We start from the raw sequence: 57671 nt of genomic DNA, 5'->3' as shown, positions 1-57671 counted from the left end.
TCTATCCACCAATGAGATTAACCGGCTGATTGGCGAGTTTCACAAAACCCAGTATGCGGTATTTTGTTTTACCGCATACTCCATGGGCTTGCGCATCAGCGAAGCGCTTGGGTTAAGCGTTTCTGATATTGATCGTGAGCACAACCGCGTGCATGTTCGCCTAGGCAAAGGTAAAAAAGATCGATACGTTGAACTACCTGACGCAACGTATCACGTATTGCGCGCATTTTGGGCAACCCACCGACACCCCAAATGGATTTTTCCTAGCCAACAGAAAAATAAGCCTAACTCCCCCATGGATCGCGGCAGCGTACAACGCGCAGTGCGCGAAGCGGCGAAAACGGCGGGTATTCATAAACGCATCACTGCGCACACTATGCGGCACTGTTATGCCACCCACCTAATTGAGGCTGGACTTCCCCTCACCACGGTACAACGGCTAATGGGCCACGAGGATCCTCGCACTACCGCACTCTACATTCAACTAACAAAAACCATTCAGCAAGACGCCACCAAAACCATTAACACAATGGCCAATAAAATTAATATCCCTGATAGCTTGCGAGGTAAAAAATGAACCTCGCCAACATTATCGAACAATTTCGACGGCCCTTTTTAGAAAAATACGGACATCAATTACTACCCAGCCATTTACGCGCGCTTGATGCGATAACCGCCTGTAAAAAACATTGCGGGCACTTTACCTGTGAATGCACACACTGCCAGAGCAGGCAACAACATCCGCTTAGCTGCGGCCATCGCAGTTGCCCACAATGCCAAAATAATTCAGCGACCGACTGGCTAAACCGCCAAAAACAAAAGTTAATTCCTGCTGATTATTTCATGGTGACACTCACCTTGCCCGATCAGTTACGTCACTTAGCGTTTCACAATCAACATAGGCTTTATAGCCTGCTCTTCGAGTGTGCCGTGGATACACTAAAAACACTCGGGTTAGATACGCGGCACATGGGCGGGGATATTGGCATGACTGCGGTTTTGCATACGCACACGCGAAGGCTTGAATACCATCCGCATTTGCATGTCGTTATTCCCGGTGCGGCATTAATCAATAGAGGAAAGGCCTTTAAGCGTAGTGATTCAAACTATCTTATTCATGGCGATGTTATCGCCAAAATGTTTCGAGGTAAAATTCTCTATGCGCTGCACGAAGAGTGCTTTGAGCTGCCGAATAACATACCTGAAAAATGGGTGGTTAATGTCAAACATGTTGGCAAAGGCCTACCGGCTCTGCAATATCTCTCGCGCTACCTTTACAAAGGTGTGATTAGCCAGAAAAACATTACGCATTCTGACGAGCAGACCGTGACATTCAGATATAAAGATAGCCAAACGAATCAAAATGCAACCCGCACACTGGCGGGTGAGGATTTTATCTGGAAGTTACTTACGCATATTCTACCGAGACGATTTCGGCGAGTGCGAGATTATGGTTTTTTACATCACAACGCCAAAAAGAAGCTGACGTTTATCCAATATTTACTCGGTATAAAATTGCCCATGCTAGTCGAGAAAATAAAACCCATGATTCGATGCTGGCAATGCCAGCAGCCCAGCCGAATCATCGATATTCAACCTAAACGTATACCTATAAATTTTCGCTTTATGAAAACAACCTAGAGATTCAATTGGGAGATAAGTTAATCGATACCGGCGCCGCTGGGGTACCCACTCGCATGGAAATTAATAATGGCTATAATTAGACCGTATTTGAAGCTTAAAGAGCATCAATAAAGGCGCAACGCCACACCCTAAAACATCAAAGGCCTAAGTCACGCTATATTAAACGACACACTTAGACCTTTAAATTCTTTGACAAGATGTAACCTGAATTATCTTTCTACTAAATAAGACCCCTTCGATGCCGGGCTTGTCCAACAACTGGATAAGATTGCGGCTTCGCGCAATCTATCCTTGTTCGTTAGGGTAAAAAACGCACAGCTGCCAAAAATATGAATACCGATAATATGATATAAATACCCTGTACCACCCGAAACCCGACGGGGTTTTCTTCCCGCATAACTTCACTGAACTTAGCTGTAATTACTCCCCGAAATTCAGATCTACAAACATAAATTGGTAAGTAAAAACCTAGACAGAGAAACCATATTCGCCAAGCCGGCTCTACATGTCCGTCATAAAAAGCTGCAGACACCAATATCCCCAAAGGGATGGATGCTAATAATCCAATAAGTGCGTATCTATATATTTTTTCGATTACACTTGAGTCCAAAATTTCGGATACCCTAACATTTGTATATCCGTCAGACACTTTTCTCGGCCGACATTTTCACGAGAAAAAAGGTCAAAACCCCGCCTCCCGTATCTTACAGCGATACTACCCCATCTAAACCCAGAAATATACCGTCATACCAAGACCGAATATTATAATATCCGATCAACAATAAAACGCTACGACCCTTTGATTCTTATTGCTTTTAAAAACTGGTCAAGGCTCTTCTCCGCTTTAGTGAGGTGATCTAGTGGCTTCCATAGAACATGGATTGCTCGTCAGGCATCGATGATTGCCTTATTTTTAGCTTGAAGTACTCGGTATCCTTGATGCCTCTTGCTCGCTTGCGAATCATGCCAATGCTGACATTGCCGGCTTCAATTCTGGCGCTAGTCAGCCCGTGTTTTCCGTAGTTACAAATGCCTACGCTATGCTTCCTTAGTGACTTTGCAAATTTCTTGAGATAGAGCATATTCGTCTGTTCCGCGATGTCGCACCACTGCTCCAATGCATTCATCATGGCGTCATAATTCCCTGCATTCCACAAAGCTTGGAGCTGCTCTTTGAGTATATAAAGTGTATTGATATTGGAATTATTTTCGAGCAATGTCTGGAGTTTATTGGCTTGTTTATCATTTAACTTGTCGGCATTTTTTAACAACAGGTAGTGGGTACCTTTAAGCTGCTCTTTGCCTGCGCGATCCGCCTTTCTGAACTCGATCCTACGCTGATTGCTCATGGCTTTACTGTAGTTTTGCATCACATGAAACCGATCGAAAACAATGTCAGCATTAGGCAAGCATTCGCGTACCGATTTTTGATAGGCTGGCCCCATATCCATGGCTACCGCCTCTATGTTTTCAGCGGTTTGTGCTGGTAAGCGCTTTAGAAACGCTGTCAACACCTCGGCTTTACGGCCTGTCTCAACGCCAATTAAATGACCGGATTCCATGTCATAAATCACCGTCATATAATCATGGCCTTTGGCTCTAGCGACTTCATCGACCCCAAGATATTTTAAGTCAATTAATTTTTCAGGATTAAGTGCAGGCAACGTTTTCTCTAGGTGAAATTTATCCATATTTTTCACCGTTTCCCATCGTAGCTTTAGGTGCCGACTGACCGTGCTGATACTCATATGGCGACACAATCCGCTCACCAACTGGCAAAATCTTTGAGTATAGCGATTGCCTGTATCGACAAATTCGCAAGCCTCCATTAGACGCCTACCGCAAGTCGTCACAACTTGAGCGAGCTCAACTTCCAAATAGCACTCGAAGCCACACAAAGGGACATCACGGATCGTTCTGCGCAAGTATCGGTTGATGTTGGCCGCCTCATTACTTGACGGGTCAATCGCTCTATAACGACGGTCTCGCTTGCAGTGTATAGTCAATCTTTGCAGGGCCAAGTCATGCTGAACTTGTTTGACACGCTGACCAGGAAGGCTCAAAATTTTGCTGGAGATGTTAAGGCTCATATATTCGTTTAAGTGTAGTGGCGTGAGAACCTTACATTTCAACGGATATGGCGGGTCTTAGCATCTCTTTTTACCTCACTAAAGCGGAGAAGACCCCTGGTCAACCAACATATCTTAATATTCAGTCAGACAGGATATTAAGATATTTTGCCGCTTATCGGTCAAATATTGATCAGCACGAAGACCGCTGCAATACTGGCTATATAGACAGATAAAGAGTTAAAGCTATGATAACTGACATCCGCCCTCCTCTCCCCAGCCAACCCACCCGCTTTATGGATCAACTGCGCGCTTTTATCCGCAGCAAACAGATGGCTTACACCACAGAAAAGAGTTATTGCCGCTGGATGGCAGATTACATACGTTTTCACAGAATGCAGCACCCCAAGGATCTTAACGATCAGGCCATTGACGAGTACTTAAGCCACCTTGTATTAAAACGAAACTTAGCGATTAACACTCAGAAATCGGCCCTTAACGCCATTGTCTTTGTGTACACTCAATTTTTAAAGATAACCGTTGGGAAGTTAGATTTTGTGCCTAGTAACCGACCACGCACAATACCCACCGTGTTTTCTCACCAAGAGGCGGTTGCAGTCATCAATGCCTTAACGGGACAGTACCAGCTGATGGCTAGAATTTTGTATGGCAGCGGGCTAAGGATATCGGAAGGTTGTCGTTTGCGGATTCAGGATGTGGACTTTGGCAATAATTGCATCGTAGTCCGTGACGGTAAAGGCCTAAAATGGCGCCGCACTTTGTTGCCAGAATCCATAAAGCCGGCACTGAAGGAGCAGATAGAATCGGCTCTGCTTATTCACCGGCAGGATTTAACCAATGGTTTGGGCGCGGTCTACTTACCCCACTCATTAGATAAAAAATATCCCAACGCCGCTAAATCGCCCGCATGGCAATACATTTTTCCGGCACAAAAACGCTCACTAGACCCGCGTAGCAACATCGTGCGCCGCCATCACATTAGCGACCAACAAGTACAACGACAGGTCAGGGTGGCTATTGACCAGGCCGGCATCTACAAAAAAGCCGGTTCTCAATTAAAACTGCTCCTGCGTTTTTATCATGACCTACATCCCTGTAGGCCTCATACATTAGTCACAGTTTCGCCACGACGTGCAGGGATGCACTAATGTCGCGGATGCAGGATGCATAAGAGCGACTCAATCTTTTAAGAGCCGGCACCGACATCCGCAGCATCCAAGAAATGATGGGGCACTTAAAATTGCTCCGTGCATTTTTAGTATGACCTACGTCCTTGTAGGCCTCACGATTTATCCACGACCCAAATTTACACCCACGTTATAGGCTTACACGAACGAGGCGTTACCAGTCCAGTTGATATCTAAGCAATGACCTAGCGGCTAAACCCACAGAGGTTTATGCCGGAACCGCCTCACCATACAGCCCCCTCACTTTTCCAAAACCATAAAAAACCCCAGCAAGCTGGGGTTTTTAAAATCAAACTAACGCTATTGAAATGAAACTAGTCCTCGCCTTCCTCGTCTGCCACCAAATAAGCGTAAGCCACCGTAAAGGCTGCTTCCTGAAACGCTTTTAATTCGGTATCTTCAAAGCGCACGGGCATGGGGTAAGCGCTAAGTGCGGTTTTAATTTCGGACGGGGAGAAGGTATCAACTATTAAGGGTTCGCCGTTTAAACCTGGCGAGCCATCCAGTAACTGAATGGCGGCCTCTAATTTAAAACCTACAGTACTACCAGCAAATTTGCCTTTTAGGTGGCGCTCGCGAATAACAACGCGGGCAACCTTGTAATCCTCCATTAACTTGGCAAAAGTCGATTGGAATGCCTTTAATGGCTCGGCGCCATTATTGCTGGCCAAAGGCACCCGTGTTGCGCGGCAATCGGGCAGGCTAAATACGCCATCCGAATAGGTTAGCAGGCACACAACGGCCTCGTTCGACTTAATTTCTACGCCGCATACAATCATGGTAAAACTCACTTAATCACACTATTGAATGCGGCGTATTGTAGCCTATTCACTCGCAATGCGAGACCACCTTGTGCATCCCTAAAAACCACACTTATTGGATGGTAAACTCAACCGCTTCACCAGCTTCGGCATGGGGGGCAACCCAAGCCCTAAACAAGCCTGGTTCGAATACACGCTGAGCATCGGCGTTAAAGAACATTAAATCTTCTGCTTTTAGCGTAAAGCTAACTACCTGTTTTTTACCTGGCTGCAGTGTTACGCGCTTAAAGTGCTTTAGCTCTTTAACTGGGCGTGTTACCGAACCAATCACATCTTGGATATACAACTGCACCACCTCGGTAACTGGGCGCTTACCGGTATTGGCAATTTCTGCGCTAAAGGTGTAGGTGTCTTTGCGGGCATAGCGCGCTTTTTGGCTGCTGGCTTTTCCGTACTCTACTGTGGAATACGACAAACCAAAACCAAACGGGAATTGCGGTGCAAAGCCAATATCCATATGGGTTGCCGCGTGGCCTAAAGAATGCTGGTTAGCTTCGATGGGGTAATCTTCCATAAAAATAAAGGGGCGCGAAGTTGGCGGCCGGCCAGTATTCTTTTGGTTGTAGTACATAGGCAACTGGCCCGTTACTTTAGGCCAAGTCACCGGTAGGCGGCCTACCGGCTCTATGTGGCCAAACAGTAAATCGCTAATGGCTGGGCCGGCTAAACTGCCTGCGTGCCAGGTCATGACTAATGCATCTATGCTGGGCAGAATATTGTGTAGCTCAATGGGGCGCCCGGCCATTAATACAACCACCAAAGGTTTGCCTGTGGCTTTAAGCGCACTAATCAGTTGCTCTTGCGCACCAGGTAAGCGAATGCCAGCACGGCTATGCGCCTCGCCCGATAATGCGGCCTCTTCACCACCTACAAACACAATCACATCAGATTTTTTAGCCGCTTTAACGGCGGCTTTAAAATCGTCAGTATCGTACGAACGCGAATGCTCCAGTGCGCGGACATAGCGTATTTTACCGGCCTCGGCTTTAACGGCTTCTAAAACAGTCACCGAGTTTTTCTTTTCGCCATCCAATACCCAAGTACCCATTTGGTCGTGAGCGGCATCAGCTAGTGGCCCAATTAGCGCTATTTTTTGGCCCGCCTTAAGCGGCAAAATAGCGTTGTCGTTTTTCAGTAATACTAAGGATTCTGCTGCCGCATCTTGCGCAACTTTGCGGAACTCGGCGCTGTTTTTTACCGCTTGGCGCGAAGCCTGGGTATAGGGCTGTTCGAATAAACCCAGCTCTTGCTTTAAATGCAGAATGCGGCGTACTTTGGTGTTAATTTCGGCTTCGGTGATTTTGCCTTCTGCCACTAGCGCGGCAAGATTATTTTGGAAGCTCGTACTGACCATTTCCATATCTAAACTGGCTTTAGAAGCCATTAAGGCGGCCTCTTTTAAATCGGCAGCCACACCGTGTACTACCGCCTCAATCACAGAGTCCCAATCGCTGACTAGCACACCATCAAAGCCCATTTCTTTGCGCAGTATGGTATCCATGGTGTAGCGGTTTACCGATGCGGGAATGCCGTTCAAATCGTTAAACGCCGACATAATAGAAGCTGCGCCGGCCTTAACTACCGCCTCAAAAGGGGGTAAATACTGGTTGTGCAGCAATGGTGTGGGAATGTAGGTGGTATTGTAATCACGGCCGGCTTCGGCGGCGCCATAACCAATAAAGTGCTTCGCCGTGGCGGCAATACTGGTAGGGTCTGATAAGTCATCACCTTGGTAGCCCTCGACAGAGGCCACGCCCATTACCGATGTTAAGTACGGGTCTTCACCAAAAGATTCAGCAATTCGGCCCCAACGGGCATCGCGTGAAATATCGATCATGGGGGCAAACGTCCAGCGAATACCATCGGCCGATGCCTCTATGGCTGCTATGCGGGCGCCCTGCTTTACACCCTCGGGGTTCCAGCTTGCCGCTTGGCCCAATGGAATAGGGAAAATCGTTTTATAACCGTGAATAACATCGCGCGCCAATAACAGTGGCACGCCGTTGGGGCTTTCTTCTATCGCGATGCGCTGCAATTCGTTGGCAACCACTAGCGAGTTAGCATTCAAAAACGAACCCACTTTGCCTTGGCGAATAGCATCTTTAACGGATTGTGGAATATCGGCGATGGTTGCGGCCTCTTCTATGTGAGACTGCTGCAACTGCCCTATTTTTTGCTCTAGCGTCATCGACTTAAGCAGTTGATCAATATCGGCAGGTTGTGCCGGCGCCTTGGCAAATGCCACCGCGCTGCTAGCGCCAACAATGCAACCAGCAAGGAGTGTTGTTATTTTCATTGGGGTACCCTTTACTAAAACGTAAGGGCCATATTACAAGGCTTTAGGGGAATGTCGCCTCAATAACAGTAAAACAATACATGAGCCGAAAAAAATGCCGTGCCACTTTGCTCTAACACAGTGTGGGACCTTAAAAGCCAGTACTGGCAAGGCCTGCGGCACAATGCAAAGCCTATAAAGCAGCAGGTGCCACCTTTGCTCTGGCACTAAAAGTGTCTATTTATCGCAGTTAACACGCACTGTTTAGCGCAAAACAAGGGTACCCATTTACGTTTTATTGGGCTTAAAGTCGCGAACGCGCACCCCCAATAGCAACAGCACTAGCACATAAACTGCAAAACCCGCCATGCAAAACAAGGCCGTATAGCCAATGCGCGGCAACCAACCTAACACTTCAAAGCTGGGTAAATACTGCAAGCTAAACCACAAGCCTGCCCCCATCACAAGGCTGGCAACGCACAACAATAAGGCAAAGCGCAGTAAGTTATTTTCGGGCACAAATGCCTGGCTTTTGAGTAAACCGCGGTACAGCAAGCCGGCATTTAAAAAAGCCGAGGCGCACGTAGCCAACGCCAACCCCGCGTGGCCAAGCTGCCAACCAAAATGCAAAGGCACCACAAACAAAACGTTCAAGCCCATATTGGCCACCATGGCAATAATGCCAATGCGCACGGGGGTTTTGGTGTCTTGCCGGGCAAAGTAACCACTGGCCAATACTTTAATTAACATAAAAGCCGGCAAGCCTAAGGAATAAGCCATCAAACTCACGCTGGCCATATTCACATCCCTTACACCCATTTCGCCATACTGGAATAACGTAAACAAGATGGGTTTAGCCAGTACCACCAGCGCCACGGTAGCCGGCAACGCAATCACAAGCACGCAGCGTATGGCCCAATTAAGTGTGCTGGAATAATGTTCCGAGCTAGCCGTATGTTGGCGCGATAATGCAGGCAGTATCACCGTGGCAATACCTACCCCAAAAACGCCCAAGGGCAGCTCGGTTAAGCGGTCTGAATAAAATAACCACGACACACTGCCAGAGGGCAAGAACGAGGCCAGCACCGTATCGAGCAATAAGTTTATTTGGCTAACCGATACACCAAAAATCGCTGGTGCCATTAACAGCAGCACCTTTTTAACATTAGGGTCGGACCACACGGGCTTGGGCTTGGGCAATAGACCCAACTGGGCCACAAAAGGCAGCTGAAAACTAAACTGGAGCACACCGGCTACTAGCACCCCGTAAGCCAGTGCCATCGCTGGCTCGCCCATGCGCGGGGCGACAAAAACCGCTGCGATAATCAAAACAATATTAAGCAATACCGGCGTCACGGCGGGCACGGCAAAGCGATCAAAACTGTTTAATATAGCCCCTAAAAAGCCCGCTAGCGAAATGCACAATAAATACGGAAAGGTAATGCGAATTAAATCGCCGGTTAACGCCATTTTTTCGGGGTTATCGAAGTAAAATCCCGGCGCAAAAACCACTGCCAGCAAAGGCGCAGCCACAACACACAAGGTTGTAATGGCCAATAACGATACACCCAAGCAACCTGCCACATGGTCAATAAATAACTTAAGCGCACTGCCTGCATTATTTTGCCTAAGCTCCGACAATACCGGCACAAAGGCTTGTGCAAAGGCGCCCTCGGCAAATAGCCGCCTTAAAAAATTAGGCACTTTAAAGGCCACAAAAAAGGCATCGGCCCCGGCATCGGCACCTAAAAAGCGTGCAAATACCACATCGCGTACTAGGCCTAACACCCGCGATAACATTGTCATCACCCCCACAACCGCGCCAGAGCGTAACAACGAGGGTGCTTTGGCCACTGTTGGCTGCGGGGAAGACGACATAGCATTAACCTAAAAAGGAAGGCATTACGCCACAAAGTGCTGGCATTAACAATTAGCAGAATATTTGTCGCGCGCGGGTTTGCCAAAAAACCTATAATCGCGACCATAATCAACAAGGCAACGACTATGGCTAAAGCACAAAGTAAAACGCAAAAAAGAACAGACAATAATATTCGCTTGGCCCTTATTGCTGTGTGCGAGCAAAGCCTTAAAGATATTCCCGGCTTTAAGTGGCTTACCCACCAAGTTGATTTCACCAACTTCCCTGCCAGCTTATTAGTCACCTGTATTTTTGAAACCCAAGAGCAGCTTACCCAAGCCGAGCAGAACTTACACACCCAGCAAATGCAAAACAACGTGCAAGCTAAGCTTTTTAAAATAGGTGTAAAAGTAAGTTCGCCTAAGAACCAAGTGGTTTTTGATACCGAAGAAGCCTGCACGCAAGAGCACGAAGGCGACTGGAAAACGCGCCTTGCCAGCAAAAAAGGCCGCGCATTAGCACGGAATAGGCCCAACGGTTGTTAAACCCTTAATTGAACCTTAGCGTATGCATAACCGCGCACAAAAACGAGATACCGGCGGTATAGCGCAAAAAACAGGGTAAAAACATGAATCGGATTGGAAGCCTTGTCACGTACAGGTAGAATGCGAGCCGCTTATTTTTGTTCGAGTTTTATCCAATGATCCCACGCATACATCAAACCTCTAGCACCCAGTCGCTGTACCTGCAGTTTCTAGAAGCCCTCAAGCGTACAGACTTTGAAGGTGACATAGCGCCGGATTACGCCAGCCGCACGGTTTTGGCTACGGATAACTCTATTTACCAAGTACTGCCGCAGGGCGTTGTCTACCCCAAAAGCATCGACGACCTTACGCGCATAACCGAGCTGACCTGCCAACCGCAATACCATGTGGTGGTGCTATCACCGCGCGGCGGCGGCACGGGCACCAACGGCCAATCTCTTACCGACGGCATTGTGGTGGATATGTCGCGCCACATGAATAACATTCTGGAAATCAACGCCGAAGAAGGCTGGGCGCGCGTGCAATCGGGGGTTGTTAAAGATCAGCTCAATGCTGCCATTAAGCCTTATGGGCTATTCTTTGCGCCTGAATTATCAACCAGTAACCGCGCCACCATTGGCGGCATGATAAACACCGATGCTTCGGGCCAAGGTTCTTGCCGGTACGGCAAAACACGCGATCACGTATTAGAGCTAACCACAGTACTGCTGGACGGCGGCATTATTGTTAGCCACGCCATTAACGATGACGAGCTTGCCCTAAAAAGCGAAGAGCAAAACATTTCGGGCTTAGTGCATCGCTTAATTAATAATATTCAGCAAGAACACAAAGCCCTTATTGCCGAAAAATTCCCGCCGCTCAATCGCTGCTTAACCGGCTACGACCTTGCCCATATTCGCGACGAAAACGACCAGTTTAATTTAAACAATATTTTATGCGGCAGCGAAGGCACTTTAGGTTTTATTGCAGAAGCCAAAATTAACCTTCTAAAAATACCCAACTTTACCGCCTTAGTGATTGTTAATTACGACAGCTTTGATAGCGCCCTGCGCGATGCCCCACGCCTAATGAAAGCAGGCCCCACCAGCATCGAGACTATTGATTCGCGCGTGTTAGAACTCGCCATGAACGATATCGTATGGCAAGAAGTGGCCGAATATTTTCCAGCCGAAAATATCGAACAAATCAAAGGCATGAATCTGGTCGAGTACACCGCAGAAACCAAAGAGGAATTAAGCGCTGGCCTATCACAATTAATTGATGTATTAAAAAGCACCGATGCCGCCACCGGTTGTGTTGGCCATGGTTTAGCCATGGGCGATGATGCGGTGAAAAAGATTTGGGGCATGCGTAAAAAAGCGGTGGGGTTACTGGGTAATGCCAAAGGTGAAGCGCGCCCTATTCCCTTTGTTGAAGACACCGCCGTACCCCCTGAAAACCTGGCCGACTTTATTGCTGAGTTTCGCGCTATTTTAGATAGCCACAATTTAAGCTACGGCATGTTTGGCCACGTTGATGCCGGCGTGCTTCACGTGCGCCCAGCCATCGACATGAAAGAGCCATCGGCCTTAAAAATGGTGCGTAAAATTACCGATGAAGTGACGGCACTCACGCAAAAGTACAACGGTTTATTGTGGGGCGAACACGGTAAGGGTGTGCGCAGCGAATATGCCCCCGAATTTTTTGGCGAACTATTCCCGCAGCTGCAGCGTATAAAAGGGGCTTTTGACCCGCGCAACCAGCTAAACCCCGGCAAAATCGCAACCCCCATTGATACTGGTACTTTACTCAAAATTGATGAAGTGCCCACACGCGGCCAAAACGACCAACAAATACCAGTGCAATTGTGGCAGGGCTTTAGCGAGGCGGTGTATTGCAACGGCAATGGCGCCTGCTTTAACTGGAATACCGCCGATGCCATGTGCCCATCTTATAAAGCCACCCGCAACCGCGTACACTCACCTAAAGGCCGTGCCTCTTTAATTAGAGAGTGGATAAAACAACTCGGTGAATACGATTTTGACGTAACCAAATTTACAGGGAAATACGATAACTTCCCCAAAGCCGAAAGCTTTTTACAACGCCGAAAAAACTCCAAAAACGCTGTTCAACAATACGACTTTTCCCATGAAGTGATGGATTCGATGAGCCAGTGCTTGGCGTGTAAATCTTGTGTGGGGCAATGCCCAATTAAAGTCGATGTACCGGAATTTCGCAGTAAATTTTTAGCCCTTTACCACACCCGCTATGCGCGCCCGCTTAAAGATTATTTTGTCGCTAACCTCGAGCGCTTTGTACCTATGGCCGCGCCCTTTGCCGCAATAGCTAATACTGTGCAATCACTTGCGCCAGTAAAGCGCTTTTTGAAAAACACGGTTGGGTTTGTTGATAGCCCCAAATTATCGCGCATAAACTTTAATAAACAATTAAAAAAGTGGGGCGTAAGCTACGCAACCGGCGATGCACTTAAACGCTTAAATGACGAGCAAAAAGCCAATAGCGTTATTATTGTGCAAGACGCCTTTACTCGATACTTTGATGCCCAAGTTGTGCTAGATGCCATTGAGCTATTAATGAAATTTGGCTTTAACCCCCTTATCGCGCCTTTTAGCGCTAACGGTAAGCCACTGCATGTCCACGGCTTTTTAGCCGAATTTAAGCAACAGGCAGAGCAAACTGCCGCACAGCTAAATACTTTAGCCCGCAGCGATATCCCGCTTGTGGGTATCGACCCCGCCATGACATTGGCTTATCGCGCTGAGTACGTAAAAGCACTCGGTGAAGAAAATGCACCAAAGGTATTGTTGATTCAAGAATGGCTGATTGCTCATTTAGATAAGCTAGTCAATAAACAAAGCTTATTTAAAGACGGCACTTTTAAATTACTCGGCCACTGCACCGAAAAAACCAATGCGCCAGCCAGTACAAGCCAATGGCAAAAAATATTTTCGGCTTTAGGGCAAACGCTAGCGGTAGAAGCGGTAGGCTGCTGTGGCATGGCCGGTACTTATGGCCACGAAACCAAAAACAGAGAAACGTCGGCAGAAATTTTTGATTTAAGCTGGCGCGCGCCCACAACTAACGAAGAAAATACCGGCAAACTCATTGCCACGGGTTATTCTTGTCGCAGCCAAACCTTGCGTGAAGCTGGCGTGTCATTATCACACCCTCTGCAAGCATTACTGGCCAATGCGGCAGATTCAAAACCCGCTTAACATTCAATGCAGCCATTTTAGGTTTGTACTGAATGTTAGCGGCCGACGTTAGCGCAATATGCGCTTAACGCCCACTTGCGCAAACAAGGCCAATAAAGCCCCTACGCCTAAGCCTGCCGTATTCATAAACATATCTTTAACATCGACCATGCGGCCAGGGGAAAAATACTGCGCAAGCTCGATACCTAAACTAAATGGCAATAAACATAGTACGACTTTAATAATGGATAGCCGCCCCCAAAGCGCCAACCAAGCGGACAGCATCAGCAAAATATTACCAACAAAGTGCATACTGGTATCCGAGTGTTGCCCTATAAGCTGAGGCGAAGGTGATAGCGCGGCATAACAAAAGATAACCAGCGCAATAACAAACTGCGCCCAACGCAACCAACGGCTAGCGCGCATAAACTTATCAAAACGGGATTTTTCGAGCATAACCAATATCTATAGCGTCTCTAACAAGCCCTGCGTTAAGCATTGGTGTAGGCCGGTAAAGATAAATTAAAACTAGCTCCACCCAGTGAGGAGCGACTTATTTGCAAGCTACCACCATAGCTACTAAGAATATCGACCGCAACAGAAAGCCCAATTCCTTGGCCAGATGTCGCCGTATCCGCACGTGCGCCGCGCGTAAGAATGGTACTTTTTATGGTATCGGGTACGCCTGGGCCGTCATCTTCAATATGAATTTTTAAGTCATTCCCCACAATAGAAGCACTAATCACAACGTGCGATGCGCCGTATTTGCAGGCATTTTCGATAAGGTTACCAGCCATTTCCATCAAATCGCCTTCGTCACCGGAAAAGGGCAAATCTTTGTTGATATTGACATCAATTTTCAGGTTTTTATGACGATACACTTTTTGCATTGCGCCGGTTAATCGCTCTATAAGCGGCTTAACCAATACGCGGGCATAAACTGCATTTTGCGTAACCTGCGCACTCGCACGCCTTAGCTGATGATCAATGATCATACTCATGCGACTAATTTGATCATCCACTACCGGCATAATTTCCTGCTGATTGGAATCGGCGGTTTCTAACTGACCGCGTACAACCGATAACGGCGTTTTTAGGCTGTGGGCCAAATCCCCTAAGGTATTGCGGTACCGCTCGCGCTGGGCTTGCTCTGCCCGCAATACTTTATTAAGGTTTTCGGTAACGGGGCGAATATCTGCAGGGTATTGGCCCGATAGCGACTGGCTTTTACCGGCTTCTACCCGCTCTAAATCGCGCGCCAAACGCCTTAATGGCTGCAAACCCCAGCGGGCAATGAGTGTTTGCACCAAAACCAACAACACCGCCAGCCCTACAACCCACACCAACAGACGCTCTCGGTAGGCCGCTAGAATCGCTTTTAAATCGGCTTGGCTGTGGGCAACAACAAAACGAAACTCGGTGTCTTTGCCTGCAATAGGCCAAACAGTGTCGTAGGTCATTAAATAAAAGTCATCGGCGTTAAATTGGCTGCTGAAAAAATCTTTCACGCCCGCCTCAAAGGGGGTAGTAAGCGTAGGGAAATAATCAGAAGGGATTAAATCTGTCGAACGCGATTGCCATACGACATGACCTTCGCCATCGACAATCCAGCCATACAAACCGGAATTAAGCTCGCCAAAGCGCGGCTCGGTGAGTGCTGGCGGCATTTCGAGGGTCGTATCGCCGGGTTCGGCGACGCCAAGCAATAAATACACTTGGCTACGCAAAGCATCGCGCTCTGCCGTTTCTAGGCTGAGCTTAAAAGCATAATCCAACATTGTGGCGCTGAAACCCAATAGCACAGGTAACAACACCACAGAAGCAAAGAAAAGACGCGTCGTTAGCGAAGAAACAGATAACGTCGGTAAATGCAATCGCTCGACTAACGGCGTCAAAACACGTCACTCATCAGGAAAACACCTTAACCAACGACGTCAGCGCCTTTATCACTGTTGGCGACACTGTTATGCACACTGGTGGGGTCAGTATTAAAGCGGTAGCCTTGGCCGCGAATTGTGGTAATCAGTTGCAGCTCGCCTTTTGGGTCGAGCTTTTTGCGCAAACGGCCTATAAACACCTCGATCACGTTACTATCGCGTTCGAAGTCTTGCTGGTACAAGTGTTCCGTAAGGACTGTTTTAGAAATGGCCTCGCCAGCATGGTGCGCTAAATACTCCAAAGTATTGTACTCGTAACTGGTTAGCTCAACTTCTTTACCATTTAATAACACCTGCTTAGCGGCGGTATCGATGGTGACAGGGCCAAATTCTAGCTGGGGCTTGGCGTGGCCAGAAGCGCGGCGAATTAAAGCGTTAACACGAGCGCGAAGCTCTTCGTTGTGGAAAGGCTTGACTAAATAATCATCGGCGCCGGCCTCAAGGCCTTTAACTTTATCTTGCCAGTTGCCACGGGCGGTTAAAATCAAAACAGGATAACTTTTACCCGCAGCGCGGGCTTGGCTAATTAATTCGATACCATCAATTTCTGGTAAGCCAATGTCCACAATGGCCAAATCGTAATCGTATTCTTTAGCGAAATAGAGCCCTTCTTTACCATCTGCTGCCACATCAACAGCAAACCCTAAACCGCCTAAATAATCGGCTAATTGATTGCGAATAGCCATTTCATCTTCAACCACTAACAAGCGCATGGCGATGCTCCTTATTTTTTTTGTGTAATATTGCCGCGGCCATCAACATAAACGATTGTCATGCGTCCATTGTTATCTAAACGCACTTCGTAAATGATGGAACCATCGTCAGCTTTAATTTTTTTAATTTTTCCGAATAACTCGCCGCCAAATTTTTCTTGTGCAATTTCGGCAGCGCGACTCTTATCGATTATATTATTACCTTGTGCACTCGCCACGGATGCCCCAAGCAACCCCAAGCTAAACGCCAAACACTTTTTACAAAAACCTGAACGAGTCATAAATAACCTATTAATCAGCGTGTATACACCCATACTCCGGTGCTTTGCAGTGCCAGTATGGTACAACACGTACGCAGGCTTAAACCACCTAAAGGGGCCTACAAGCTCTTTAACTTTCAATTGGCGTAAACTGAACAGCCAATTGCAGCTCTTTACCTGGCGAGCTGGCCATGCGCGTAGTATAAACATTGCCGCGGTACTCATAAGTGACATCGTAACCTTCAAATACACGGCGCGTTGATGTTTGCTCAACGGTTTTGCAGCGCTCAACGTCGCGGTAGCTCACCTCGGTATAACCTTCGCGCCTAGACTGGTAAGGCTTATTGCCCACGCTGTGCCCTACGGCCGCCCCCAGCACACTCCCCACAACGGCACCTAGCTTTTTATTTGAACGGCCATGACCAACAGCATGCCCCAAGGCACCACCAATAACACCACCCACTATTACTGGGGCGTTATTGTACCTTGCAGGCTCTGGTGGAATGTAGTGCTCTTGGGCAATGGTTTCTACCCAGCACTCTTGTCGTGGCTCTACCTCTTTAATCGTGGTGTAAACCGGCACAGAGGAAAACACTCTAGCGGTATCTATAATGCTCGCACCTTCGGCTGGGGCATGTTCTGCCAGCCCCGCTAACGGCATTGTACTAATACCAATAGCTCCCAATGCCAGAGTTACCGACCTTAGCGCGCGGTAAGGTCGATGGGTTGCAGCGTTGATCACACGATTTAGCATCGATTCACACCTCTTGTTAAACTGGAGCTCTTTTAAGTACTGCCAGTTTACGAGTGCAAGCCTGAACACCAGCTAAATTGGCGCGCATTAGTTTTCCGCTTTTAATAATTGCGATGGCGCCACCGTTAAAGACTTCCCTGTAGCTAGCACGCCAAAGCTGGTCAATATGCACATAACTACCGGTATGCCCCACAACCAAGTATCCAAAAAACCAACATCGCTAAGCTTTAATGCGCCAGCGAGCCAAAAACGAACAATAAGCTCTGCGCCAATGCAGGCGACAAAGCCCGCAATAAACCCAAGAATTAAAAACTCTACCCACAACGCATAGCTTATAACCGCTTTACCCGCCCCAAAGGCTCGCATTAATGCCGATGTACGTAAACGCAGCGGCAGTGTCACCAACATGCCAGTAATTAAAACCATCAGAGCCGCCAAAACCATTAAAGCTAATAAATACTCGACTGCTTTGCCCAGCTGATCGACCAAGCCTTTAATATTTTTTAAAGTTTGATCAATTTCAATTAACGTGATTGAAGGAAACTTTTGAATTAATGCGTTAACCGCCAGCTTATTTTCTTCGGGCAAATTAAAACTGGTGATCCAATTACTCGCAATAAAAGGCAGGGGTTTACGGTTAAAAATAATAAAGAAATTAGGCCGCATGCTTTGCCAGCTTAAAGTACGGATATTAGCCACTTGCGCTGTTACATTCTGCCCAGACAAGCTAAATTCCAGTGTATCGCCCACCAAAATATTAGCCCCGTTGGCATAGCCCTCTTCAATAGAGACAAATAACGGTGAACTTTCCTCGGCATTTGTCCACCACTGCCCTGCCACCACTTCGTTATCATCTTGTAAGGTGCTAGACCACGTTAAATTAAGCTCGCGCTCATAGTTATTGGACTGCTCATTGGGGCTGCTTTCGAGTTGCTGCTTCCAAGGTTTATCATTCACCTGCACCACGCGCCCGCGCGTCATGGCATAAAAAGGTGATGCGTTTTTTGCGCTGGTTTCAATAAAATTTTTAACATCTTCTTTTTGATGGTCGTAAATATTAAAAACAAAATGATTAGGTGCCCCTTCGGGGATTTGCTGCTGCCAAGCCGACAGTAAGTGTGTTCGCGCGCTATACACGCTAAACAACACCATAAAAATCAAACCAAAAACCGCTGCCTGTGTCGCATTTTGATCGCGGTAATTTAACCACTGCCCTAAGCCTAGCCGCCAAATTCCGCTGGCACCTGCATGCCACTTTGCTAATAAACCAATACTTGCCAGCACAATAAAGCGCACAGCAAAAAAGGCGACCAATAAAGCCAAGGACGCAAACGAGGTTAAAGCGATGTGGCGGGTAAGTAAGGCAACTAAAACCGCAATGGCAACCAACCCAAGCCACCAATGGCCAGTTGTGGCAGGTATTATTCGAGCACGCAATACCGCAAGTGGAGAAATTTTATGCAATTGCCAAAATCGAGGACCGGCAAACAGTAGTAAAACAGTGATGCCGCTTAAAACAGGAATAATAAAAGCGATCACATTCGGCGGCGGTAAATAGTTGGGCATTAGACCTGCGATTATTTTTAAAAGCCCTAATTGAAAAAGCCAGCCAAACAGCAGCCCCACAACCGAACCTAGCAGGGCTAACGCTGATAATTGCCAAGCAAAAACCTGCAGTATTGCACGTGGCACCAAACCGAGAGTTTTTAGCAATGCCACATTGCGGTATTGGCTGCGCGCAAACTCATCAGCCGCTAGCGCAATAGCGACAGCCCCCAACACCAAGGCAAGCGCTGCCACCAACATAACGTAGTTTGTAATCCGCTGGAATACGCCCGCATCTGGGCCATCGCCTTCGCCGGCTGAGCGCCATTTAAAGTGACTACCAAGTTCTTTGAGCAGCAATTGCTCTAGCCGATTAATAGCATCTAAGTCACCCGCAATTGTCATGCTGTAATTTACGCGGCTGCCCAACGCAATAGCGCCGGTGCGCTCAATATCATCACGGTGAATCAATGCGCGTGGCGCAAAGCCCATAACGCTTTGCGGGCTATCGGGTTCTTGAATTAACGCTTTGGCAACCACAAAGTCGGCATCACCAATACTTAAACTATCACCCACTTCAACATTAAGCGCGGCAAAGAGCCTGGATGTAAGCCATACCTCACCGAGCTGCGGCCCAACCGAATTCACAAGCCCTTGCGCAAAGGGTTTATCAGCAACAAGCAAATCACCTTTAAGTGGGTACGAAGACGAAACCGCTTTCACCGCACCTAACTGCATTGGCTGATCCACCCCAACACCAGGGCCAAATAACATAGCCCGAAACGTAGTGGCATGAGCGGTTTGCAGACCTAAATCGCTCGCTTGCTCACGCCACTCGGCTGGAACGGGCAGCGAACCAGACACGCGAGCATCAGCAGCCAGATAATGGCTTGCCTTAGAATAAATAAGCCGCTGTAACCGATCGGTTGTGAGTGTAAGAGTTGCAACCACCGCTACAGCAATGATCAGTGACGTAGCAAGCATCGCCGCGCTGCGGCCACCGGCCCCGCGCCACAACAAACGCAGCGCAAGCACCGCCATCACTCCCGCAGGCGAAGTTGGCTCCTTACCGACAGGCTTATTCGCTGGCATGGTGACCGTCCTTTTCAATTGGCTTTTCAATTTCGACCAGCCTGCCCTCTGACAGTTTTAGCACTCGATCACAACGCTGCGCCAAACGCTCGTCGTGCGTTACCAATACCAGTGTTTGCTGCTTTTGTTGACACAAACTAAATAGCAAATCGGCCACAGTTTTACCTGTATTGGTATCTAAGCTACCTGTAGGCTCATCGGCAAATAATAATGGCGCATCACAAGCAAAGGCTCGCGCTAAGGCCACACGCTGTTGCTCACCGCCGGAAAGGGCATTCGGTTTATTATTCAAACGGTGGCCCAAGCCAACTTTTTCTAACCAAACCTTTGCTTGCGCTTCGGGCTTAGCAATGCCTTTCACTTCCATGGGCAAACACACGTTCTGCAAAGCCGTTAAACCATCGATCAACTGGAAATTTTGAAAAACAAATGCCACGTATTTTGCCCGCAACTCCGCCCGTTGCTCTTCGTTCATCGATGCTATATCGCTACCGGCAATAAGAACTTTTCCGACTTTTGGCGTATCTAAGCCGGCAAGAAAGCTTAATAATGTAGTTTTGCCAGAGCCAGAAGCGCCCACAATAGCAACCGATTCGCCAGCCCTTATACTGCAGCACAGTAAGTTTAATAAAGGGGTATTATCAGCGTCGCCAGGCAATACGTGAACGAGATCAATGACTTGAAGCATGCTAATTCCAATCGTAGAGTTTAATGAATGAATAGTGTAGCCCCTACAGACCTAATCGCAGTTTCAGCGGATTTACGTGTTAATGCCCGCAGTGGCTTAACCAGCAAAGCAATAACATTATTGAGGGGGCTAGCATTATTAGTATTAGTGTTGCGACCTCTGACTACCAATGCCGATATTAATTCACCCACAACACTCGCAAAAACAGCTCCAGCAGAGCTCACCATTGGCATTATGGGCGACAGCTTGAGTGCAGGCTACGGCCTTAAACAACACGAAGGCTGGGCAGACCTACTAAGCCAAAAACTGGCAACGAGCCACCCAAATATAAAAGTTGTGAATGCATCGGTGAGTGGCGCCACTACCGATGCAGGCCTGCAAATGCTGGCAGGCTTACTCCAAAAGCAACCTGACATCGTAATTTTAGAGCTCGGCGCTAACGATGGTTTGCAAGGCAAACCGCTTGGGCTCATTACGCGCAATTTATCAACGTTAATTACACAAACTCAGGCTACTGGGGCACAGGTTTTACTTGCCGGCATTCAATTGCCACCTAATTTAGGCAAACGTTATACAGAGCCATTTTTTGAACAATTTGAATTACTGGCCACGCAATACAACACGGCGCTTGTGCCTTTTTTGCTCGAAGGCGTTGCCGGCAACCCATCGCTAATGCAAGCTGATGGCTTACACCCTAACCGCGATGCGCAGAACAAAATTTTAGCCAATATTTGGCAATCGCTTGAAGGCTTAATTCAACAGCAGATTGAGGCGCACAAAACACCGAGCGTTAACTGACATAAAATCGTCACACTGCGACGCTATGCTGCCGGATTAATTATTACGCCGGCCTAAAACTTATGCCCTTTGCCCGCTCAATTGCCGTTTGCTTGCTGTGCTTATGCACAGCCAGCTTTGCCGACACGCTCCCACAACTGGCTACCGTGCCACACGCCACTGTGACTCTTCCAGAGGGTCACTGGCAACAAATAGGCGGCGAGCAAGCTAAGGTTATGGGGAATAAGCTTGTAACCCCCGCCAATGCAACGCTAATTACACTCAGCAACGGGCAGCGCACACTGAACGTAGACGTGGCGCATTGCAACAATGATATTGGTGGGGTATTTAAAGACTGCATCGACCCAACATGGGAACGTATATTTACCCAAGCAGACACTACGCAGTGGCAGGTAATTTCAACACCCTCTGCGCGTAACCATATTATTGACATTATTTTTAATGGCGAAACAGATCAACGTTTTGGCATTGCTGCTGGCGCAAATTCAAACCCCAACACTCCAAACAGCTGGTTGGACTTATCGGCCTTTAAAAATGGGCATTTAAACTTCGATATTCGCGTCGTCGATTTTGCCAATAACATTAACGGCTTTGAAGTCAGCTTAAATTGCGGTAATCGCTGCCAAAGCACCGCTATCGGCGTTTACCCTAGCCACCAAGGGCAGTGGCAACGCATGAGCATTCCCATAGCTACGCTAGTTAAAGCCGGGTTGGATATTAGCCAAGTCCATACGGGGTTCGAGATTCAACCTGTCAGCGGCGAACAAAAAAACGTACACATACAGTTAGATAACATTGCCTTTGAGGCCGCCATTCCAGCCCCTATGGACTGGGTTGCACTTTAAAGACTGCACGTAAAAAGCTGGGCCATTAACTCAGCGCAATAGGACAGGCACTTACTAAATGTCGTCGGTTGAAGCCATATGGATGGTGCGTGTCATATCGGCATTTTCATCATCCAAAAATTTGAAATCATTAAAACCAATACGTACGACATCGTTGTGCACTAATTTGTGCTTTTTTTCGGCAGGCAAATCATTAACAAAGGTGCCATTAGTACTGCCAAAATCCTCAACAAATACATCGATATAATCCACAAAATCTTTATTTTGCTCAGCAATAATATGGGCATGGGCGCCACTGACAGCGGGATCTTGAATCACAATATCGTTATCTGGTTTACGACCAATTGTCGTAAAGCCTAAATTTAATTCAAAACGATGCACAATCACACCATCGACCAATTGGGCTAGCACTGCAGGCATAGTGATTACCTTTTATTCTATTAATAGGAAGCGTATTACCCCGCATACGCGGCTACAATAATCGCCAGTCTTTAGCTTCGTCCTTAAAGTCACGTATTATGGCTTTATTCAGCGTAAATGCCATATCTGATGCGCTACTAAAACGCTCACTGGTTTTCTTTTTTAGTGCACGATTAACAATGCGTGCAGCACTGGCTGGTAACTGCGTACGCATTGTGCGCACTGCAACAGGCCGCGAGTGCAAAACCGCCTGTTGAATTTCGGCAATACTGCGGCCACTAAAGGGCGGCTCGCCCGTTAACAGCTGGTAAAGCGTGGCCCCCAAACTGAACAAATCTGTTTGCTCCGCTACTGGGCGCCCCTGCAATTGCTCTGGCGCCATATACAAAGGGGTACCCATAATCTCACCGGTTTCGGTGTGCGCCTCGTCTAACCATTTAGCAATACCGAAGTCAGTGACTTTAACGTCGCCATTATCGCGATCGTAGATAATATTGCCCGGTTTGATATCGCAATGCACCACATTTTGCTGGTGCGCAAACGATAGGGCTTCGGCCACTTTCAAGCCAATCCAATACACCTCTGCAATAGGCAACAACTGATCTTGCGCTAAGTACTCGGTTAGCGGTTTGCCGCGCGCAAGATCCATGGCAATGTAGGCCCAATGGTCTTGCTGCCCAACATCGTAAACAGCAACAATATTGGGGTGCGATAATTTGCCAATAGTTTTCACTTCCGCTAAAAAACGGTTTTTAACTTTGCTTTGGTTTTCTAAACTAAACACATTGAGGTTTAAGGTCTTTAATGCAACATCGCGGGAAATTACAGGGTCGAACCCCCGATACACCACCCCAGACCCACCATGCCCCAGCACACTGCGCACTTGGTAACGCCCAAGAGTTTCGATACTGGCCGTTACACATACCACCTGCGTTTTATCCGGCGCTTCGGGGAGTTTTTCAATGGGCAATATGGCAACTTCACAAGCGTTTATTTTTTTCTTTACGTCGCGAAAGTTGCGCGCTTTTTTATGCAGTAATTGCCAAACGGGAAGCGCCTTTTTGGCTGCGTTGTTTTCCAGTAGTGCATCAGCTATTCGGTAGTACCACTTTATAGTTTGCGCACTTAGAGGAACGCGCTGTATCGCGAGCAATGCCTGCTCGTAACGCCCCGCATGGTAATTTAGCTGCGCTGCCTGCAAAGCCCAATGGCGAGCCTCTTTAACACGATAAAGCCCCACGCGTTTTTTCACCCGCGCAATAGCGCTAAGGCTATAAATCACTAATGTTGCCGTAATAATGCCGCCTAGGGGTAGCCAATAAGCCAACAAGCTAGGCAGCAAGACTTGGACAACAATAAAAGCTGCAATGATCACAATGCCAGAAACTAAAAAGAGCGTTGTACTGACACGTGGTAAAACCACCAAAGACCACAACAGCAACGCGGTAAGTAATGCAAGTTTCAGCAGTGGAAAAAAGTTAGGCTTAGTAATGTAAGCGCCATCACCAATGGCTGCCAATACTTGGGCTGTAGCGCGTAACGCTTCGCTATCGTTGCGCCCCAACAAAACCCATCCCGTCAACGCCGGCGAGCGCTGTGCCGCCGCTAGCGTTAACTGCACCGTAGGTGCATTAATCCCAACATCACCATATAAAGGAATTACCGAACCATCGTAACTAACAGCAAGCTCACGCCCTAACGCTGAGCCAGTTTCAATAGCATAACCTTGTCGCCACACAGGCAAAGGTTTGAGATCAGCGACCGCTGCTGCTAACTGATCTCCCTTGCGCAATAAGCGCAAAACAAACGATTCACGCAGTTCGCCATTTAACTCGACCACTAATGGCTGACCAATATCGCTGACCGCTGGAAGTAGTAAATGCTCGATAGGTGCCGAAAAAAACGTAGCCGCTGAATCAGCTGGCACACCGGAGGACGCCCGCAAAGGCCATACATGCTCTGACAACTGATGGGGTAATCGACCTTCTGCAATAACACCAGACTCTACCGATACATTTTCGCCATGGCGAGATATTCGACCGGCCATGCCCACCACAGCACGCTCGCGCAAAGTGGCCATTAATCGATCACGGTCGGTGGTCACCGCCCTTATAGCCGAGCGAAATTCAGCAGGATTAACCTTATCTTTTTCAGCCCATACACCCAATAGCTTTTCTGCGCGCCCCTGTATAAACGAGAGCGGCTCCTCGGCAATAAGACCAAGCACTAACGGCTGCACAGCGGCAGAGCGAACCGGAACATTTAGCGGCTCCGTACCTTCTGCAATCGCCGCACTTTCGACAGAGGCATCGTTAGCATTTGTATCCGACGGCGTTGCAGCAGCGCTTTCTATGAGCTTAAGCAATGCATCGGCACCGGCAATATCAGACAGCCATGCCTCATATTCGACATCGGGTACGTGAATAACAGTGATGGGGGTTTGCGGGGACGGTAAATCGACAAAATCGATAGCTGCACTTAAAAGTAGGCGGTCCACTTGCTCATTGAAGCTTTGCAGCCAGCTAGGCAGTGGTAACGCACTCATTAATACACAAACAAAAGCCACAATCAGCAAATTGGGACCAATCAAGCGATTAATAATGCGCGAACCTAAACCCATGTAAAACTGCCAACCTAAATCCGGTTAAGGTACCAAACTGCGCAGCGAAGCCCAAGTAGGGCAGTCACAAAAGTGCTAGAAAGTGGTTATCGCTCTTCTAAACTTTGCTCACGCTGATTTTTGAAATCATGGAAGCTGGTCTCTTGTCGCTGAAGGCATTCATCCAGCGCAGCCCCTTGAGTAGACTCCAAGCACTTTGAGCGCTCGCTTTCTTGCAGCGCATTGTAAGCCAAGCTTTGGCAGCCGGTTAAACAGACAAGTGCAAACCAAAAACTTACTAATGGCAATAGTAACCGCATACACACCTCAACCGATGTTATCCCTCAGAAGCTACAACGCGATTGCGACTGGTTCGCTTCGCCTCGTAAAGCGCTTCGTCGGCGCGCTTAAATAAACCTTCTAAGTTCTCGTCGACATTGATCGATGCCACACCAAAGCTAGCGGTAACTTGGGTACTACTATGAAACTGATAGTTCTCAATTAATACCCGCAGCTTTTCTGCTAATGAAGTGGTTTCAGACAACTCACTATCGCGGCACACTAATAAAAACTCTTCCCCGCCCCAACGCGCAAAACGATCGCTGGACCGAATATTACTGGTGATAAGTGTCGATAGTTCGACTAAGACTTTATCGCCCGCTGCATGGCCATGGGTATCGTTCATTTGCTTGAAGTGGTCTAGATCTAATAACACAATCGATAAACGCTTAGCGCTAACATGCCACTCGTTTAAAGCCTCAACAAGCGATTCCTCCACCCCTTCACGATTAAACGCACCAGTAAGTGGGTCGCGCTTCGCTCTAACTTCCATATTTTTGGCTTGTTTGTCCAGCAAGGTATTTAGCTGAGTTAGCTCACTCTCTTTTCGCTGCTGGGTCATTAGCTCTTTTTTCAAACTAAATACTCTAAAAACCAAAAAGCCCAATATTGCCGCGATCCAACATAGAATGATTAACAAGTACCAGCTCTCAGCCGAAATAATTTCGCGCTTAAACTCAATGCCTTTAAGCTGAAAATTATGCTCGCCAGGATTTAAGCCCGAACCTGTTTGAATTTCGATAATGACGATATTTTTAAAGTCTGAATACGAATGCCTAAGCGGTATGCTGTGCATTTGCAACCACCAATCCGCAACAGAGAAGTCTGACAAACTGATTTCTAAATAACCATCTTCTTCTAACAGCTCTTTTTCAAACTCGATAGTATTGTATTTAGTGGATTTTAAATCGTCGTCTCGGCTGTAGGCTGAGTCATAATTACGTAAGTACACCCTTACCGTTTTAGCTGGGCCGTCGTAATCCAGTAACAAACGCATAGAACGGTACGAACTCAGGTCTACACCTTCAACAAAGCTATTATTAAGGTACATTTCGTAGCCGCAAAAAGGGTATTCGTAGCCGCCTTTAATAATGCACTTCCACTGCTCGTTTGGCTGATCAACCCAGTGGACTTCACTAAAGCCACCATTTAACACATCATCATAGATACGGCGAGTATGGTCATCGCGCGGATCGATCACGTGGTTGGAGACTAATACCCAAGGCCGCAAGACAATCGCTAGTACCGTCACAATAACGAGAGCAAGGATTTTTTTTTCGGTTTTCAGTAGCAAGCTGAGCATATCTCTTCTTTATTATCTGATTAAGCTTGATGCATACCTAAGTAATATTAAAGGCATACACATAAGCAGTGGATAGCCCGTTAACCACATATTACCGCTAATTCACGTTCGCAGCATGCTGCGATTACTTCTTCTCGAGTGTTTCCACAAGCTCCTTAAACGCTTGCTGGTTGTGCTCGTTCAAAGACATCAGCACTTTATGTGCATCCACAACCCGCTTTTTGAAATTTTCCTCTGAGCCCTCTTCACAGTCTAGACGCTCAGCATTGTCCATGCTCGGTTCAACACCACGCGTAATAACAAATATATCTTCAAAGCCCATTGTTTCGAGCAAACGTATCATGCCAGAGGCTTGGGCCACCAATACGGGCTTAGGCGTACCCACCTTGCGGCACTGCAAGGCAATTTTCGCCATCAAGCCTAGCGTTGTGCTATCAACCGCTTCTGCCGCACTTAAGTCGAAAACAACCGAGTCGAACTGAGGGTCCGCAAACATAGAGCGAATAAACTTATCGAAAGACAGGCACAACACCATACGCACATCCCCTGTCATTCGGATGGCATAGGTCCCCGCATCGCTTGCTACTGAAATCTGCCCTACCATTCGCCCATTACACCAACAACTGCTTAATCAAAACCATGGCTATATCGTCTGGAGCCTCTTGATTACAGTCTAGCTGCAATCTCGTCGCTATTTCATTTAATGTCAATTTTGACGTCGCGCCTTGCATAGCATCTAGTAATACTTTTTCGCGATCAATCAAATCTTCTTGGGGCAGCGTCTCCAAAATCCCATCAGAGAACATGACAAGCTGAAACCCCTCTTCCAGCTGCACCTTATTGACCGTCCAACTTGCATCCTCGAACAGGCCCACAGGCTTGCCTTTACCCTCTAGGTACCTAGCCTTACCATCGGGTGAAATAATAATAGGAAGCGGTAGATGCCCAGCTAATACATAGCACATCTCTAGGGTTTGAGTATCTATGACGCCAACAACGCAAGTAAGGTGGGAGAAAAAACGCGACTGCATCAGCTCGCGATTAACCACATCAAGCAGCTCTGCCGGTGCGGTATTGAACCCCTCTTCGGTATTAAACATCTGGCGCTCACGAAACAAGCGGCGCACCAATTGCTTTAACCACACAGTAACAAACGCCGATGAGGCGCCATGCCCGGAGACATCGGTAAGGTAAAAAGCCACATAACGGCGGTGTAAGTAGCCGTAATCTACAAAGTCACCACTCAAATACAGCGAGGGCACTATGCGATGACTTAGTTCAATACCGCTGAAGGTCAGCGGCGTTATGGGAAGCAGGTTACTCTGTACTTGCTTCGCAGCCTGCTGGTCGCGCTCAAGCAATTGCACATGCTCTTTAAGCTCTTGATTAACCCGCTCAAGGCGCTCTTTATAGGCATCGTTTTCTTGCTGTAAAGCCAATACCTGCAAAGCGCGATTCACCGAGTGCACAACAACATCCACATCGAGTATTGGTTTGATAAGGTAATCAGCGGCCCCTAAGCGCAGCGCTTGAGCCACATCAGAAACATTACCAATACCCGACATAAGAATAACAGGCACGGGCGTTTTTAACGCATTGATGGTACGGAGTAAATCGAGACCGTTGAATTGAGGCAGGCGTAAATCGGTAATAACAACGTGGGCGGAGTTTGCTTGTAGGTAATCTTTTGCGGGCAACGCGGAGCTAAATTCTTTTACAGTAAGCTCACAATCACGAAGATGCGTAGCTAAGTACTCGCGCGTTGCAACATCATCATCAACAAGGACTACCGTCTTACCAGCAGCTTTCGCACTTAAGACGTGATTCATTGACAAACCTTATGCTCCATCAGAATACCTTATGACTGTTAGTGCATCACAATTGCCGAGCCATTTTACAGGTTAAAACCCCTGCCACAGAGGGCGCCTACACTACTCCCTCTGGTACGCAGGCGCAAGCCACTAAGGTGCAATTAAAATGGCATCAAAAGCATCACTTCAACACACGAATTATCCCCTGCACACAAAAGGGATCACAACTTGCTTTATACTTTTGACCACACCAAGAACGCCAACATTGTGGCAGCGATATTTCTAGGTGAGAGGTTGAACCGTAAATAACGTTAACGTTTCAGTTCAAAGGGTAGCATCATGTCAGAATCAGCTATTGCCAGCGCCATCAGTAACGATACCCATTCAGCAAGCCCAACCCAGCTTAGTACACGCAACTACGATGAAAAGCGCGATTTTATTCGAATGAGAGTGAACACTGAAGCCGTGGTAATTAACGCCGCAGGCGATGAGATAGTCGGTTATTGTCACAATTTAAGTGGTGGTGGAGCGCTGCTCGAGATGGCGCAAGCGCTAGAGCTCAACGAAGAAATTGAAGTTATTATTCACTCACAATACGGGCACGCCCCTGTCTTTAGCTCGAAAGGGGCTGTTGTACGCAATCAAGCTATTCAAGCGAAAAACAATTATCTGGTGGCGGTAAAGTATTAGCAGTAAATACTAAAAATCGTCAAAGTCGTCGAGATCACCACCAAAATCATCTTTTATGGCGCCATCTTTCACTAAAAACTCTCGATTCTGTAAATACGCCTCGCGGAAGAATAGATACTTATCACCACTAACTAGCCCCTCAGCATCGAGTAAACCCGCTCGCACATTGGTGTAATCGAGAACTGTAGCCCCGTAACGCAGGGGGTCGCTAGCAATATAAGTACGCGGATAGGTAAACCAATCAACGGGTGAAGCGGCAGCATCTGTTAAGGTCGATGGCCCAAATATGGGCAAAACCACATAAGGGCCACTAGGAACGCCCCATACTTGCAACGTTTGACCAAAGTCCTCGCCCTGACTTTTTTCTAGCCCAACCTCTGCCGCAACATCCACTAAGCCTGCCAAACCCGCAAATGTATTGAGTAACAAACGAGCACTATCATGCCCTGCCTGTCCCCACTTCGCTTGGAGCAAGTCATTCAAGACATTAGAAACTTCACCCATATTGTCGAAAAAGTTATCGACACCAGTCTCGACAAAACTCGGGGATACGAAGCGATACCCCTTCGCAACAGGCTTTGCGACCCAAGTATCGAGGGAATCATTAAATTTGAACACTGCACGATTCGGCGCTTCCCACGGGTCATTTCCATTTGCCGCTGGCGTGCTGGAGCACCCAGCCAACATTGCCGCAGCAAGCATTGCCACTACGGCTCCTACCATCTTTTGCATGTAACTATTTCCCACACTTTTTCTGTGCCACCATTCTACTCGTATCACATCAAAAAAGAAGCTATCTACAACCGTAAAAAAACCCTCAGGCCACTGGCCGGAGGGTTTTACCAAAAATCAGAATGGGCTGCCAAGGCAGCGACCCAAAAAACTAGCGTAAAGGTTCTAGCTCTAACTCAACACGGCGATTCTGCTCGCGCCCTGCATCTGTGCTATTGCTGGCTACTGGGTGACGCTCACCAAAGCCAACAGCCTGAACGCGGCCAGACGGAATACCTGCAGACGACAAATAGTTTTTAACGCTATAGGCACGACGCTCACTTAAACCCTGGTTGTAATTGTCGTTACCGACTGAATCGGTGTGGCCAGCCACCAAAATAGACGTGTCTTTGAATTCTTTTAGCACCAATGATACGGAGTCGAGCACATCGTAGAAATTACCGCGAATTTGAGCGCTATCGGTTTGAAAGGTAATGTTACCCGGCATAATCAAACGCAGGTTATCGCCTTCACGCTGAACCTGAACACCAGAGCCAGCCAATTTATCGCGTAAGGCTTTTTCTTGCTTATCCATGTAATAACCAATGCCACCACCGGCAGCAGCACCTAATGCCGCACCGGTTAAAATAGCTTTATCACGGTCATTTTTGCTCGCTGTCGCAGCGCCAATAGCGGCTCCGGCAATAGCGCCAATACCAGCCCCTTTCGCTGAGTTACCTACACCTTTTTCGCCAGTATATGGATCCAACGTTGTACATGCTGACAAAGAAAAGGCCAATACAGCTATACCTAAACGACGCATAAAATTTTCCTCGATGCTTTAAATAATATTTGGGTGTCTGAATGTAACCGCAAAATACTCACGGCACAACAATGGTACAGGTGCGTAACTCTACACTGACTGAGTGAATCTTTCCTGAATATTGTTCAATCTAGGGGGGAGTTTTTCAACGTGCTAGAAACATTAATCCAAGCGTATTTTTATGCGTATGCATGACTTTCATCGCTACGGGCTGGGCATTAACCGGCCCAACTACTTTTTTAAATACAACATCAACAACTGTGCCCACAGGCGGCACTAGCTCGTTATCGACCATAACTAAGGCACCGCCATCCGAGATATCACGCGTACTTCCGATTAACGTACCAAACGCCGGATTTGTAAGCTCTACACGAATAATCGCAGATGTCCGCGCAAAACGGCGACGCTCTTCCATAAAATTGCTCCTAAACGCTCAAGTAATACGTAAACCCAACGGTATTGCTGGGCAAGGTTATATCACTAAGCTTAGCACGCAATTTTCCTGTCGCTACGCTATCTGCAGCCAATCAAATCCGCGCTCTTGACACGCAAGCGTTAAACGTGACTTTACGTTTGGGATATGCTCCAGCGCGCGCTCGACGTGCGCGGCGGAGTTGTTTTTTTGGCTAATATGCGCAATGACTAAGTGCTGAATCACATCCATGTTGATTTGTTCCACTAAAGATGCGCACTGCTGGTTACTCAAGTGCCCCCAAAAACCACCGACCCGCTGCTTTAAGCTTGCTGGGTAAGGCCCTCTGGCCAGCATTTCCGGTTCGTGATTTGCCTCCAGCACAAGGGCATGTAAGTCGTGATAATGCACTGCAAGCTCATCGGGAATATTGCCCACGTCGGTAAGTAGACCTAAGCGTTTGCCACAGTGACTCGCAAAGGTAAATTGCACAGGCTCGCGCGCATCGTGGGGGACAGTGTGCACTTGAACATCTATGCCACCAAGACTCAGTACATCGCCACCAGCAATAAAATTCACCGCCGGCATTCGCCCCAATGTTCGACTAGACGCGGTGCCTTGCGTCATATAAACCGGTACATGATGGCGGCGCACTAAAGGACCAACACCGCGAATATGGTCAGCGTGCTCATGGGTAACCAACACCGCGGTAATATCCGCAGGAGTTAACGCCACCGCACGCATCCGAGCGGTTAACTCTTTAAGAGAAAAACCACAATCCACTAAAATTAAGGCGCTACCGGCTGCCACTAATAAAGCATTACCATCACTACCACTACCAACAGAGGCAAAGCGCATATTACCGCCTAGAGCATAAAAAAAGGGCCTAACAGCCCTTTTGATTAAAGTATTAAATTACGTACATCACTTAAATAAGGTTTCTTCGCAAAACAATCATTAACCGCTTCGCTTCGCGAAACGGCAATTTCTCACCACGCGTATTACGAATATAAACCGTCATCGCTGTACCGTTTTGCTTTACGCGTAGCAAATAACCCAAAGATGGCTTACCTGTAGGCTCCACAAACATCGCCTGAGTTAAATCGCCAAATAGCGTTTCAGCACTGGGCGCCAATGTGCTCAATAGTGCATCTAGTGCTACCGGCGGCACGGCTGGAACATCATCATTACCGTTAAAGGTTATTTTGTCCCACCAGCCAGGCTCATCCGAGGGATCATCGTAAGCAAAGTAACAAAGCCCGCGCTCGGTATCGTCTTTCCAAAGAAATAACCCCTCTTTGGTTAGTGCGTGCGCCAAAGTCGCATGGGTACGCTCTTTGTCTAAGCGAATATCAAGAACGGGCTCATCGCCTTCCCGGCGCAGTACAATTTTTTCGTCACCGCCGACAGACTGCCCCAGCAAAGAGGCTGCGCGGTTACTAATACCTTGCGCTACACTAACAGCCAGCTCATCAAGCATCCAAGCTTCTCGCTCAGCTTCTGAGGATTTAACGGGCCACACAGCAACATCGGAACTCATTGCCGACTGCTGGTGCAACACATGGATTTCAGATGACTCTTCACGTACACCTTTTTCAATGCGAATGCGATAGCGACTTTTAGTATCGGCATCAACCTTAAAGTTTAGCCAGCCAGTTTCTATTTCACCGTCAGAAGGGCGCGCCTTGGCCACAATAATGCCATTGCGAGCCAAAAAGCTTTGCACCAAAGGCCAAACTTGGCTGGTTGGCGCCTCGGCCAACACCCAGCGGCGCTCGCCGACTTTTTGGATTTTAACGCGTGCGAACTCAGAGTCCTGACTCATTGGTGCTGGGCGTGGAATAACAAGCTTTTCGTCTTCATCAATATAATCGAATTCGTTAACTTCGATTTGGGGCACATGAAAAGCAGACTCCAGTGGCGCCGCTTCGATCCCCTCGGGGATTTTCATGGTTTCCATTACGCCGGCTTCTTTGTACTGAGTGCTGCGATCCGCAAACATACCGCAACCAACCATTCCACTCATCGCAACAAACAAGAGTGTGCTTCGTACAATTTGTTTATTCACTAAAACCCTTCTCACCAAAATGTAGGCATTGTTTGAGGCATTACAGCCTCGAGCAATCAAATACCTTAGACCAAATTGCAGCGCTGCATAGCATCGCGCAATTGCTTATGAAACTTGCTATCAAGCGGCGTCATGGGCAATCGAAGTGTTCCGCCACAGCGCCCCATTTGCTCCAACACCCACTTAACAGGCACTGGGTTTGCCTCGACAAATAATGATTTATGCAAAGGCATCAGGGCATCATGGATGCTTTTTGCCGCCTCAAGTTCACCCTCGGTGATCAAATCACACATTTTAGCCATTTGTGCAGGCGCTACATTAGCCGTAACGGAAATTTCACCGTGCCCACCATGCTTCAAAAAATCAAATGCGGTTTCGTCATCGCCAGACAGCAAATTGAAACCTTGGGAAACCAGCGGCTTTAGGTGGGTTAAACGCGCTAAATCACCCGTAGCCTCTTTAATACCTACAATATTAGGTAATCGCGATAAACGGCCGACGGTTTGCGGCTTTAAATCTACCGCTGTACGAGCCGGTACGTTATAGAGCAATTGCGGTATCGCAACGGCATCCGCTACCGCCTTAAAGTGCAGATACAAACCATCCTGAGACGGCTTGTTGTAGTAAGGCGTAACGAGTAAACAAGCATCAACGTGGACATCTTTAGCCGCTTGCGTTAGCTCAATTGCTTCAGCGGTTGAGTTAGCGCCAGTGCCAGCAATTACAGGAATATGGCCCGCCACCTGATCCACAACACGACGAACAACATCAATGTGCTCGTCTACCGCCAGCGTTGGCGACTCACCCGTTGTGCCCACCGCAACAATGGCATGCGTGCCTTGCTCGAGATGCCAGTCCACCAAATCGTGCAGCGCTTGCCAATCGATTGATGTATCAGCTTTCATGGGCGTGACTAACGCCACCATGCTGCCTCGAAACATGTTTATCTCCAACGTATCAAATGCGTAATTAGAATAATCAAAAAGGGGCGCCATCTTACTAACGGCCCCATGTGGTGACAAGCTAAGCGTTCAAAAAAGCTGCGCTACTGCCGCTTGCCCGGTGCAATTCCAGCTTGTTCATACAGATCTTGCTCACCCTCGGGTCGCGTTTTGAACCGGCGGTGAACCCATAAGTACTGCTCTGGAGCTTGTAACACAGCCTGCTCCACAACATGGTTAATCTGCAACGTATCGGCTTCAACATCTCCGCTGGGGAAGTCGATCAACGGGGGCGACACTTTATAAATGTATCCACCCTCAGGTTTTCTAAGGCAGGTAAAAGGGATAACCTTGGCTTTACCCATTCTTGCCAATTGGGAAGTAGCCGTAATTGTCGCCGCATTTACACCAAAAAAAGGAACAAAAATACTGTGCCCTGCGCCGTAATCTTGATCCGGTGCGTACCAAATTGCGCGGCCTTTTTTTAATTGTCGAACCATCGTACGGACATCGCGCCGCTCAATAACCATGTTATCTCGGTTAAAGCGCTCGCGAGAACTGCGCTGGATCCAGTCATATACAGGGTTTGCGTGTTGGCGATAACTTCCATCTAAGCGCAGTGCCAATGTTGAAAAAATGCCACCACAATCTAAGTGTGTAAAGTGCATTCCCATCAACAAAACGCCAACGCCGTCTTTTTCTGCCTGTATTACGTGCTCTAAACCTTCGTAGGTCACCAGTTTTTCGAGCCGCCAGCGCGGCCAAAACCACGCGATACCCAGCTCGAACATACCAATACCTATCGCTTCCATGTGCCGGCACAATAAAGCTGCTTGCTCCTTTTCATTTAAATTCGGGAAGCATAACTCTAAATTGCGCTGGGCGATCGCGGTTCGACGTTTGGCTAAGCGCCCGACCAGCCTGCCCACCAAGCGACCTAAAAACATTTGAAGGCGATAGGGCAAAAGCTGCGTAATTAGCCACCAAAGTACAAAGCCAAACCATGTCAGCCAATATCGAGGAGCCAATAACGCGGCACGAAAAACAGGGCGCGACATATTTACAGGCTCAACTTACAGAAAAGAATCTTCAACTAATGGGCTAATATCAGCGTCATAATCGACGCCATTAGCTTCAAAGCCAAAAAGATTTAAAAAGGCTTCATGGTGGCCTTTAAAATCGGTTAACTCGAGAAGATTTTCCTCGGTCACCTCTTCCCAAAGCTTTTCCACTTTCGCTTGCGTTTCTGGCTGCAGCTCTAGGTTATCCATGCGCAGGCGGTTTACATCATCAAGCCTGGGCGTTGAAGCATACAGCCCCTCAGTAAAGAGCCTATAAGCTTGCTCGATACAACCTTCGTGCGTGCCCTCTTCTTTCATGACCCGATACAAAATAGACAAGTACAAAGGCATAACCGGAATCGCAGAGCTCGCCTGCGTTACCAATGCTTTTAAGACAGCCACGTTTGCTTGCCCCGAAAGACTAGCAAGCTTTTCATTTAAAGCAGCCGCGGCACGGTCAAGATCTTCTTTTGCCTTACCAATAGTAGCCTTACCGTATATGGGCCATGTTAGCTTGTCACCCAAATAGGTATAAGCCACTGTTTTACAACCTTCGGCAAGAACGTCTGCGCCTTGCAGGGCATCAATCCACATTTCCCAGTCTTCACCACCCATCACCTTAACGGTGTTGGCGATCTCTTCTTCAGATGCTGGGTCAATCGTAATATCCGCAATTTTTAGGGTGTCTGTATTCAGGTTTTTAGAGGTGTAACTAGCGCCAATAGGCTTTAATACAGAATTATAAGTTTCACCCGTGTTAGGGTCGGTACGGCGCGGCGATGCCAAGCTATAAACCACAAGATCAATCTTGCCCATATCCGCTTTGATTTGTTCAATGGTAGCGGCTTTAATTTCGTTAGAAAAAGCATCGCCATTAATGGTTTTGGCATAAAGGCCAGCTTCTTCAGCGGCTTTATCAAACGCTACCGCATTGTAGTAACCAGCAGAACCGGTCTTGCGCTCGGTGGCAGGCTTTTCAAAACAAATACCCAAGGTTTTAGCACCAGAGCCAAAAGCGGCAGTGATCCGCGACGCCAAACCGTACCCCGTTGAAGAACCAATCACTAAAACGTTTTTAGGTGTAGAACCTATTGACCCCTGAGCTTTAATAAAATCTATCTGCGATTGAACGTTAGCCGCACAACCCGCTGGGTGCGCATTAATACAGATAAATCCACGGACTTTCGGTTTAATGATCATAGTTATTTCCAAAACTTAATACGTTTGCAAGACACATTGGGAGGTTTGCTGGCGACACTCACAACCGCAAACCAATCTAAAAGCGACGGCATTATATATCAGCCGCTATAATGCTGCGCTGATTTTGCCACTGCACTCAACGAGCCCACCAGTTATGACCCGCTATACCCTAAAATACGCCACCCCCCAAGCCTGGATAGATACCGTCTTAAATGATTTTGATGCGTTTCTTATTGATCACGCCGCCGCTGAAAAAAAGGCCAGCGGGATGGCAGTATCTATGCTGAGCCACTACCCCGATAAAGCTAAACTGGTCGAGGCTATGAGTGACCTCGCCATCGAAGAAATGGTTCACTTTCGCGATGTAGTTAAGCTTATTCATCAGCGCGGGCTCATGCTGGCCGCCGACACCAAAGACGAATACATCAATGCTTTTCGCCAATTAATGCGCAAAGGCACCGATGTGTACTTTTTGGACCGCCTGCTGGTTGGCAGCATTGTTGAAGCGCGAGGCTGCGAGCGCTTTGGCTTAATTGCCGAAGCCTTACCCGCCGGCGACCTCAAAAAATTCTACCTAGCGATTACCGAGTCCGAGCGCCGACACGATGATTTATTCCTAACCTTGGCCTACGAATACTTTCAACCGGAACAAATTGAGCCGCGCCTGCAAGAATTGCTAAACGCCGAAGCTGACATTATGAAAACACTGCCTATTCTTGCGCAGCTGCATTAAACCTAGAAACCGCAGCTGAACCAACACAAAAATGCCCTCGCAGTGGAGGGCATTTTATCAATTACCATTCATAAGCAGCAGGCAGGGCAACCTACGAGTTATGTATTCCCATCATCGCATCATCGCCTACGCTATCGAGAGTTTGAGCACTGTCATTTCGAGCCGCATCTAAGCGCTCCAAATAAGCTTCATCGACATCGCCAGTCACGTACTTACCATCAAACACGGCGCAATCGAATTTGGGAACATTTGGATTACCCTCACCAGACGCTGCGATCAAATCTTCTAGATCTTGATAAATAAGCCAATCCGCGCCAATTTCCTTTGCAATCTCATCGTCAGTACGACCGTGGGCAATAAGTTCGTCAACGGAAGGCATGTCGATGCCATACACATTAGGGTATTTTACCGCAGGTGCGGCAGATGCAAAGTACACTTTGTTTGCACCGGCATCGCGCGCCATTTGAATTATTTGCTGGCACGTTGTGCCACGCACAATGGAATCATCCACGAGCAATACATTCTTACCGCGGAACTCTAAATCGATGGGGTTAAGCTTTTGTCGAACCGACTTTTTACGCAGTTTTTGCCCAGGCATAATAAAGGTGCGACCGATATAACGGTTTTTAACTAAGCCCTCACGAAACTTTACCCCAAGATTATGCGCCATGGCTTGGCCTGCAACACGGCTTGAATCAGGAATCGGAATCACCACATCAATATCGTGGTCAGGGCGCAAGCTTAAAATCTTTTCGGCGAGTTTTTCGCCTTGGCGCAGGCGCGCCTTATAAACAGAAACACCGTCCATAATGGAGTCTGGACGCGCAAAATACACATGCTCAAAGATGCACGGGCTTAAACGCGGATTGTCTGCACACTGCAAGGAGTGAAACTCGCCATCGGTAGTTATGTAAATCGCTTCGCCTGGGGCGACGTCGCGAATCAGTTTGAAACCCAGAACATCGAGCGCCACGCTCTCGGAGGCGATCATGTATTCCTGCCCCTTTTCAGTCTCGCGTACGCCAAACACTAACGGGCGAATACCGTTGGGGTCGCGAAACGCCAACACACCATAGTTAGACAGCAAAGCCACAACCGCATAGCCGCCACGGGCACGCTTATTAACACCGGCAACGGCTTTAAAGATGTCTTCAGGGGTGGGACGCAGCTTGCCTTGCTCCTGTATTTCGTGGGCAAGCACATTCAGCAATACTTCAGAGTCAGACTCGGTATTGATATGCCGTAAATCTGATAAAAATAAGTCTTTGCGCAATTGCTCGGTATTGGTGAGGTTACCGTTGTGCGCCAGAGCAATGCCGTAAGGCGAGTTAACATAAAAAGGCTGAGCCAAAGCCGGGCCGGAACTCCCTGCCGTAGGGTACCGCACATGGCCTATACCCATATTGCCTTCCAAGCGTTGCATGTGGCGCGTACGAAAGACATCTTTAACCAAACCCACAGCCTTTTGTTGGGCCAACTTACCCTTGTGGCAAGTCATAATGCCGGCAGCATCCTGCCCTCGATGCTGCAACATGGTTAGCGCATCATAGAGCGCCACATTCACGTTGCTTTTACCCACAATACCGACAATGCCGCACATAGTCTTACCTCAAATACACTGAACAACTAACTTTTCAATAAGCCGAATAAATCCGGATATCACAATTTACTAAGGCTGCGACTTAAGCACTGCCAAATAGCCCTGCGGCAGAAGCCGCAACAGCTGAAAACAATTCTCGCGCCCATGATTCAAATTTGAGCAACTGGCCGACCAATACTGACTGCTGCCACCAAGGGTCCTGATCGACAGGCAATATTGAAGGCAAAAACACAATAATCATCATCACGATAATAAAGCCACGCACCACACCAAATAACACACCAAGCAAACGATCGGTGCCAGACAACCCGGTCATTTTGACCAAGGCCCCGACAAGATAGTTAGCCATCGCCCCCAAAATAAGGGTCAAGACAAAAAGCGTTGCAAACGCCGCCAACTCTCGTAAAGACGGGGTATCAATAGCACCCGATAAAAGTACAGCAAGTTGAGGACTAAAGGTTTTGGCAATAATGACAGCAGCAACCCAAACCGCAAGCGACAATGCCTCTTTGACAAAGCCGCGAATCAAGCCAATGCCGGAAGAAAGCGCTAAGATACTAATGATCGCCCAATCGGCCCAATTCATAGTCTGGTGTAGCCCTAAAGATTTAAGAGCGCGATTCTATCAGAGGGATGCTTGGAAACAAATTATTACGCTACCTATTATTAGATCCGAAGCGTTTATGTGCCACTAGATCATGTTGTTGAACCAAACAACTGCACATTATTTCGGCCAGCTTCTTTTGCCAAATACACCCCTTGGTCAGCCTGATCGATCAGTATCGTAGGGGGGTTAGCGATACTGGGCACTATAGAGCTAACGCCAATACTGGCGGTTATACTGATGCAGCGATCATCAAAACAAAACTCTTTAAGCTCAAATTGCTTGCGAATTGACTCCGCAATCCGCTGCGCCATGTCTGGTGCGGTGCGCGGGAGCAACACGGCAAATTCTTCACCGCCATAGCGCGCCACAATATCGTTACCCGACTGCACAGCGCCATTAATAATCGCCGCCGCTTGCTTAAGGCACTCATCCCCGGCCATATGGCCATAGGTATCGTTAATTTTTTTAAAGAAGTCGATATCAATAAATAGCAGGCCCAACCAAGCCCCCTCTTGCGCACCTTGCTGCCATTCCTTTTTTAAGGCCTCATCGAAATAGCGCCGATTAAAAACCTTCGTTAAGCCGTCCGTGCGGTTTTCGCGCTGCAATTCTGTATGCTGCTGCTCAAAGCTGCTCGCCTTAACAAAACCACTGCTGTACTCGCTGTGAAAACGCTGAAGAATAAGCAGAGAAAAAAACCAGTACACAACAACGACACCACCCATGGTGATATGCGCTTGACTGCTAAAACAAACGAAGACCGCAGGCAGCAACAACACCGAAACATAGCTTTGCGCCACCCAACGGCTTGGCGCAAAGTTGCTCAACGCCGCATTTGTAATGCCAGCCGTTGCCAATGTCATTGGTAAAAATAGCCGCTCAAAACTAGGCTCAAAGAAGCACAGCGTAAACAGGGCGCTCCAGATAACTGCGCTAGCAAACGCAAAAAGATAAAAAAGGAAGCGCCAACTTACCGCCGACACCCTATATAAGCGCTTTTGAACAAGCGCGAACAGGCATTGCAAACCAAAGATTCCTGCAAGCCCCACAAGGGAAATAAAGCTTATTTTAGGCATCGTTTGATTGAACCCAGACGCCCAAATAATGGCCAGCCACAACAAAGAAAAAACCGGCAACATCGGCAAACTTCGGCGATAGATATCAGTATCCGTTTGCTCTAATGTCGAAATATTCGACGGTTCGGAAGGTGACTCTGGCATAAGGCTTATGCACCACTGGCTTAACTATAAAAACAACGATTATTTGTGGGCATAGAGCATGCTGGGCAGGCAACAAGCCCCCCCCTTACCACAATACAATTCTATGTTGTAATCCTAGTTGAGAACCCAAGATCCAGCCAACAAATTACAACCATCACTGCATAGCCCGGAGATGAAAGTCTTCGCGAATACTCATTACAACCTGCCCTTGGTAATACAAACGATACGCGCGCCAAGCCATCGCAGCAGCATCGCTACACCCGACAGCAATCACTTTACGGTAAGTTTCTAGCCCCAGCTCACGTATCACACCACCAATACCCAAGTCGCCATGCTCAAGCCCTTGGCGCAAAGCTTCAGGTAAAAGCGTAGTGCGAATTAATGACAAAGCACTAACGTAATGCCGCCCACTTTGCCCCCCTATCAATGCCACCTCCCTAAGCCATACTTTTTCAGTTGCAGGCAACTGCACACCAAAACCCTCATCAATTGCGGCACGCGGCGCCTCGCCCTGCTGACATAAAGTCACATCAACCGGCTCCCAAAAATAGGCCTCAAGGGTCTTAGTAACTGTGCCATCGGTGGAGAGCAGCACTCGAATAAAAGGCGGCAACTGCAGCCAGTCAACCCCTCCCTCATCAGGCGCATAACCCGATACCTGAAACAACTCTTGTTCTTTAACTGTCACAACAAACCCCAATCACTAAATCGCAAAGCACGCACTTAAACCCACAGTAAGCGCCAATACATCTTGGTAAAACCACTAAAAACCGCATTTAAAATGGAAGAAATTTTGATAGAGCACAGGTATAATATCGCCCGTTTTGCCTGCAGCTTTAAGCGCATAGCGCGCCACGACCAACATTAAGCCTACAGCCAGAACTCTACCTTCGTTTATCCGCATTTACAGCTATATTTGCTAGAGGATCTTATTTTGCAACTTGCCAACGCCTCCCGTGAACAACTTCAACAGTGGGAACAAGCACTCAGCGCTGAGTACAACGCTATCAAAGCCGAGGGCCTAAACCTCGATTTGACGCGCGGCAAACCGTCAGCCGAACAACTCTCACTATCTGACGCCCTCGACGGCATATTGCAACACAACTACATTACCGACTCAGGCATCGACACCCGCAACTACGGTGGCCTCGAAGGCACCCCAGAAGCCCGCGCACTTGGTGAGCAACTGATGGGCGTTCCTGCAGCGCAAATTATGGCTGGCGGTAACAGCAGCCTAACGCTCATGTACCAACTCATGACAACAGCATTCTTTTTTGGCCTTGAAGGTGCAGATTCCGCCTGGAATAAAGAAGAAGGCATTAAGTTTTTATGCCCCGTACCAGGCTACGACCGCCACTTTTCTATTTGCGAACAACTAGGCATTGAAATGGTCAACATCCCCATGACCAGCAACGGCCCAGACATGGATGCCGCAGAAGCTCTAATAAAAGCAGATAGCAGTATTAAAGGTATGTGGTGCGTGCCAAAGTATTCGAACCCTACCGGGGTTGTATACAGCAAAGATGTCGTAAAACGTATCGCTAACCTCGCCAAAATAGCTGGAAAAGGCTTTCGTGTATTTTGGGATAACGCCTACGCCATACACGATCTTTCTGAAAACGCCCCTCAACTAGCCAGCATCTGGGAGGCAACTAAAGCTGCCGGCACCACTGACAGCGTATTACAGTTCGCATCAACATCTAAAATCACTCACGCTGGCGCAGGCGTAGCCTTTTTAGCCGCTAGCGACGCCAACCTAAACGGCTTCAAGAAGGTTTTAGGCATCCAAACAATTGGCCCAGATAAAATCAACCAACTGCGCCACGCCAAGTTTTTTGCTGTACCCGGCAGCCTAAACGCACACATGCAAAAACACGCCGAAATCATCAAGCCCCGCTTTGAGTCAGTACTTAAGCACCTCGAAGAAGCCTTTGGTGATAACGCGCTAGGCCAGTGGGAATCAGCCGATGGCGGATATTTCATATCCTTCGACACCCAAGAAGGCCTCGCTAAAAAGGTTGTTGCACTTGCAGGCCAAGCAGGCGTTAAGCTTACCCCCGCCGGCGCAACCTTCCCTTATGGCAAGGACCCGCAAGACAGCAACATTCGCATTGCCCCGACAGTCCCAAGCGTAGAGCAAGTCGATGCCGCCATGAAAGTGTTTGTATTATGCGTAAAGCTTGCTAGTGTACAAAAAGCTCTAGCGGCTTAAGCAACAAATACGCAACAATAAAAAAGGCGAAAACTCACGTTTTCGCCTTTTTTATTGCGCCTATCACCGCGCAACATCTAAAACCAACACTATCACCGATACGTTAAACCACTCCAAATAACGAAACCGCATTCAAGCCCTGCTTTTCAAGAATATCCCTAAGGCGCCTAAGTGCTTCAACCTGTATTTGCCGTACACGCTCACGCGTCAGGCCAATTTCACGCCCCACCTCTTCAAGAGTGCTGGATTCATGTCCGCGCAAGCCAAACCGGCGCGCCACAACTTCGCGCTGCTTTTCGCTAAGCTCATCCAACCAACCATTCAAATTCTCACTCAAATCACTGTCTTGCAACAAAGCAACAGGATCCGATACCTGAGTATCAGCCACAGTATCCACTAAAGTTTTGTCTGACGACGGCCCGATAGGTGTATCCATTGAAGCTACGCGCTCATTCAAACCCAGCATGCGCTCCACGTCCTCTACTGGCTTATCGAGCAATGTAGCGATTTCGTCTGGCGATGGCTCGTGATCCAATTTTTGCGACAACTCGCGGGCAGCACGCAAATATACATTAAGCTCTTTTACCACATGTATAGGCAGACGAATGGTGCGCGTCTGATTCATGATCGCACGTTCAATAGTTTGGCGGATCCACCAAGTCGCGTAAGTAGAGAAGCGAAAGCCGCGCTCAGGATCAAACTTCTCAACCGCGCGAATCAAACCCAAGTTGCCCTCTTCAATTAAATCGAGCAGCGCCAAACCGCGATTCACATAGCGACGCGAAATCTTTACTACAAGTCGCAAGTTACTTTCGATCATTCGCTTGCGAGCCGCCTCTTCACCCTTCAAGGCCTTACGCGCAAAATACACTTCCTCTTCAGCCGATAACAACGGCGAAAAGCCAATTTCATTCAAATAAAGCTGAGTAGCATCTAAGTTTTTTTGCTGCTCATTTTCATCGGCAGCAAAGGTGGTTTGTTCGGACTCTTTAGTATCAGCCTTGGCCTTGGCTGCAACTTTCTTAGTTTTAGCGACTATCGGCTGAGCATCTTCAGCAAGCTCTGAATCGCTCTCATCAAGCAACAGGTCATCATCGAAATCTTCTAGTGATACGACAGGTGGAATAGCAGCGCGCGTAGTGTTTTCGGAACTAAGTTGTGAAGCAACCATGTTCTCAATCCTCAGACTCATTGTTTTTCTGTGCAACCTAATCATCCAGCACCACCCTACAAAGCTTGGGCAACATAATGCGTACTATTTACATACACACCTGAAATCAGTTTTTTCGGTTACACCCCGATTAATTGCGCCAATTGACGCTCCCCCTCGTTATAATTTTTGTGGGGGTCTAAAAGGTTTTCGGCCATCAAACCTGAAACTTGAGCATCAGATTCAAAACCCTCCAACCCTAACTCAGGCTTTTAATTATTTTTATGCCTGGGTTATCGAGGCAGATACTTCACGGGGTCTACAGGCACTCCATCTCTACGAATCTCAAAGTGCAATTTAACAGTAGTTGTACCCGAGGCACCGACCTCAGCAATCTTCTGACCACGCTTCACAAGCTGCCCCTCTTTAGCAAGAAGCTGGCTATTGTGCGCATAAGCACTTAAGTATGAATTTTGATGCTTAACTATCAAAAGCTTGCCATAACCTCGCAAACCACTTCCCGCATAAACAACTTCACCGTCAGCAGCCGCACGCACAGACTCGCCTAATTTGGCTGCTATATCAATACCCTTATTTAGTCCTTTTCCCGAACGAAACAAACTAATTACCCGCCCGCTAACAGGCCAACCCCATACTAAAGGACCAGATTTGACTGACTGACTTTTGACGACTACAGGGCTTTGTGTATTTTTTACTACCCGGCTATTAACCTTGACCGGCACAGAACTAGATACCGCTTTTTTATTTTTTTTCGGCACCGCTTTGGCGCGATAGGGTTGTCGAGCAGCGACGCCTTTAAGGTGGATTTTCTGCCCAGGCAAGATGCTATAAGGTGGCCCTATACCATTGATTTTAGCTAAGTTTTTATAATCAAGATTATAGCGCCAAGCAATGGCGTATAGGGTGTCACCGCGAGCGACGACATGGGTATTAACCTTCAAAGACTGAGGTTGACCTACGCTGGAGACAGGCGCCCTATTAGGGTGACTAGAACAAGAAAAACAACAAAGTATGATTAAAATATTTAACAGAACTGACGATGTTTTTTTGACACATAAAGAAAAAATACGCTGATAATAGGCATCTGACATAATTTTTCAGTATAAATAACTATTAATAGTCGTTATAAAAACCATTTCTTTATTCCTAATAAATATTAAAAATAAGCATTTATCGGTCAAAAAAAAACAAAACCAAACCAAAGTACCAGCTTAAATTAGCTATTTTCCGAACTTGCTAGCAACAAACTCAGTCGCAAGAACCAAAATAACCCCACCCACAGCGCAAGCAATTGCTATTAGAGTATCCGGCTGGGAACCTACCACCTCAGCATAGCGTGCAGGCAAGACATTCGCACTTTGCACTACTACTGTTTCCCCGTGCCGATCAAGCATAGTCACCAAAGGCTCTTTCCATGGCCAAGTCACATTCAGAGATCCCACAAGAAACCCTATCAAAGTAGCCACCGTCACCTGATGATAAGTAGCCAACAACCAAGACAGCACTCGAGAAAAGCTCAGCAACCCACATACGGCGCCCACACCAAAAGACAGTAACAGCACCCACTCTAAATTATTCACCGCACTCAGAAATACAGGATAAAGCCCTGCAAGCAAAAGCAAGAAGCTGCCCGATATACCAGGCAATATCATTGCACAAATGGCAACAAAACCACCCAAAAACATGACCCACCAATAGCCGGGCAACTGGGCTGGCGCCGCCATAGAAATGGCCACAACAACTGCAGTCCCTGCAAACAGAGCAACAACATCTTTAAACCGCCAATGCGGCATGTGACGAGCCAACAAAACAACTGAGGCAATAATGAGCCCAAAAAAGAAAGACCACACCCAAATAGGGTGCTCGTGCAGCGCAAGCTCGATTAATGCTGCGAAGGTTTTTATGCTCAATAAAATGCCCACAAACAAGGCCACCAAAAAGCTACCATTAATGTGCTGCCAAAAAGCCTTGAAACCCTGCTGCTTCCAAAGCAGTAAAGCTGCTGGCGTACAGTTTTTTAGCGAGCCTAAAAACTCATCATAAATGCCTGTAATAAAAGCAATAGTGCCGCCCGACACGCCAGGAACGACATCTGCAGCCCCCATCGCCATGCCCTTCAATAAAATAAGTAGATACTGCTTTAATGTTCTTTTGCTGGTATTCAAGAAATAGTTCCTTTTAACAACGGTACAAAATTAGCCGACTCCACAACCGATGACGCAAAGGCCTCGCCATCGCGGCGAATAAGAGTAAGGTTTTGGGTGTCATCGCCCACGGGCATAATAAGTACACCCTTTAAGGCCAACTGTGAAGGTAGCTGTGCCGGCAAATCTGCCGCCGCAGCTGTGCCAATAATGGCATCAAAGCACCCACTGTTTGACCAACCATCGTGGCCATCGGCGTGACGATAATGAATATTGGTAAAATTTAAGCTCGCAAGTCGCGCACTGGCTTTTTGCTGCAACGGTGCAATGCGCTCTACGGTGTACACTCGCTTAAAGAGCTGAGCCAATACTGCTGTTTGATAACCAGAACCTGTGCCTATCTCAAAAACACTGTCACGCCTAGCGCATTGCTCTAGTAGTATTTCTGTCATTCTCGCGACCGTATAAGGCTGCGACAACGTCTGTTTGAAACCAATAGGCAGCGCCGTATCTTCATAAGCACGGTGAGCCAATGCCTCGTCAACAAACAAGTGGCGAGGTGTACTAGCCATCACCTTTAAGACCACTTCATTTTTTATACCTCGCTCGCGCAAGCGCTCTAAAAGGCGCTCACGCGTGCGGCGCGAGGTCATACCCACCCCTTCACGAACCAGATCGTCTAGCATCTTACCCCCCAAAAGAAATCGCGCAGAACTATAGCACAGCTTGTTTATTCGCTAGCGACCCGCGTGTCATTGCGCTTCCAGCGCAAGCACCATATGTTAGAATGCCCGCCGTTTTTGACTCCATTTCACAACTAGGAAGCTAACTATGAGCCTTAATGATGTCCCAACAGGCAAAAATGCGCCTGACGAAGTTAACGTTGTAATTGAAATTCCCCAAGGCGGCGAGCCCATCAAATATGAGCTAGACAAAGATTCTGGTGCTTTATTTGTAGATCGCATTCTAAGCACCTCTATGCGCTACCCTTGCAACTACGGCTACATCCCCAACACCTTATGCGGTGACGGCGATGCAGCAGACGTACTTGTTGTTATGGGCTCACCTTTAGTGCCAGGCTGTGTTGTTAAGTGTCGCCCTATCGGCGTATTAAAAATGACCGACGAATCAGGCGAAGATGCAAAACTGCTTGCCGTGCCAGTATCAAAAACCACCAAGCTGTACGATAAGGTAGAGTCTTACACTGATTTACCTGAAATTCAGCTCAAGCAAATTAGTCATTTCTTCGAACGCTATAAAGATTTAGAAGACGGCAAGTGGGTGAAGGTAGAGGGCTGGGAAGACGCTGCTGCAGCTAAGAAAGAAATCTTAGACGCCATTGAGCTTTACAACAAACAATAAGCCAAGCTTTTAGCTTGTGAGTTTTGGCGCCAATTTCGCCTGTAAATACTTTTTTTGCAGACTGCGGCGCCAACTTATTGGCCACATTGCCATTCCTTAGCTACGTTCCTTAATCAAGGATTCAGTAACTTATGCTAAGGAATGCATTATGAAATACGACCTACAGGGCAAATTTGCGCGCCTATCTCTCGCCTGCACACCCAACTGCCCCCTTCGCTCCAGCAAGCTCCTTTGCTGCGGAATCACACTGATTGAGTTACTCATAGCAATTAGCATTGTTGCCATTTTGGCTGCAACTGCGCTGCCCAGTATGACTTACTGGCAAGCAAAAAATGCAGCGGATACAACAACCCATATTTTATTTCAGCAATTACAGGCCGCCAGGGAGTTTGCAATAAACCAAGGTAGCGCGGTCTCGCTTTGCGGCATTAATACACACGGCAAGTGCAGCCCAAACAATATTATTGCGCTACAAATCTTCATCGACTCAAACAAGAATAAACACCAGGACAATCACGAAATGCTACTGGCACAAACAACACTGCCAAACAGAGGAGAGCTAACACTTAATGCACATACAGCAATCAGAATGAAAGCCGACGGCAGTAGTAACACACCCGCCAGCTTTATTTATTGCCCTTCGATACCAGAAGCATCATTAATTCGCAAAATAACCATTAGCTTTAGCGGGCGCAGTTACATTGCTCAAGATCCAACCACAAGCACGAGCGCCTGCTCAGGCTTTTAAGTGTTAATCCGACAACTGAATATGATCAACATTCGGCGCTTGAGGCGCTGGCCTTTTTTCGGCCTCTAGACGCGTACCAACTGGAGCAAGTTCGACATCCAACTCAGCAATAGGAGCAGGTTTCACCAACTTGCGCTCATTCTCATTGATTAAATCGACGCCTGGCGGCAACAGGTCCGCATCTAAGTCAGCAACAATAACCGGGAGGTCTGCCATCCACTCCCCTTCGTCCAATAAATTACCGCCACCATCGCGCACAGAAAGCCCAGAGGTATCAACATCCTTAGCCACAAAGCCTGCGCGCTCGCCATCCAACAACAAGTCACTACCGGCCTCGAAAACTTCAAAATCTGGCGCCGCTACCACAGCTACCGGCTCGGCTTGCTTATCACTTAGATGAGTGCCCACAGCTTCAAGTGCTAACGCTGCTTTTTGTGGCGCAGTACTCGCTGGCTCCGGTTGCACTGGCGAGCTCGCTTGACTATTTTGCTCTGACTGCAGTGCTTGTGCTTTTTCTACTTTTTCAGCCTTTACCGGCGCAGCCCCCGCGCTACCGGCTTTCACCATATCAACACGAGCACCCGCTTTTTTAATGGCCACACGGTATCGGTTGGCCGCCGCCAAATCGATATTGCGCTTAAGGACAACAGCCTTACCAGAAAACAAAGCCTCTATTTGATTGGCCGATACTTTAAAAAGCGCAGCCATATTGGCTTTTACAACAGCAACATCTTGGCGAGGCAGCACTTGCCCACTAAAAACTAAATCAAACTTTTCTGATTCCACACTGTGTAGCCCTAAAGTTGAGTGATAATTTTTTTAAAAAATAACAAAGGCATTTAAAATGCTACCTGTTAACTATAGCAGCCCTAGCTTTTGCAAAACTTGACGTACACCTAGCATTGTCGATGCCCTATAAACTCCACCAGCCAATTCAAGATCGTCAGCATTCGCTCCAAACCAACAAACGCGCATTCGCGCAGCTATAGCCGCTTGAACACCCAAAGCAGAATCTTCAATGACAAGGCAATCTTGAGGCTGCACCCCCAAATTAGATGCCGCATGCAAATAAATATCGGGCGCTGGCTTTGGTAGCGCCACCTGCTCGGCGGTGTAAATGTGGGGATCGAAATGGTGCTTTAACTGACATAATTCTAGATTATTCAGCACCGAGCGACGAACACCATTGGACGCCACAGCCTTGGGGCAACTCAACGCTTCAACCAGTAAACCCACCTCAAAAACCGGCTTTAAACGCAAAGGAATTAAGCTGTCAGTTCGGCTAAATAGCGCCTCTTTAAAAGCACTAGTAATACGAAAACCCCAGTACTTTGCAAGCCAGCGATAACAGTCGTCCATACTTCGCCCCTGAAGCTCCGTCGCCAACAGCGATGCTGGCAAGGGGCAACCAAAGTCGTTTAAAGTACTGGAAAATGCCTCGGCATACACCGGCTCGCTATCAACTAGCACACCGTCACAATCAAAAATCACCGCCTTCACTGCGAACCCTCGATAAAATAAGCGCGAATATAATCGCGATATATTGCCGAAAAGTTCTCTTCAATAATATTCACAAGTGACACATTTTCGCATTTTAACTGCGCCAGAATAGCTTGCTCGTCAAGCAGCCGTTCATAGCGAATGGCTAAAGGTTTATAGCTTATATGCCAAGGCTCGCAAGCGATGGCGCCGGCACGAAGGTATGGCCGAACAAAGGCAGACTGCCCAGCTAAATACTCGCTGAGCCAGTCATAAAAAGCTGAGAATACCGTTTGAGTTTCTACAATCGTCAAAGCCAAAGTTTGACCCTTTTTAAGGGCACTGGCGTCATAGATATCAAAATCAGTTCCCCAGTGGTGGCGCGAGCCACCAGGCAAAGCAGACCAATGCAAAATAGCCTTAAGCAAATCCGCTGAATCCAATGCTTCAATATTAAGTGGATTTTCCTTTTCGTCCAAGACTGGGCGATCCCCGCTGACCTTTGCATTCCAAATAGCACGCTGGCGATCAAAAGAGCGATAGCCACTGGCCACCGCCAAATCGAACCCTTCTTTTTGCGCGGCTTGCCGCATTGCAGCTAACGGCCCAACGAGCTCGCGATGAATTTTAAAAGTCGCCTTATCGCCTAAATCGACATCTACGACATGCTGATCATCCAAGCCTAGTGCTTGCTTACGATTGAACACTCACATTCCTCATTTTGGCGCGCCATACAATTGTGGAATAACCAAGAGCCGCTAGTATGTCCAACACAATGCACCACGCATATTTTATGCGCGCATTGATTGGGAACTAAGCAACATTTTTCATCACTTTCACGGTAAAAAACCAAAAGCTGTGCTAAACCTTTAATCGTTGTCTAAAAACGTACAGGACTCTTAGCTTTATTTGTGAGAGCCATAATAATAATTTACTAGGATTCAGACTATGACAGCCTCTGCTTCTCAAAAAGACCAAGACTTACTCGAACTTCGCAATCTTGGTATGGCCTCGGTTAATATTTTACGCGCTATTGGCATCAATACTTATCAAGACCTAGCCCAAGTTGGCGCGGTAGAAGCCTATCGTCGCATAAAAGCACGCGGCATTCATGTCTCTAAAGTGATGCTTTATGCATTGCAAGGCGCATTAATGGATGTCCATTGGAACGACCTGTCACCATCGCTTAAAGCCCAACTTGTAGCCGAAGCGGAAAGCCCAGCGGTTTCAGCTGTCGAAGCTCAATAGCACGCACCCGCTTACACGCACTGCACAAACATACGCCTTTAGATTATCCTAAGCCGCTAATACGGCTAAAGGCACACTTTTATGCGAATGCTTTGCACCCGCGACGACCTCCGCAGGCACCCTACTTTTGGTGTGACCGTTGATGGCGAGCAGTATTTAGTACTGGAATATGACAACCAAATAAAAGCGTATCGCAACTGCTGCCCGCACCTGCACATTCCCTTAGAGTGGGAAGAGCATGCTTTTTTGGATAAAGACAGCCACTTAATTCGGTGCTCGACCCACGGTGCCTTATTTATGCCCGACAATGGCGAATGCGTCAGCGGCCCCTGCGCTGGCGATAAACTTCAAGCCGTCGCCACTCGCGAATCTAACAATACCATTTACCTCCTCTAGCCCTAGGCATGTCATTAAGCATTCACCTTTAGCTTCTTGGTGATTGTAATTTCACTGGGGCTAATGCTAGCACCATAAGCAATCACCTCTACACCCGAGGCAATAGCATCACTCATTAACTGCGCATATACAGGATCAATATGTGCAGCAGCTGACACCGAATCAATACCGCTATGCAATACACAAAAAAGCAATACAGCACGTTGCCCCTGCGCAGCTACAGCCATCAACTCACGCAAATGCTTTTGCCCGCGAGTGCTTACTGCATCGGGGAAACAGCCTTGCCCATCATCAAGCAAGGTTACACTTTTGACTTCAACAAAGCAGGCGGGCAGCGAATCGCCAGATAGCAAAAAATCCACGCGGCTGCCCTCGCCATATTTAACCTCGGGCCGCACATCGGCATAGCCAGCCAACTCGGGAATTACCCCTTGCGCCAGCGCTTCGCCAATGACTTTGTTAGCAACATGGGTATTTACGCAAGCAATGTGCCCAGTAGGCGTTGTTGCCAATTGCCAGGTATATGCGTATTTACGCTTGGGGTTATCGCTATACAGCAACCAGCAGTCGCTGCCTTCCACAACACAGTTTTTCATGCTGCCGGTATTAGGGCAGTGCACGGTAATTTCTTGACCATCAGGTAAAATTACATCAGCCAAAAACCGTTTATAACGACGCACCAGACGCGCCTTTTGTAAATTTGGCGTAAAAATCATCGAATATCCTCACGAGTAAGCCCAATGACTAGCGCGTTTTTTAGGAATCTGTTAGCTTTGCTCGCTTGGCCCGAGGCACTTTCGAAAGCTCAACAGCTTGAATTTACGAAGAGTGCCCCAACTCTGAGGCCAATGCCACTTTTTGAGCGGTAAAACAAACGGATAGTTTTTGGTTTTTAGAGATAAGAGGCCGCAATAATGCCCGATTCACAAGCAACTCATTTCGCCCTTCACGGGTTCCAGCCTTATCAGGAAGCTGATGGCGAAGAGTACATGAATGACGCCCAGCGAGAGCATTTTAAAAATTTGCTTTTAGCTTGGAAAAAAGAGCTTATGGAAGAAGTTGATCGCACCGTAAGCCATATGAAAGATGAAGCCGCAAACTTTCCAGACCCAGCTGATCGCGCCAGCCAGGAAGAAGAGTTTAGCTTAGAGCTACGCACCCGTGACCGCGAGCGCAAACTGATTAAAAAAATCGATAAGACCATAGAGCTTATTGATGCGGATGATTACGGCTACTGTGAAGCCTGTGGTGTTGAAGTGGGCATTCGCCGCTTGGAAGCGCGTCCAACAGCAACGCAATGCGTAGACTGTAAAACACTCGCCGAAATCAAAGAGAAACAAGTCGGCGGCTAACACCATTAAAGCGGGGCCTAATAACCCCGCTCCACGTTAGCAGCACGCTGTGTCTCCATCTTCTTACAAAGGGCGCTTTGCCCCTTCCCCGTCAGGCCCGCTACACCTCGGCTCTCTCGCTTGCGCACTTGCAAGTTATTTTGACGCCAAGGCAAACGCGGGGCTATGGCTGGTTCGCATGGAAGATATCGACCCCCCCAGAGAACCCGCCGGCGCAGCCAAATCTATTGTTGAATGCCTGCAAGCGCACCAGCTTTATTGGGATGGCGATATCACCTACCAAAGCCAGCGCAGCCAAGCCTATACCCACGCCTTACAACAGCTCGAAAAAAATAGACTTACCTACCTTTGTCAATGCACCCGCAAGCGACTGCGAACGCTAGAGGGTAACTATGATGGCCACTGCCGAACCCTGCAGCATACCGAAGGCGCACTTAGACTAAACATACTGGCCTGCCAACAGCTAGGGCACAAGGTTAACGTCGCGTTTCACGATCGCATTTGTGGCTCGCAGCATCAAAACCTTTTAGCGTCTGGCGATTTTGTGGTGCACAGAAAGGATGGGTTATTTGCTTACCAGCTAGCCGTAATCGTCGATGATATTGCACAGGGCATCAACCACATTGTGCGCGGCAGTGATTTGCTGGATGTCACATTCAACCAGTTGCTGCTATTTGACATCTTTGATTACAGCGCCCCAAAATTTTGCCATATCCCTGTCCTGCTAGACGAAAGAGGCTACAAGCTAAGCAAACAACACGGAGCCCCCGGCGTAAACCTGCAAACACCAAAAGAGAATATCCTGCAAGCTCTGCTGCATATGGGCTTTGAGCCACCCAAGCATTTGTCAATCCAACAGCTGCTAACATGGGGAACAGAGCAGTGGCAGCAAGCCCACCCACTGCAAAAATAATCGCGCATTCGTTACAACACACCACAAAAGCGCCAAAGTGAATTGCGACGGCTCTACAACTTGAGTAAAATTTACTCACATCCTACTCAGTCTTATTTATGAACAAGCCCAGCCCCTTAGTCTACCTCGCGCTGGTGGCCTACATTTGCGCCCCCACTCTTATTGGCTGGGTTATGGACCCTCACGGTGAATGGTACCGCCCTTTTGGCATCTGGCTACTTATTGTCGCTGTTGCCTTCCTTGTTCAACGCTACAAAAAGAAGCGTACACAAGGATCTAAGCCCTAATGAGCTTTACCTTCACACAAGTTGCATTTATCAGCCTTTGTTATATCGCCGTCGTTTTTGGTATTGCTTACGCTACCGAACGCAACTGGATCAGTAACAAAATCACCTCGCACCCCATTACCTATATTCTTTCGCTAGGTATTTTTGCCAGTGCTTGGTCTTTTTACGGCGTTATAGAACTTGCCGACCGCTTTGGTTACGGAGCGCTGGCGTACTACATCGGCACCGGGTTGCTGTTTCTTTTTGGCAACTTTGCCCTTAAGCCACTCGTCGAGCTAGCCAAGCGCTTTCAAATTAACTCTATGGCTGACTTATTGGTCTTTCGTTATCACAGCCACCTTGTTGGCGCACTCGCCACACTTATTATGCTGTTAGCGATGCTGCCACTTATTGCTCTGCAAATTCAAGCGGTGGCCGATACCATGATGCTGCTAATTAAAGGGCAAGAACAACCCACCCAAATAGGACAACTTGGTGTTCAGCAATCTTTAGGTTTGGTGTATTGCGTAGGCATTGCCGTTTTTGCCGTATTGTTCGGCGCCAACCGCGAGCACCATAAAGGGCTTATTAGCGCCATGGCTTTTGAGTCCTTGATCAAATTACTCGCGTTACTGATTGTGGGCGGTTACGTAATTTCTGCCTGCTTCGGCGGCTTGGAAGGCCTAGATCAGTGGCTGAGCGACAACCCTCATCATGCGCTGGCGCTGTATACCGCCAGTGACGGTGCTACAGCACACACTCTAATGCTAGTGTTTATTGCTACTGCTATTTCAATGCCGCACATCTTTCACATGACCGTTGTTGAAAACCCCGTCAAGCAAAGCAGTGACCTCGCGTCTTGGGCCTTCCCCCTATTCTTATTACTGATGGCATTACCTATATTTCCCATTCTTTGGGGGGGCTACCAACTAACTCTAGACACCCCCTCGCAATACTTCCCACTTGCCGTACCGCTGGCACAAGGCAATGCCACCATATCCATTCTTGCCTATATCGGCGGGCTTTCTGCTGCAACCGGTGCCATGGTGGCAATGACCCTCGCGCTGACCACCATGATGCTGAACCAATGGATACTGCCCAGTAATTCATTGCGCACTAAACGAGACCTTTACCGACAATTAATTTGGATGCGCCGCGGCCTTATTGCTCTCGTCTCGATGATTGGCTTTTCTTATTATCTGGTACTTAATAACAAATTCACCTTAACCCAGCTTGCACTGACCGCCTTTATCGGCACGCTCCAGTTGCTACCGGGTGTTTTAGGGGTTACCCATTGGCCCAAAATTAATCGACGCGGCTTAGTCGGCGGTATTTTTGCTGGCGGTAGCATTTGGCTAATATGCATGTTTATCCCGCTCACTCTTGGCAAAGCCAACTGGGGTATTGGTTTTGGCAGCTACACTTTTATCGTTGGCGTCGATGCGTGGCAAGCCATTACCCTATTGAGCCTAGGCGCCAACACCATCACCTGCTTGGTGCTATCGCGCATTACCCGCCAAAGTGACGATGAACGCTACAGCGCCGAACTATGCTCGCAAGACGAACTGAGTCACCCCGTGCGCATGACGCTAGATGTGCGCTCGCCGGATGAAATTATCACCCGCTTAAGCACCCGTATTGGCGCATCAACAGCCACAACAGAAGTCAGCCGCGCCCTTCATCGCCTAAACCTGCACGCCAACGAAAACCGCCCCTACGCATTACGCCGATTGCGCGACGAACTCGAAGCCAATCTATCGAGCCTAATGGGCATTGCCATGGCCAGTGAAATACTGGACCGGCTAGTGCCATTTAAAGTCCCCGAAACCCACGACGCCACAGACATTAACTTAATAGAAAGCCGCCTAGGCAATGTGCGCAACCAGCTCACAGGCCTAGCGGCCGAGCTCAACAATTTGCGCCTTTACCACCGCAAAACGCTCGAGCAATTGCCTCTACCAACCTGCTCTATAGGTCAAGACCTCGAAATTTTAATGTGGAATAGCGCGATGACCGAACTCACTGGCATTGATAGCGATGAAGTTACAGGCTCGCACATCAAAGATATTCGCGCACCTTGGGGGAGCCTATTGCACCGTTTTTCCAACTCATCAGAGCACCGATTTTATAAACGGCAAATCGAGCTAGATCATCGCCCCCACTGGATCACACTGCACAAAGCTTCCATACCCTCAACGCTTTCACAACAAAGTGATGGCCAGGTCATTATTTTGGAAGATGTCACAGAACTGCAACTACTTGAGCAAGAGCTTCTCCATAGTGAACGCCTAGCCTCTGTAGGCCGGCTTGCCGCAGGTGTTGCTCACGAAATAGGCAACCCTGTCACCGGCATCGCTTGTCTTGCTCAAAATATGCGCTACGACACCAACGAGCCAGAAGTTTTAGAATGCATCGAACAAATTTTATCGCAAACTAATCGCGTCAGTCGTATTGTTCAAACACTGGTGAGTTTTTCGCATGCGGGCCAGCACTCGGCAGACAACTACCAGCGCATTAGTTTGCGCGATTGCGCCCAAGAAGCTATCGACCTGTTATCGCTCCAGCACGAGAAAAACCAAGTGAACTTCGTGAACGACTTGAGCGACGAAGTTGTTATATATGGCGACAGTCAAAGGCTTATACAAGTTTTTGTGAACCTGCTATCTAACTCAAGAGACGCTAGCCCGCTATTTGGCGACGTGATTATCGACGGCAAAATGGATGGCAACTTGGCCGTTATTACTGTTACCGATTTTGGCTCTGGCATTCCTCAAGAGCTACAAGATCGTATATTTGAGCCGTTCTTTACCACAAAAGAACCCGGCGAAGGCACTGGTCTTGGCTTAGCAATGGTGTACAGTATCATCGAAGATCACAAAGGAGGGCTTGATATCGAGTCGCCAGCCCATCAAGATACCGCTAACGGCACCCGCTTTATTATCACTCTACCCAAGCAACCGGCTAGCCAACCAACAGAAACACCCACGAGCCCTGACGCAAGTTAAAGCAAGTTATGAATAAAATTTTAATTGTTGAAGATGAAGCCATTATCCGCACCGCATTGCGCAAACTGTTAGTGCGCAACAAATACGAAGTTTGCGAGGCGGGCTCGGTAAAAGAGGCAACCACCAAGTACAACCTCAACAATTTTGACCTTGTCGTCTCTGATTTACGCTTGCCCGGCGCCCCTGGTACAGACCTAATCACACTGGCCGGTGACACCCCCGTTTTAATTATGACAAGCTACGCCAGTTTGCGCTCGGCAGTAGACTCCATGCGCATGGGCGCAATCGACTACATCGCCAAGCCCTTTGATCACGACGAAATGCTAACAGCCGTTAAGCGCGTTATTATCAAGCGCGATAAGGCCGCGGCCACGCAAAAAGCACTGATCGGCGAAAACCAAACACAAATTGAAGGCATGATCGGCACATCGCCGGTAATGAAAGAGCTTTACGCCAAAATTCACAAAGTCGCCCCTACCGGCGCCACCGTGTTAATCAATGGCGAGACAGGCACCGGAAAAGAGCTAGTCGCTAAAGCACTACACACAGAAAGCCCTCGCAAAAGCGCAGCCATTATTTCGGTTAACTGCG

The 57671-nt window shown here is 47.9% G+C and carries 56 protein-coding genes (2 of these 56 only partly in view); 19 read left to right on the top strand and 37 right to left on the bottom strand.

The features are described from left to right. Both MARGE09_RS05955 and MARGE09_RS05950 read left to right on the top strand, forming a co-directional pair. Positions 1-577, top strand: partial view of a tyrosine-type recombinase/integrase gene (locus MARGE09_RS05955; RefSeq protein ID WP_236984857.1) — the 3' portion only. The gene continues 326 nt to the left of window position 1, outside the view; 577 of the gene's 903 nt are visible here — the last part of the coding sequence; its start codon lies off the left edge, out of view; its stop codon occupies positions 575-577. After that, the gene (locus tag MARGE09_RS05950) at positions 574-1641 is read left to right on the top strand and encodes an IS91 family transposase (protein WP_236984858.1); all 1068 of its coding nucleotides are present in this window, start codon (positions 574-576) and stop codon (positions 1639-1641) included. The genes MARGE09_RS05955 and MARGE09_RS05950 overlap by 4 nt, the downstream gene beginning before the upstream one ends. Before the next feature lie 860 nt (positions 1642-2501). On the opposite strand, the gene MARGE09_RS05945 is transcribed toward MARGE09_RS05950, so the two are convergent. Next, the gene (locus tag MARGE09_RS05945) at positions 2502-3734 is read right to left on the bottom strand and encodes an ISL3 family transposase (RefSeq protein ID WP_236981837.1); all 1233 of its coding nucleotides are present in this window, start codon (positions 3732-3734) and stop codon (positions 2502-2504) included. A 227-nt stretch (positions 3735-3961) separates the two neighbouring features. On the opposite strand from MARGE09_RS05945, the gene MARGE09_RS05940 reads away from it, so the two are divergent. After that, a complete protein-coding gene (locus tag MARGE09_RS05940) occupies positions 3962-4882 on the top strand; it encodes an integron integrase (RefSeq protein ID WP_236986430.1) in 921 nt (306 codons plus the stop codon). Positions 4883-5235: 353 nt separating this feature from the next. On the opposite strand, the gene MARGE09_RS05930 is transcribed toward MARGE09_RS05940, so the two are convergent. From MARGE09_RS05930 to murJ, 3 genes are all read right to left on the bottom strand, one after another. Continuing rightward, complete coding sequence (locus tag MARGE09_RS05930) at positions 5236-5712, bottom strand: DUF3010 family protein (protein ID WP_236986429.1); 477 nt, start codon at positions 5710-5712, stop codon at positions 5236-5238. A gap of 82 nt (positions 5713-5794) precedes the next feature. Continuing rightward, positions 5795-8038, bottom strand: a complete 2244-nt coding sequence (bglX, locus tag MARGE09_RS05925; protein ID WP_236986428.1) for a beta-glucosidase BglX — start codon at positions 8036-8038, stop codon at positions 5795-5797. A 267-nt stretch (positions 8039-8305) separates the two neighbouring features. Then, positions 8306-9895, bottom strand: coding sequence for a murein biosynthesis integral membrane protein MurJ (gene murJ / locus MARGE09_RS05920; protein ID WP_236986427.1), 1590 nt, complete (start codon positions 9893-9895; stop codon positions 8306-8308). A 126-nt stretch (positions 9896-10021) separates the two neighbouring features. On the opposite strand from murJ, the gene MARGE09_RS05915 reads away from it, so the two are divergent. Both MARGE09_RS05915 and ydiJ read left to right on the top strand, forming a co-directional pair. Next, positions 10022-10420 (top strand): Fis family transcriptional regulator, encoded by a 399-nt coding sequence (locus MARGE09_RS05915; protein WP_236986426.1) that lies wholly within the window; start codon positions 10022-10024, stop codon positions 10418-10420. A gap of 155 nt (positions 10421-10575) precedes the next feature. Further along, positions 10576-13635: a D-2-hydroxyglutarate dehydrogenase YdiJ gene (gene ydiJ, locus MARGE09_RS05910; protein ID WP_236986425.1), complete on the top strand. Its 3060-nt coding sequence runs from the start codon at positions 10576-10578 to the stop codon at positions 13633-13635. 48 nt (positions 13636-13683) lie between these two features. On the opposite strand, the gene MARGE09_RS05905 is transcribed toward ydiJ, so the two are convergent. The 7 genes from MARGE09_RS05905 to MARGE09_RS05875 all read right to left on the bottom strand — a co-directional run bounded on the left by MARGE09_RS05905 (position 13684) and on the right by MARGE09_RS05875 (position 20603). Beyond that, a complete protein-coding gene (locus MARGE09_RS05905) occupies positions 13684-14070 on the bottom strand; it encodes a VanZ family protein (protein ID WP_236986424.1) in 387 nt (128 codons plus the stop codon). Between the two features lie 35 nt (positions 14071-14105). Beyond that, positions 14106-15509, bottom strand: a complete 1404-nt coding sequence (locus MARGE09_RS05900) for an ATP-binding protein (protein ID WP_236986423.1) — start codon at positions 15507-15509, stop codon at positions 14106-14108. 26 nt (positions 15510-15535) lie between these two features. Further along, positions 15536-16264, bottom strand: coding sequence for a response regulator transcription factor (locus tag MARGE09_RS05895; protein ID WP_236986422.1), 729 nt, complete (start codon positions 16262-16264; stop codon positions 15536-15538). An 11-nt stretch (positions 16265-16275) separates the two neighbouring features. Continuing rightward, positions 16276-16545 carry a PepSY domain-containing protein gene (locus MARGE09_RS05890; RefSeq protein ID WP_236986421.1) on the bottom strand — a complete coding sequence of 90 codons (270 nt, stop codon included), beginning with the start codon at positions 16543-16545 and terminating at the stop codon, positions 16276-16278. Positions 16546-16654: 109 nt separating this feature from the next. Then, on the bottom strand, positions 16655-17278 hold the full coding sequence (locus MARGE09_RS05885; protein WP_236986420.1) for a glycine zipper 2TM domain-containing protein: 624 nt from the start codon (positions 17276-17278) through the stop codon (positions 16655-16657). Between the two features lie 87 nt (positions 17279-17365). Further along, positions 17366-19915, bottom strand: coding sequence for an ABC transporter permease (locus MARGE09_RS05880; RefSeq protein WP_236986419.1), 2550 nt, complete (start codon positions 19913-19915; stop codon positions 17366-17368). Continuing rightward, on the bottom strand, positions 19902-20603 hold the full coding sequence (locus tag MARGE09_RS05875) for an ABC transporter ATP-binding protein (RefSeq protein ID WP_236986418.1): 702 nt from the start codon (positions 20601-20603) through the stop codon (positions 19902-19904). The genes MARGE09_RS05880 and MARGE09_RS05875 overlap by 14 nt, the downstream gene beginning before the upstream one ends. A gap of 27 nt (positions 20604-20630) precedes the next feature. Here MARGE09_RS05875 and MARGE09_RS05870 point away from each other — a divergent pair, with 27 nt between their 5' ends. Both MARGE09_RS05870 and MARGE09_RS05865 read left to right on the top strand, forming a co-directional pair. Continuing rightward, on the top strand, positions 20631-21401 hold the full coding sequence (locus MARGE09_RS05870) for an arylesterase (protein ID WP_236986417.1): 771 nt from the start codon (positions 20631-20633) through the stop codon (positions 21399-21401). A gap of 62 nt (positions 21402-21463) precedes the next feature. Then, positions 21464-22246, top strand: coding sequence for a putative glycoside hydrolase (locus MARGE09_RS05865; protein WP_236986416.1), 783 nt, complete (start codon positions 21464-21466; stop codon positions 22244-22246). 54 nt (positions 22247-22300) lie between these two features. On the opposite strand, the gene MARGE09_RS05860 is transcribed toward MARGE09_RS05865, so the two are convergent. The 6 genes from MARGE09_RS05860 to MARGE09_RS05835 form a co-directional block, all read right to left on the bottom strand. Beyond that, positions 22301-22666, bottom strand: coding sequence for an FHA domain-containing protein (locus tag MARGE09_RS05860; RefSeq protein ID WP_236986415.1), 366 nt, complete (start codon positions 22664-22666; stop codon positions 22301-22303). Positions 22667-22718: 52 nt separating this feature from the next. Continuing rightward, complete coding sequence (locus MARGE09_RS05855) at positions 22719-25286, bottom strand: serine/threonine-protein kinase (protein WP_236986414.1); 2568 nt, start codon at positions 25284-25286, stop codon at positions 22719-22721. Between the two features lie 86 nt (positions 25287-25372). After that, positions 25373-25585: a hypothetical protein gene (locus MARGE09_RS05850; protein ID WP_236986413.1), complete on the bottom strand. Its 213-nt coding sequence runs from the start codon at positions 25583-25585 to the stop codon at positions 25373-25375. A gap of 17 nt (positions 25586-25602) precedes the next feature. Further along, on the bottom strand, positions 25603-26907 hold the full coding sequence (locus tag MARGE09_RS05845) for a GGDEF domain-containing protein (RefSeq protein WP_236986412.1): 1305 nt from the start codon (positions 26905-26907) through the stop codon (positions 25603-25605). Positions 26908-27031: 124 nt separating this feature from the next. After that, positions 27032-27511 (bottom strand): STAS domain-containing protein, encoded by a 480-nt coding sequence (locus MARGE09_RS05840; protein ID WP_236986411.1) that lies wholly within the window; start codon positions 27509-27511, stop codon positions 27032-27034. Positions 27512-27518: 7 nt separating this feature from the next. Beyond that, positions 27519-28736: a PP2C family protein-serine/threonine phosphatase gene (locus MARGE09_RS05835; protein ID WP_236986410.1), complete on the bottom strand. Its 1218-nt coding sequence runs from the start codon at positions 28734-28736 to the stop codon at positions 27519-27521. Between the two features lie 321 nt (positions 28737-29057). On the opposite strand from MARGE09_RS05835, the gene MARGE09_RS05830 reads away from it, so the two are divergent. Continuing rightward, positions 29058-29408, top strand: a complete 351-nt coding sequence (locus MARGE09_RS05830; protein ID WP_236986409.1) for a PilZ domain-containing protein — start codon at positions 29058-29060, stop codon at positions 29406-29408. Between the two features lie 9 nt (positions 29409-29417). Here the strand turns inward: MARGE09_RS05830 and MARGE09_RS05825 are convergent, their stop codons facing one another. The 8 genes from MARGE09_RS05825 to fabV form a co-directional block, all read right to left on the bottom strand. After that, entirely contained in the window at positions 29418-30110 is a 693-nt protein-coding gene (locus MARGE09_RS05825; RefSeq protein ID WP_236987326.1) for an MlaA family lipoprotein, read from the bottom strand. Positions 30111-30291: 181 nt separating this feature from the next. Next, complete coding sequence (locus MARGE09_RS05820; protein WP_236986408.1) at positions 30292-30942, bottom strand: YiaD family glycine zipper/OmpA-like lipoprotein; 651 nt, start codon at positions 30940-30942, stop codon at positions 30292-30294. Between the two features lie 145 nt (positions 30943-31087). Continuing rightward, positions 31088-31357: a PilZ domain-containing protein gene (locus MARGE09_RS05815; protein WP_236986407.1), complete on the bottom strand. Its 270-nt coding sequence runs from the start codon at positions 31355-31357 to the stop codon at positions 31088-31090. 93 nt (positions 31358-31450) lie between these two features. Further along, a complete protein-coding gene (locus tag MARGE09_RS05810; RefSeq protein ID WP_236986406.1) occupies positions 31451-32212 on the bottom strand; it encodes an MBL fold metallo-hydrolase in 762 nt (253 codons plus the stop codon). A 70-nt stretch (positions 32213-32282) separates the two neighbouring features. After that, a complete protein-coding gene (gene bamC / locus MARGE09_RS05805; protein WP_236986405.1) occupies positions 32283-33422 on the bottom strand; it encodes an outer membrane protein assembly factor BamC in 1140 nt (379 codons plus the stop codon). A gap of 65 nt (positions 33423-33487) precedes the next feature. Then, on the bottom strand, positions 33488-34363 hold the full coding sequence (gene dapA / locus MARGE09_RS05800; RefSeq protein ID WP_236986404.1) for a 4-hydroxy-tetrahydrodipicolinate synthase: 876 nt from the start codon (positions 34361-34363) through the stop codon (positions 33488-33490). Between the two features lie 104 nt (positions 34364-34467). Next, on the bottom strand, positions 34468-35421 hold the full coding sequence (lpxL, locus tag MARGE09_RS05795) for an LpxL/LpxP family Kdo(2)-lipid IV(A) lauroyl/palmitoleoyl acyltransferase (RefSeq protein WP_236986403.1): 954 nt from the start codon (positions 35419-35421) through the stop codon (positions 34468-34470). A 15-nt stretch (positions 35422-35436) separates the two neighbouring features. Next, entirely contained in the window at positions 35437-36624 is a 1188-nt protein-coding gene (fabV, locus tag MARGE09_RS05790) for an enoyl-ACP reductase FabV (RefSeq protein ID WP_236986402.1), read from the bottom strand. Positions 36625-36778: 154 nt separating this feature from the next. Between fabV and MARGE09_RS05785 the strand changes: the two genes are divergently transcribed. Beyond that, a complete protein-coding gene (locus tag MARGE09_RS05785; protein WP_236986401.1) occupies positions 36779-37357 on the top strand; it encodes a tRNA-(ms[2]io[6]A)-hydroxylase in 579 nt (192 codons plus the stop codon). Positions 37358-37448: 91 nt separating this feature from the next. On the opposite strand, the gene purF is transcribed toward MARGE09_RS05785, so the two are convergent. The 4 genes from purF to MARGE09_RS05765 all read right to left on the bottom strand — a co-directional run bounded on the left by purF (position 37449) and on the right by MARGE09_RS05765 (position 41472). Beyond that, complete coding sequence (gene purF / locus MARGE09_RS05780) at positions 37449-38957, bottom strand: amidophosphoribosyltransferase (RefSeq protein ID WP_236986400.1); 1509 nt, start codon at positions 38955-38957, stop codon at positions 37449-37451. Between the two features lie 82 nt (positions 38958-39039). Beyond that, a complete protein-coding gene (locus MARGE09_RS05775; protein WP_236986399.1) occupies positions 39040-39543 on the bottom strand; it encodes a CvpA family protein in 504 nt (167 codons plus the stop codon). Positions 39544-39653: 110 nt separating this feature from the next. Further along, the gene (locus MARGE09_RS05770) at positions 39654-40784 is read right to left on the bottom strand and encodes a GGDEF domain-containing protein (protein ID WP_236986398.1); all 1131 of its coding nucleotides are present in this window, start codon (positions 40782-40784) and stop codon (positions 39654-39656) included. 154 nt (positions 40785-40938) lie between these two features. Continuing rightward, the gene (locus MARGE09_RS05765; RefSeq protein ID WP_236986397.1) at positions 40939-41472 is read right to left on the bottom strand and encodes a chorismate--pyruvate lyase family protein; all 534 of its coding nucleotides are present in this window, start codon (positions 41470-41472) and stop codon (positions 40939-40941) included. 246 nt (positions 41473-41718) lie between these two features. Between MARGE09_RS05765 and MARGE09_RS05760 the strand changes: the two genes are divergently transcribed. Beyond that, positions 41719-42996 (top strand): aspartate aminotransferase type Ic, encoded by a 1278-nt coding sequence (locus MARGE09_RS05760; RefSeq protein WP_236986396.1) that lies wholly within the window; start codon positions 41719-41721, stop codon positions 42994-42996. 103 nt (positions 42997-43099) lie between these two features. On the opposite strand, the gene rpoS is transcribed toward MARGE09_RS05760, so the two are convergent. The 4 genes from rpoS to MARGE09_RS05740 all read right to left on the bottom strand — a co-directional run bounded on the left by rpoS (position 43100) and on the right by MARGE09_RS05740 (position 46997). Beyond that, on the bottom strand, positions 43100-44167 hold the full coding sequence (gene rpoS / locus MARGE09_RS05755) for an RNA polymerase sigma factor RpoS (protein ID WP_236986395.1): 1068 nt from the start codon (positions 44165-44167) through the stop codon (positions 43100-43102). A gap of 272 nt (positions 44168-44439) precedes the next feature. After that, a complete protein-coding gene (locus MARGE09_RS05750) occupies positions 44440-45198 on the bottom strand; it encodes a peptidoglycan DD-metalloendopeptidase family protein (RefSeq protein ID WP_420828094.1) in 759 nt (252 codons plus the stop codon). Between the two features lie 189 nt (positions 45199-45387). Continuing rightward, positions 45388-46332 carry a DUF368 domain-containing protein gene (locus tag MARGE09_RS05745; protein WP_236986393.1) on the bottom strand — a complete coding sequence of 315 codons (945 nt, stop codon included), beginning with the start codon at positions 46330-46332 and terminating at the stop codon, positions 45388-45390. After that, on the bottom strand, positions 46329-46997 hold the full coding sequence (locus tag MARGE09_RS05740) for a protein-L-isoaspartate(D-aspartate) O-methyltransferase (RefSeq protein WP_236986392.1): 669 nt from the start codon (positions 46995-46997) through the stop codon (positions 46329-46331). Before MARGE09_RS05740 ends, MARGE09_RS05745 begins: the two co-directional genes overlap by 4 nt. A 145-nt stretch (positions 46998-47142) precedes the next feature. Between MARGE09_RS05740 and ppa the strand changes: the two genes are divergently transcribed. Together ppa and MARGE09_RS05730 are read left to right on the top strand one after the other, a co-directional pair. Next, complete coding sequence (gene ppa / locus MARGE09_RS05735; protein ID WP_236986391.1) at positions 47143-47673, top strand: inorganic diphosphatase; 531 nt, start codon at positions 47143-47145, stop codon at positions 47671-47673. A 148-nt stretch (positions 47674-47821) separates the two neighbouring features. Beyond that, on the top strand, positions 47822-48421 hold the full coding sequence (locus MARGE09_RS05730) for a GspH/FimT family pseudopilin (RefSeq protein ID WP_236986390.1): 600 nt from the start codon (positions 47822-47824) through the stop codon (positions 48419-48421). Positions 48422-48424: 3 nt separating this feature from the next. Here MARGE09_RS05730 and MARGE09_RS05725 read toward each other — a convergent pair whose 3' ends face one another. From MARGE09_RS05725 to MARGE09_RS05715, 3 genes are all read right to left on the bottom strand, one after another. Continuing rightward, the gene (locus tag MARGE09_RS05725; RefSeq protein WP_236986389.1) at positions 48425-49207 is read right to left on the bottom strand and encodes a hypothetical protein; all 783 of its coding nucleotides are present in this window, start codon (positions 49205-49207) and stop codon (positions 48425-48427) included. Between the two features lie 72 nt (positions 49208-49279). Continuing rightward, entirely contained in the window at positions 49280-49921 is a 642-nt protein-coding gene (locus MARGE09_RS05720; RefSeq protein ID WP_236986388.1) for an HAD family hydrolase, read from the bottom strand. Then, complete coding sequence (locus MARGE09_RS05715) at positions 49918-50607, bottom strand: M15 family metallopeptidase (RefSeq protein WP_236986387.1); 690 nt, start codon at positions 50605-50607, stop codon at positions 49918-49920. Before MARGE09_RS05715 ends, MARGE09_RS05720 begins: the two co-directional genes overlap by 4 nt. A gap of 241 nt (positions 50608-50848) precedes the next feature. Between MARGE09_RS05715 and MARGE09_RS05710 the strand changes: the two genes are divergently transcribed. Next, on the top strand, positions 50849-51148 hold the full coding sequence (locus MARGE09_RS05710) for a TfoX/Sxy family protein (RefSeq protein ID WP_236986386.1): 300 nt from the start codon (positions 50849-50851) through the stop codon (positions 51146-51148). 81 nt (positions 51149-51229) lie between these two features. Beyond that, complete coding sequence (locus MARGE09_RS05705) at positions 51230-51544, top strand: Rieske (2Fe-2S) protein (RefSeq protein ID WP_236986385.1); 315 nt, start codon at positions 51230-51232, stop codon at positions 51542-51544. 14 nt (positions 51545-51558) lie between these two features. Here the strand turns inward: MARGE09_RS05705 and sfsA are convergent, their stop codons facing one another. After that, positions 51559-52260: a DNA/RNA nuclease SfsA gene (gene sfsA, locus MARGE09_RS05700; RefSeq protein ID WP_236986384.1), complete on the bottom strand. Its 702-nt coding sequence runs from the start codon at positions 52258-52260 to the stop codon at positions 51559-51561. 198 nt (positions 52261-52458) lie between these two features. Here sfsA and dksA point away from each other — a divergent pair, with 198 nt between their 5' ends. The 5 genes from dksA to MARGE09_RS05675 all read left to right on the top strand — a co-directional run. Beyond that, positions 52459-52896 carry an RNA polymerase-binding protein DksA gene (gene dksA, locus MARGE09_RS05695; protein WP_236986383.1) on the top strand — a complete coding sequence of 146 codons (438 nt, stop codon included), beginning with the start codon at positions 52459-52461 and terminating at the stop codon, positions 52894-52896. Between the two features lie 49 nt (positions 52897-52945). Continuing rightward, positions 52946-53809: a tRNA glutamyl-Q(34) synthetase GluQRS gene (gluQRS, locus tag MARGE09_RS05690; RefSeq protein ID WP_236986382.1), complete on the top strand. Its 864-nt coding sequence runs from the start codon at positions 52946-52948 to the stop codon at positions 53807-53809. A gap of 98 nt (positions 53810-53907) precedes the next feature. Beyond that, a complete protein-coding gene (locus MARGE09_RS05685; RefSeq protein WP_236986381.1) occupies positions 53908-54096 on the top strand; it encodes a hypothetical protein in 189 nt (62 codons plus the stop codon). Next, positions 54096-57080 (top strand): sensor histidine kinase, encoded by a 2985-nt coding sequence (locus MARGE09_RS05680; RefSeq protein WP_236986380.1) that lies wholly within the window; start codon positions 54096-54098, stop codon positions 57078-57080. The genes MARGE09_RS05685 and MARGE09_RS05680 overlap by 1 nt, the downstream gene beginning before the upstream one ends. An 8-nt stretch (positions 57081-57088) precedes the next feature. Then, on the top strand, positions 57089-57671 hold the 5' portion of the coding sequence (locus MARGE09_RS05675; RefSeq protein ID WP_236986379.1) for a sigma-54-dependent transcriptional regulator. The gene runs 830 nt beyond the window's last position; only the first 583 of its 1413 coding nucleotides appear in the window; the start codon lies at positions 57089-57091; its stop codon lies beyond the right edge, outside the window.

Origin of the sequence: Marinagarivorans cellulosilyticus (genome assembly GCF_021655555.1) — a bacterium.
Lineage (GTDB): Bacteria > Pseudomonadota > Gammaproteobacteria > Pseudomonadales > Cellvibrionaceae > Marinagarivorans > Marinagarivorans cellulosilyticus.
Note: the sequence above shows the minus strand (reverse complement) of the source record. Positions and strands in the feature narration are given on the sequence as shown.

Coding starts and splice junctions, on each gene's coding strand:
- MARGE09_RS05860 (WP_236986415.1), bottom strand. CDS start 22,666: ATGCCTGCAGTGCTAGCCCAATTGGTCGATGGTGTGATTGTGCATCGT.
- MARGE09_RS05815 (WP_236986407.1), bottom strand. CDS start 31,357: ATGGAAGAGCGTCGCCGTTTTGCGCGGACATCTGCGATTATTCGTGTA.
- rpoS (WP_236986395.1), bottom strand. CDS start 44,167: ATGGTTGCTTCACAACTTAGTTCCGAAAACACTACGCGCGCTGCTATT.
- MARGE09_RS05855 (WP_236986414.1), bottom strand. CDS start 25,286: ATGGGTTTAGGTTCGCGCATTATTAATCGCTTGATTGGTCCCAATTTG.
- MARGE09_RS05785 (WP_236986401.1), top strand. CDS start 36,779: ATGACCCGCTATACCCTAAAATACGCCACCCCCCAAGCCTGGATAGAT.
- MARGE09_RS05710 (WP_236986386.1), top strand. CDS start 50,849: ATGACAGCCTCTGCTTCTCAAAAAGACCAAGACTTACTCGAACTTCGC.
- dksA (WP_236986383.1), top strand. CDS start 52,459: ATGCCCGATTCACAAGCAACTCATTTCGCCCTTCACGGGTTCCAGCCT.
- MARGE09_RS05850 (WP_236986413.1), bottom strand. CDS start 25,585: ATGCGGTTACTATTGCCATTAGTAAGTTTTTGGTTTGCACTTGTCTGT.
- MARGE09_RS05825 (WP_236987326.1), bottom strand. CDS start 30,110: ATGCTTGCTGCGGCAATGTTGGCTGGGTGCTCCAGCACGCCAGCGGCA.
- MARGE09_RS05820 (WP_236986408.1), bottom strand. CDS start 30,942: ATGCGTCGTTTAGGTATAGCTGTATTGGCCTTTTCTTTGTCAGCATGT.
- MARGE09_RS05770 (WP_236986398.1), bottom strand. CDS start 40,784: ATGCCAGAGTCACCTTCCGAACCGTCGAATATTTCGACATTAGAGCAA.
- MARGE09_RS05840 (WP_236986411.1), bottom strand. CDS start 27,511: ATGGTAGGGCAGATTTCAGTAGCAAGCGATGCGGGGACCTATGCCATC.
- ydiJ (WP_236986425.1), top strand. CDS start 10,576: ATGATCCCACGCATACATCAAACCTCTAGCACCCAGTCGCTGTACCTG.
- dapA (WP_236986404.1), bottom strand. CDS start 34,363: ATGTTTCGAGGCAGCATGGTGGCGTTAGTCACGCCCATGAAAGCTGAT.
- lpxL (WP_236986403.1), bottom strand. CDS start 35,421: ATGTCGCGCCCTGTTTTTCGTGCCGCGTTATTGGCTCCTCGATATTGG.
- MARGE09_RS05880 (WP_236986419.1), bottom strand. CDS start 19,915: ATGCCAGCGAATAAGCCTGTCGGTAAGGAGCCAACTTCGCCTGCGGGA.
- bglX (WP_236986428.1), bottom strand. CDS start 8,038: ATGAAAATAACAACACTCCTTGCTGGTTGCATTGTTGGCGCTAGCAGC.
- purF (WP_236986400.1), bottom strand. CDS start 38,957: ATGTGCGGCATTGTCGGTATTGTGGGTAAAAGCAACGTGAATGTGGCG.
- fabV (WP_236986402.1), bottom strand. CDS start 36,624: ATGATCATTAAACCGAAAGTCCGTGGATTTATCTGTATTAATGCGCAC.
- MARGE09_RS05835 (WP_236986410.1), bottom strand. CDS start 28,736: ATGAATCACGTCTTAAGTGCGAAAGCTGCTGGTAAGACGGTAGTCCTT.
- MARGE09_RS05885 (WP_236986420.1), bottom strand. CDS start 17,278: ATGCTAAATCGTGTGATCAACGCTGCAACCCATCGACCTTACCGCGCG.
- murJ (WP_236986427.1), bottom strand. CDS start 9,895: ATGTCGTCTTCCCCGCAGCCAACAGTGGCCAAAGCACCCTCGTTGTTA.
- MARGE09_RS05890 (WP_236986421.1), bottom strand. CDS start 16,545: ATGACTCGTTCAGGTTTTTGTAAAAAGTGTTTGGCGTTTAGCTTGGGG.
- MARGE09_RS05870 (WP_236986417.1), top strand. CDS start 20,631: ATGAATAGTGTAGCCCCTACAGACCTAATCGCAGTTTCAGCGGATTTA.
- MARGE09_RS05895 (WP_236986422.1), bottom strand. CDS start 16,264: ATGCGCTTGTTAGTGGTTGAAGATGAAATGGCTATTCGCAATCAATTA.
- MARGE09_RS05915 (WP_236986426.1), top strand. CDS start 10,022: ATGGCTAAAGCACAAAGTAAAACGCAAAAAAGAACAGACAATAATATT.
- MARGE09_RS05940 (WP_236986430.1), top strand. CDS start 3,962: ATGATAACTGACATCCGCCCTCCTCTCCCCAGCCAACCCACCCGCTTT.
- MARGE09_RS05775 (WP_236986399.1), bottom strand. CDS start 39,543: ATGAATTGGGCCGATTGGGCGATCATTAGTATCTTAGCGCTTTCTTCC.
- MARGE09_RS05875 (WP_236986418.1), bottom strand. CDS start 20,603: ATGCTTCAAGTCATTGATCTCGTTCACGTATTGCCTGGCGACGCTGAT.
- MARGE09_RS05810 (WP_236986406.1), bottom strand. CDS start 32,212: ATGCGCTTTGCCTCTGTTGGTAGTGGTAGTGATGGTAATGCTTTATTA.
- sfsA (WP_236986384.1), bottom strand. CDS start 52,260: ATGATTTTTACGCCAAATTTACAAAAGGCGCGTCTGGTGCGTCGTTAT.
- MARGE09_RS05830 (WP_236986409.1), top strand. CDS start 29,058: ATGTCAGAATCAGCTATTGCCAGCGCCATCAGTAACGATACCCATTCA.
- MARGE09_RS05845 (WP_236986412.1), bottom strand. CDS start 26,907: ATGCTCAGCTTGCTACTGAAAACCGAAAAAAAAATCCTTGCTCTCGTT.
- MARGE09_RS05865 (WP_236986416.1), top strand. CDS start 21,464: ATGCCCTTTGCCCGCTCAATTGCCGTTTGCTTGCTGTGCTTATGCACA.
- MARGE09_RS05680 (WP_236986380.1), top strand. CDS start 54,096: ATGAGCTTTACCTTCACACAAGTTGCATTTATCAGCCTTTGTTATATC.
- MARGE09_RS05740 (WP_236986392.1), bottom strand. CDS start 46,997: ATGCTAGACGATCTGGTTCGTGAAGGGGTGGGTATGACCTCGCGCCGC.
- MARGE09_RS05685 (WP_236986381.1), top strand. CDS start 53,908: ATGAACAAGCCCAGCCCCTTAGTCTACCTCGCGCTGGTGGCCTACATT.
- ppa (WP_236986391.1), top strand. CDS start 47,143: ATGAGCCTTAATGATGTCCCAACAGGCAAAAATGCGCCTGACGAAGTT.
- MARGE09_RS05945 (WP_236981837.1), bottom strand. CDS start 3,734: ATGAGCCTTAACATCTCCAGCAAAATTTTGAGCCTTCCTGGTCAGCGT.
- MARGE09_RS05905 (WP_236986424.1), bottom strand. CDS start 14,070: ATGCTCGAAAAATCCCGTTTTGATAAGTTTATGCGCGCTAGCCGTTGG.
- MARGE09_RS05705 (WP_236986385.1), top strand. CDS start 51,230: ATGCGAATGCTTTGCACCCGCGACGACCTCCGCAGGCACCCTACTTTT.
- MARGE09_RS05730 (WP_236986390.1), top strand. CDS start 47,822: ATGAAATACGACCTACAGGGCAAATTTGCGCGCCTATCTCTCGCCTGC.
- MARGE09_RS05950 (WP_236984858.1), top strand. CDS start 574: ATGAACCTCGCCAACATTATCGAACAATTTCGACGGCCCTTTTTAGAA.